At 43.9% G+C, this 57,671-nt stretch carries 41 protein-coding genes (1 of these 41 running past the window's edge); 35 read left to right on the top strand and 6 right to left on the bottom strand.

Going from position 1 to position 57,671, the window contains the following annotated elements:
* Positions 1-1,405, bottom strand: partial view of an alpha-L-arabinofuranosidase C-terminal domain-containing protein gene (locus DWZ47_RS24080; protein WP_117514925.1) — the 5' portion only. It extends 578 nt beyond the left edge of the window; the window shows 1,405 of its 1,983 coding nt (coding positions 1-1,405); the start codon lies at positions 1,403-1,405; its stop codon lies beyond the left edge, outside the window.
* Positions 1,406-1,781: 376 nt separating this feature from the next.
* Between DWZ47_RS24080 and DWZ47_RS24075 the strand changes: the two genes are divergently transcribed.
* The 12 genes from DWZ47_RS24075 (at position 1,782) to DWZ47_RS24020 (ending at position 18,075) form a co-directional block, all read left to right on the top strand.
* A complete protein-coding gene (locus DWZ47_RS24075; RefSeq protein ID WP_117514924.1) occupies positions 1,782-2,921 on the top strand; it encodes an aldose epimerase family protein in 1,140 nt (379 codons plus the stop codon).
* Between the two features lie 25 nt (positions 2,922-2,946).
* Positions 2,947-4,641, top strand: coding sequence for a sodium:solute symporter (locus DWZ47_RS24070; protein WP_004297459.1), 1,695 nt, complete (start codon positions 2,947-2,949; stop codon positions 4,639-4,641).
* Positions 4,642-4,777: 136 nt separating this feature from the next.
* On the top strand, positions 4,778-5,494 hold the full coding sequence (locus tag DWZ47_RS24065; protein ID WP_117514926.1) for an NUDIX hydrolase: 717 nt from the start codon (positions 4,778-4,780) through the stop codon (positions 5,492-5,494).
* 5 nt (positions 5,495-5,499) lie between these two features.
* Positions 5,500-6,183, top strand: a complete 684-nt coding sequence (locus DWZ47_RS24060; protein WP_004297457.1) for an L-ribulose-5-phosphate 4-epimerase — start codon at positions 5,500-5,502, stop codon at positions 6,181-6,183.
* A gap of 41 nt (positions 6,184-6,224) precedes the next feature.
* Complete coding sequence (gene araA / locus DWZ47_RS24055; protein WP_117514923.1) at positions 6,225-7,751, top strand: L-arabinose isomerase; 1,527 nt, start codon at positions 6,225-6,227, stop codon at positions 7,749-7,751.
* Positions 7,752-7,853: 102 nt separating this feature from the next.
* Positions 7,854-9,449: a xylulokinase gene (locus DWZ47_RS24050; protein WP_008644040.1), complete on the top strand. Its 1,596-nt coding sequence runs from the start codon at positions 7,854-7,856 to the stop codon at positions 9,447-9,449.
* Positions 9,450-9,590: 141 nt separating this feature from the next.
* On the top strand, positions 9,591-11,993 hold the full coding sequence (locus DWZ47_RS24045; RefSeq protein WP_117514922.1) for a glycoside hydrolase family 127 protein: 2,403 nt from the start codon (positions 9,591-9,593) through the stop codon (positions 11,991-11,993).
* Between the two features lie 120 nt (positions 11,994-12,113).
* Positions 12,114-13,658 (top strand): alpha-N-arabinofuranosidase, encoded by a 1,545-nt coding sequence (locus DWZ47_RS24040; protein WP_117514921.1) that lies wholly within the window; start codon positions 12,114-12,116, stop codon positions 13,656-13,658.
* A 142-nt stretch (positions 13,659-13,800) separates the two neighbouring features.
* Complete coding sequence (locus tag DWZ47_RS24035) at positions 13,801-15,810, top strand: transketolase family protein (RefSeq protein WP_008774882.1); 2,010 nt, start codon at positions 13,801-13,803, stop codon at positions 15,808-15,810.
* Complete coding sequence (rpiB, locus tag DWZ47_RS24030) at positions 15,810-16,244, top strand: ribose 5-phosphate isomerase B (RefSeq protein ID WP_004297448.1); 435 nt, start codon at positions 15,810-15,812, stop codon at positions 16,242-16,244. Before DWZ47_RS24035 ends, rpiB begins: the two co-directional genes overlap by 1 nt.
* Before the next feature lie 150 nt (positions 16,245-16,394).
* A complete protein-coding gene (locus tag DWZ47_RS24025; RefSeq protein ID WP_117514920.1) occupies positions 16,395-17,405 on the top strand; it encodes a uroporphyrinogen decarboxylase family protein in 1,011 nt (336 codons plus the stop codon).
* On the top strand, positions 17,398-18,075 hold the full coding sequence (locus DWZ47_RS24020; protein ID WP_004316145.1) for a vitamin B12 dependent-methionine synthase activation domain-containing protein: 678 nt from the start codon (positions 17,398-17,400) through the stop codon (positions 18,073-18,075). The genes DWZ47_RS24025 and DWZ47_RS24020 overlap by 8 nt, the downstream gene beginning before the upstream one ends.
* Before the next feature lie 89 nt (positions 18,076-18,164).
* Here the strand turns inward: DWZ47_RS24020 and DWZ47_RS24015 are convergent, their stop codons facing one another.
* The 5 genes from DWZ47_RS24015 to DWZ47_RS23995 form a co-directional block, all read right to left on the bottom strand.
* Complete coding sequence (locus DWZ47_RS24015; protein ID WP_117514919.1) at positions 18,165-19,736, bottom strand: sodium:solute symporter; 1,572 nt, start codon at positions 19,734-19,736, stop codon at positions 18,165-18,167.
* Between the two features lie 132 nt (positions 19,737-19,868).
* The gene (locus DWZ47_RS24010; protein WP_117514918.1) at positions 19,869-21,674 is read right to left on the bottom strand and encodes a corrinoid protein; all 1,806 of its coding nucleotides are present in this window, start codon (positions 21,672-21,674) and stop codon (positions 19,869-19,871) included.
* A 144-nt stretch (positions 21,675-21,818) separates the two neighbouring features.
* Positions 21,819-24,065 (bottom strand): alpha-xylosidase, encoded by a 2,247-nt coding sequence (locus DWZ47_RS24005; RefSeq protein WP_117514917.1) that lies wholly within the window; start codon positions 24,063-24,065, stop codon positions 21,819-21,821.
* Between the two features lie 149 nt (positions 24,066-24,214).
* Positions 24,215-26,074: a right-handed parallel beta-helix repeat-containing protein gene (locus DWZ47_RS24000; RefSeq protein ID WP_117514916.1), complete on the bottom strand. Its 1,860-nt coding sequence runs from the start codon at positions 26,072-26,074 to the stop codon at positions 24,215-24,217.
* Positions 26,075-26,185: 111 nt separating this feature from the next.
* Positions 26,186-26,665 carry a DUF456 domain-containing protein gene (locus tag DWZ47_RS23995; protein WP_049703038.1) on the bottom strand — a complete coding sequence of 160 codons (480 nt, stop codon included), beginning with the start codon at positions 26,663-26,665 and terminating at the stop codon, positions 26,186-26,188.
* A gap of 254 nt (positions 26,666-26,919) precedes the next feature.
* Here DWZ47_RS23995 and DWZ47_RS23990 point away from each other — a divergent pair, with 254 nt between their 5' ends.
* From DWZ47_RS23990 to DWZ47_RS23880, 23 genes are all read left to right on the top strand, one after another.
* Positions 26,920-28,677: an AAA family ATPase gene (locus tag DWZ47_RS23990; RefSeq protein ID WP_117514915.1), complete on the top strand. Its 1,758-nt coding sequence runs from the start codon at positions 26,920-26,922 to the stop codon at positions 28,675-28,677.
* Between the two features lie 171 nt (positions 28,678-28,848).
* Positions 28,849-29,286: a DUF6078 family protein gene (locus tag DWZ47_RS23985; protein WP_008644027.1), complete on the top strand. Its 438-nt coding sequence runs from the start codon at positions 28,849-28,851 to the stop codon at positions 29,284-29,286.
* Positions 29,287-29,640: 354 nt separating this feature from the next.
* Positions 29,641-30,309 carry an SMI1/KNR4 family protein gene (locus tag DWZ47_RS23980; protein ID WP_015531590.1) on the top strand — a complete coding sequence of 223 codons (669 nt, stop codon included), beginning with the start codon at positions 29,641-29,643 and terminating at the stop codon, positions 30,307-30,309.
* 72 nt (positions 30,310-30,381) lie between these two features.
* Entirely contained in the window at positions 30,382-31,038 is a 657-nt protein-coding gene (locus DWZ47_RS23975; protein ID WP_015531589.1) for a hypothetical protein, read from the top strand.
* 136 nt (positions 31,039-31,174) lie between these two features.
* Complete coding sequence (locus DWZ47_RS23970) at positions 31,175-31,582, top strand: SMI1/KNR4 family protein (RefSeq protein WP_081354150.1); 408 nt, start codon at positions 31,175-31,177, stop codon at positions 31,580-31,582.
* A gap of 238 nt (positions 31,583-31,820) precedes the next feature.
* Positions 31,821-32,102 (top strand): tetratricopeptide repeat protein, encoded by a 282-nt coding sequence (locus tag DWZ47_RS23965; protein ID WP_009040829.1) that lies wholly within the window; start codon positions 31,821-31,823, stop codon positions 32,100-32,102.
* A gap of 54 nt (positions 32,103-32,156) precedes the next feature.
* On the top strand, positions 32,157-32,384 hold the full coding sequence (locus tag DWZ47_RS23960; protein WP_004297419.1) for a ferredoxin family protein: 228 nt from the start codon (positions 32,157-32,159) through the stop codon (positions 32,382-32,384).
* Positions 32,385-32,395: 11 nt separating this feature from the next.
* Positions 32,396-33,478 carry a 3-methyl-2-oxobutanoate dehydrogenase subunit VorB gene (locus DWZ47_RS23955; RefSeq protein ID WP_004297418.1) on the top strand — a complete coding sequence of 361 codons (1,083 nt, stop codon included), beginning with the start codon at positions 32,396-32,398 and terminating at the stop codon, positions 33,476-33,478.
* 7 nt (positions 33,479-33,485) lie between these two features.
* Complete coding sequence (locus DWZ47_RS23950) at positions 33,486-33,659, top strand: hypothetical protein (protein ID WP_004297417.1); 174 nt, start codon at positions 33,486-33,488, stop codon at positions 33,657-33,659.
* A 12-nt stretch (positions 33,660-33,671) separates the two neighbouring features.
* Positions 33,672-34,436 carry a thiamine pyrophosphate-dependent enzyme gene (locus DWZ47_RS23945; RefSeq protein ID WP_004297416.1) on the top strand — a complete coding sequence of 255 codons (765 nt, stop codon included), beginning with the start codon at positions 33,672-33,674 and terminating at the stop codon, positions 34,434-34,436.
* Between the two features lie 20 nt (positions 34,437-34,456).
* Positions 34,457-34,999, top strand: a complete 543-nt coding sequence (locus DWZ47_RS23940; protein WP_004297415.1) for a 2-oxoacid:acceptor oxidoreductase family protein — start codon at positions 34,457-34,459, stop codon at positions 34,997-34,999.
* 120 nt (positions 35,000-35,119) lie between these two features.
* Positions 35,120-37,171: a putative porin gene (locus DWZ47_RS23935; protein ID WP_032843310.1), complete on the top strand. Its 2,052-nt coding sequence runs from the start codon at positions 35,120-35,122 to the stop codon at positions 37,169-37,171.
* Between the two features lie 17 nt (positions 37,172-37,188).
* Positions 37,189-38,028, top strand: a complete 840-nt coding sequence (locus DWZ47_RS23930) for a transporter substrate-binding domain-containing protein (protein ID WP_117514913.1) — start codon at positions 37,189-37,191, stop codon at positions 38,026-38,028.
* The gene (locus tag DWZ47_RS23925; protein WP_117514911.1) at positions 38,015-42,250 is read left to right on the top strand and encodes a two-component regulator propeller domain-containing protein; all 4,236 of its coding nucleotides are present in this window, start codon (positions 38,015-38,017) and stop codon (positions 42,248-42,250) included. Before DWZ47_RS23930 ends, DWZ47_RS23925 begins: the two co-directional genes overlap by 14 nt.
* A gap of 166 nt (positions 42,251-42,416) precedes the next feature.
* On the top strand, positions 42,417-43,676 hold the full coding sequence (locus DWZ47_RS23920) for a glycoside hydrolase family 88 protein (protein WP_117514909.1): 1,260 nt from the start codon (positions 42,417-42,419) through the stop codon (positions 43,674-43,676).
* 64 nt (positions 43,677-43,740) lie between these two features.
* Positions 43,741-46,230: a glycoside hydrolase family 2 TIM barrel-domain containing protein gene (locus DWZ47_RS23915; RefSeq protein WP_117514907.1), complete on the top strand. Its 2,490-nt coding sequence runs from the start codon at positions 43,741-43,743 to the stop codon at positions 46,228-46,230.
* 34 nt (positions 46,231-46,264) lie between these two features.
* The gene (locus DWZ47_RS23910) at positions 46,265-47,434 is read left to right on the top strand and encodes an alginate lyase family protein (RefSeq protein ID WP_117514905.1); all 1,170 of its coding nucleotides are present in this window, start codon (positions 46,265-46,267) and stop codon (positions 47,432-47,434) included.
* Between the two features lie 19 nt (positions 47,435-47,453).
* Positions 47,454-48,656, top strand: a complete 1,203-nt coding sequence (locus tag DWZ47_RS23905; RefSeq protein WP_117514903.1) for an alginate lyase family protein — start codon at positions 47,454-47,456, stop codon at positions 48,654-48,656.
* Positions 48,657-48,679: 23 nt separating this feature from the next.
* A complete protein-coding gene (locus DWZ47_RS23900) occupies positions 48,680-51,796 on the top strand; it encodes a SusC/RagA family TonB-linked outer membrane protein (RefSeq protein WP_117514901.1) in 3,117 nt (1,038 codons plus the stop codon).
* A 20-nt stretch (positions 51,797-51,816) separates the two neighbouring features.
* Entirely contained in the window at positions 51,817-53,298 is a 1,482-nt protein-coding gene (locus tag DWZ47_RS23895) for a RagB/SusD family nutrient uptake outer membrane protein (protein ID WP_117514899.1), read from the top strand.
* 19 nt (positions 53,299-53,317) lie between these two features.
* Positions 53,318-54,832, top strand: coding sequence for an IPT/TIG domain-containing protein (locus DWZ47_RS23890; RefSeq protein ID WP_117514897.1), 1,515 nt, complete (start codon positions 53,318-53,320; stop codon positions 54,830-54,832).
* A gap of 16 nt (positions 54,833-54,848) precedes the next feature.
* A complete protein-coding gene (locus DWZ47_RS23885) occupies positions 54,849-56,273 on the top strand; it encodes a hypothetical protein (RefSeq protein ID WP_117514895.1) in 1,425 nt (474 codons plus the stop codon).
* A 41-nt stretch (positions 56,274-56,314) separates the two neighbouring features.
* Positions 56,315-57,538 carry an alginate lyase family protein gene (locus DWZ47_RS23880; RefSeq protein WP_117514893.1) on the top strand — a complete coding sequence of 408 codons (1,224 nt, stop codon included), beginning with the start codon at positions 56,315-56,317 and terminating at the stop codon, positions 57,536-57,538.
* Positions 57,539-57,671 lie beyond the last annotated feature (133 nt).

Raw genomic sequence — 57,671 nt, 5'->3', positions numbered from 1 at the left:
TTCCATGGCAGGCATATTCGCCGGCAAATACTTTCGGACCTTTACGGTCGTAGTTGTCATAGCGGGCGCCTTGAGCCAGAAACCAGCTTTCAGGACGATAGAAATGTTCGTCCACCAAATCAACTTTCAGGCGTTTCATTTCAGGCCACAAGTAATCAAATTCTTTTCCTTCGGAATTCGGACCGGAGCTACCTACTATTTTAATTTCCGGGTGAGCTTTACGAATGGCTTTGATAAACGGTTCGAGACGTTCGGGATATTCTTTCCCCCATTGTTCGTTACCGATACCGATAAACTTCAGGTTAAACGGAGCAGAATGTCCCATATCGGCACGTACCTTTCCCCATGTGGTATTCACGTCTCCATTAGCAAACTCAATCAGGTCGAGTGCATCCTGAATATAGTTATCCAAATCACAAACGGCTACGTGAGCTTTCGGATCATTATTCTGATATTGGCAGGAAAGTCCGCAATTCAGAATCGGCAGAGGTGCCGCACCCATTTCTTCAGACAGCAGGAAATATTCGTAGAATCCCAATCCGTAGCTTTGGTAGTAATCGGGGAAGAAACGGTGGGTAAAAGTATACTGCCAACGATTCTCGTTCAAAGGACGGTTTTCTACAGGACCTACTGATTTTTTCCAGTCGTAACGGGTATCGAGATCAGTGCCCTCTACAATACAACCACCGGGAAAGCGGAAGACTCCGGGATGAATATCCGCCAATGCTTGTGCCAGGTCTTTACGAAGCCCATTTTCATGTCCTTTCCAGGTATCAACCGGAAAAAGGGAGACGTGCTCTAAATCTACTGTTCCTTTGGAGGTAAGGAAAATACGGAGTACGGATTTCGGATGAGTACTGCCGGGCTTCAAGATTATCTGGTATTTTTTCCAGTCCTTAGAATTAATCGTAAGATTCCCTGCAACAAGTGCCTGACGTTCGCCCATTGATTGGGTATCTACAAGTTCGATTCTCAATGTTTCTTTTGTACTTCCTTGCGGCAAACGCGCCCAAACAGAGAAACGATACTCCTCTCCCTTCTTGACACCGATGCCGAAGAAACCTTCGTTATCCAATCCGGTATGCTTATGTGCGTGTCCGGGATCGGAAAGGCGCACATAATGCGGATTACGCTCAAAAGGACCATCGTTCATTAATGACACTTTTCCATACGTTTTCCATCCCATCAGGTGTTGTGGAAACTCAAAGGAACGATTCTTCACCAGTTCGGCATAAAGTCCGCCGTCGGCAGCGTAGTTGATGTCCTCAAAAAAGAGTCCATACATAGTAGGTTGGATTTCCGCACCCAACTTCTTCGTCTGAATCACCAGCTCGTTGGTTTGTGCATGAAGTGCCATACCTGCAGATAAGGCTAATACGGCCAATAAATTCGTGTATTTTCTCATGGTTCTCAATATAAAATTATATAATAGTTAAAATACAAAGATAATCAGATTCTCTATTTTACCCGTACCCGATTTTATCATTAATAGGCGCTTATCGGTCAAAAAGGATCAATTTCCATTCATTTGCACAATTTTCCATCCGACAGCTATCATTTATAATACGAAATTAGATAAAAAGATACCTATTACCACAATCTATTATGTGAATATTAACACCGGAAGCGTACATTTATATATATAATAAGGTATACGATCAACCATAAAACATACCATTTATGCTGCATAACATATAAGAGTGTATTTGATACACCAAACGAAAGTGTTACTTTTACACCCAAAATAAGATAAGCATCTCATTTACATTAAAAATAAAACCATGAAAAAACATTTTCTACTTGCAGGATTTGCCGCGCTGATGCTGGCTGCGTGCAATAACAAGCCGACTTCCGAGCTGACCTTATCCGGTCTTGACCCGGTAAAATTTCAAACAGAAGTGAATAATGCCCAAACAGCTCTTTACACATTAAAGAATAAGGCAGGCATGGAAGTATGCATCACTAACTTCGGAGGACGTATCGTGTCTATCATGGTACCCGACAAAAATGGTCAGATGCAGGATGTAGTTTTAGGTTTTGACAGCATTGCTGATTATATTAATGTACCGAGTGACTTTGGCGCTTCTATCGGACGCTATGCAAACCGTATCAACCAGGGACGTTTCGCATTGGACGGTGATACCATCCAACTGCCGCAAAACAATTTCGGCCACTGCCTGCATGGAGGTCCGAAAGGTTGGCAATACAAAGTTTATGAAGCTAATCTGATTGATCCGACAACGTTGGAACTGACACTTGTCTCACCGGACGGAGACGAAAACTTCCCGGGGAATGTAACAGCTAAAGTGACCTATAAACTAACTGAAGACAACGCTATCGACATCAAATATAGCGCAACTACCGATAAAAAGACGATCATCAATATGACCAACCATTCTTACTTCAACCTGGCTGGTGATCCGTCAAAAGCTTCAACTGACAACATACTGTATGTGAACGCAGACTATTATACTCCGGTAGACAGTACTTTTATGACTACAGGCGAAATCGCTCCGGTAAAAGACACTCCGATGGACTTCACCACTCCGAAAGCGGTAGGTAAAGAGATCAACAATTATGATTTCGTTCAACTGAAGAACGGAAAAGGGTATGACCACAACTGGGTGCTCAACACTAAGGGAGATCTTTCTCAAGTAGCAGCCAAACTAACTTCACCTGAAAGCGGCATCACTCTGGAAGTATATACCAACGAACCGGGTATACAGGTTTATACCGGTAACTTCCTCGATGGAACGGTAACCGGCAAAAAAGGTATCGTTTATAACCAGCGTGCTTCTGTTTGTCTGGAGACACAACACTATCCTGACAGTCCTAACAAGGCAGACTGGCCGTCTGTTGTACTGGAACCAGGACAAACTTATAATAGCGAATGTATTTTCAAATTCTCTGTAGAGAAATAATATTAACTTATAAATCATATTTATTGTGGAAGCATTAGATTGGCTAGTAATCGGAGTCTTTTTTCTGGCTCTGATCGGTATTATTGTTTGGGTAGTCAGACAAAAACAAAATGACTCGGCGGATTATTTTTTGGGTGGACGCGACGCAACATGGCTTGCAATCGGTGCCTCTATCTTTGCATCAAACATTGGTTCGGAACATTTGATCGGACTGGCAGGAGCCGGAGCATCCAGTGGTATGGCTATGGCACACTGGGAAATCCAGGGATGGATGATCTTGATTTTGGGATGGGTATTCGTTCCTTTCTATACACGAAGCATGGTATATACAATGCCGGAATTCCTGGAGCGTCGTTATAATCCTCAATCACGTACTATTTTATCTGTAATTTCTCTTGTAAGTTATGTATTGACCAAAGTAGCCGTAACTGTTTATGCCGGTGGCCTCGTATTCCAACAAGTATTCGGTATCAAAGAGCTTTGGGGAATTGATTTCTTCTGGATTGCAGCTATCGGTCTGGTAGTGTTAACTGCGCTTTATACTATCTTCGGTGGTATGAAATCAGTTCTTTACACTTCTGTTCTTCAAACCCCTATCCTACTGCTAGGATCATTAATAATTCTAGTGCTCGGTTTCAAAGAATTAGGTGGATGGGACGAAATGATGAGAGTCTGCGGCGCTGTTACTGTAAATGATTACGGTGATACAATGACTAACCTGATTCGTAGCAACGATGATGCAAACTTCCCTTGGTTGGGTGCTTTGATCGGTTCGGCTATTATCGGTTTCTGGTACTGGTGTACCGACCAGTTCATCGTACAACGTGTACTTTCAGGTAAAAATGAAATGGAAGCTCGTCGTGGTACTATTTTCGGTGCTTATCTGAAACTGCTACCCGTATTCCTTTTCTTGATTCCTGGTATGATTGCATTTGCATTACATCAAAAATATATCGGTGCCGGTGGTGAAGGTTTCTTACCGATGCTGGCTAACGGAACAGCAAATGCTGATGCCGCCTTCCCGACATTAGTAGCCAAATTACTTCCTGCGGGCGTGAAAGGTTTGGTAGTATGTGGTATTCTTGCCGCTTTGATGAGTTCCCTTGCATCTCTGTTTAACTCATCAGCCATGTTGTTTACTATCGACTTTTACAAACGTTTCAAACCGGAAACTCCGGAAAAGAAGCTGGTGGGTATCGGTCAGATTGCAACAATTGTAATCGTTGTTTTAGGTATTCTTTGGATTCCTATCATGCGTAGTGTAGGTGATGTACTTTATACTTACTTGCAGGATGTTCAGTCTGTATTGGCACCAGGTATCGCTGCCGCTTTCTTACTGGGGATCTGCTGGAAACGTACTTCCGCCCAGGGTGGTATGTGGGGATTGATCTCCGGCATGGTAATCGGGTTGACCCGCCTCGGCGCAAAAGTATATTATAGCAACGCAGGTGAAGTAGCTGATTCTACATTCAAATATTTGTTCTATGACATGAACTGGTTATTCTTCTGTGGATGGATGTTCCTGTTCTGTATTATTGTAGTAATCGTAGTCAGTCTGGCAACAGAAGCTCCAACTGCAGAAAAGATTCAGGGACTAGTATTCGGTACGGCTACTAAGGAACAAAAAGCCGCTACACGTGCAAGCTGGAATCACTGGGATATTATTCATACGGTAATTATTCTGGCCATTACTGCTGCTTTCTACTGGTATTTCTGGTAAAAATAAGCTTCTCTTTCAACCCTCCTCTTAGGGAAGGGTTGAAAGAGAAGCCTGAAAATAGTCTTATCTACGGAAAGACTGTTTTATTATAACTAAAATCACAATCTAAATGGATAAAGATAATTCACAAGAGCCAATGATAACCTCTAATTCCCCCTCTTTGGAAAAGGGGCGGGAAAAGGTTTATTATAGCTCGAATCCGGCCTTCTATGTCGGCATAGACTGTATCATTTTCGGTTTCTACGAAGGGGAAATCAGCCTGTTATTGTTAAAGAGAAACTTCGAGCCGGCAATGGGTGAATGGTCACTGATGGGAGGATTTGTACAAAACAATGAAAGTGTGGATGATGCCGCTAAACGTGTATTGCATGAGCTTACCGGACTGGAAAACGTTTACATGGAACAGGTGGGAGCTTTTGGAGCTATCGATCGCGATCCGGGTGAACGGGTTATCTCCGTGGCTTATTATGCATTGATTAACATCAATGAGTATGACCGGAAACAGGTTCAGAAACACAATGCTTACTGGGTGAATATAAATGAACTTCCCCCGCTTATCTTCGACCATCCTGAAATGGTAGAAAAAGCACGGGAACTGATGAAACAGAAAGCATCTGTAGAGCCCATCGGTTTCAATCTATTGCCGAAGCTATTTACATTATCCCAATTACAAAGTTTATATGAAGCCATTTACGGTGAAACAATGGATAAACGGAATTTCCGTAAAAGAGTAGCTGAAATGGATTATATAGAAAAGACTGATAAAATTGATAAACTGGGTTCCAAACGAGGGGCTGCCTTGTATAAGTTCAACGGCAAGGCTTACCGCAAAGACCCGAAATTTAAAATCTAATCATTATGCTGGAAGAACTAAAAGAAAAAGTATTTCATGCCAATCTCGAATTGGTAAAGCATGGATTAGTCATCTTTACCTGGGGCAATGTTTCTGCTATCGACCGTGAAAGCGGGCTGGTAGTAATCAAGCCCAGTGGTGTAAGTTATGATGACATGAAAGCCGAAGATATGGTAGTAGTGGATTTGGATGGCAAGGTCGTTGAAGGACGACTGAAGCCATCCTCGGATACTCCTACTCACGTAGTACTTTACAAAGCATTTCCGGAGATTGGCGGAGTGGTTCATACTCACTCTACTTATGCTACTGCCTGGGCACAGGCGGGATGCGACATTCCGAACATCGGAACGACTCATGCGGATTATTTCCATGATGCCATTCCCTGCACAGCGGATATGACAGAAGCGGAAGTGAAAGGTGCTTACGAGCTGGAAACCGGTAATGTGATAGTGAAACGTTTTGAAGGATTAAATCCTGTACATACACCGGGAGTATTGGTAAAAAATCACGGTCCTTTCTCTTGGGGAAAAGACGCGCATGATGCCGTACACAATGCTGTGGTTATGGAACAGGTGGCTAAAATGGCAAGTATCGCTTATGCGGTAAATCCCAATTTAACAATGAATCCGTTGCTGATAGAGAAACATTTCAGCCGCAAGCATGGTCCGAATGCTTATTATGGACAATAATCAATTAAAAAGTAACAATTAAAAATTAAAGCAATAACATTATGAACGCATTTGATCAATATGAAGTATGGTTCGTAACAGGAGCACAGCTTTTGTACGGAGGTGACGCAGTAATCGCAGTAGACGCACACTCTAATGAAATGGTTAACGGATTGAACGAATCCGGTAAACTCCCTGTAAAGGTGGTATACAAAGGAACAGCTAATTCTTCTAAAGAAGTGGAAGCTGTTTTCAAAGCAGCCAATAATGACGAAAAGTGTGTCGGTGTTATCACTTGGATGCATACGTTCTCTCCTGCTAAAATGTGGATTCACGGCTTGCAACAGTTGAAGAAGCCTTTGTTGCACCTGCATACTCAATTCAACAAGGAAATTCCTTGGGATACAATGGACATGGATTTCATGAACCTGAACCAGTCTGCTCACGGTGACCGCGAATTCGGACATATCTGTACCCGTATGCGTATCCGTCGTAAAGTAGTGGTAGGTTACTGGAAAGAGGAAGAGACTTTGCATAAGATTGCCGTTTGGATGCGTGTTTGTGCCGGTTGGGCAGATTCACAGGATATGCTGATTATCCGTTTCGGCGACCAGATGAACAACGTAGCTGTAACCGATGGTGATAAAGTGGAAGCTGAACAACGTATGGGTTACCACGTAGATTACTGTCCGGTAAGCGAATTGATGGAATATCACAAGGATATCAAAAATGAAGAGGTAGATGCATTGGTAGCTACTTACTTCAAGGAATATGATCACGATGCTTCTCTGGAAGATAAATCAACTGAAGCTTACCAGAAAGTATGGAATGCTGCCAAGGCTGAACTGGCTATACGCGCTATCCTGAAAGCAAAAGGTGCCAAAGGATTTACTACCAACTTCGACGATTTGGGCGACATTGAATACAATGGTTTCGATCAAATCCCGGGTCTTGCTTCACAACGTCTGATGGCGGAAGGTTATGGATTCGGTGCTGAAGGTGACTGGAAATCGGCTGCTCTTTACCGTACTGTATGGGTGATGAATCAAGGTCTCCCTAAAGGCTGTTCATTCCTGGAAGATTACACACTGAACTTCGATGGTGCAAACAGCTCTATCCTTCAGTCACACATGTTGGAAATCTGCCCGCTTATCGCCGCCAACAAACCTCGCCTGGAAGTACACTTCCTCGGTATAGGTATCCGCAAGAGTCAGACTGCACGTCTGGTCTTCACTTCAAAAGTAGGTACAGGCTGTACTGCTACTGTTGTAGATATGGGTAACCGTTTCCGCCTGATCGTGAACGACGTAGAATGTATCGAGCCGAAACCGCTGCCTAAGTTGCCGGTTGCTTCTGCTCTCTGGATTCCGATGCCAAACCTTGAAGTAGGTGCAGGTGCATGGATTCTGGCTGGTGGAACTCACCATTCTTGCTTCTCTTACGACCTGACAGCAGAATATTGGGAAGATTATGCTGAAATCGCAGGTATCGAAATGGTACATATCAACAAGGATACTACGATCAGCTGCTTCAAGAAAGAATTGCGCATGAACGAAGTTTATTACATGTTGAATAAAGCACTTTGCTAAAAACAATTATTCAAGTTTCGCATGGCTTAATTATTTCGTTAAGTTTTTGCGAAACTTGATTTTTTTATAATGATCGTTATACCTTAAAATATTGATTTCAACATGAAATTAGATGCAAAATCAACCATCGAGGCAGGTAAAGCAATTCTTGGTATAGAACTCGGTTCTACACGAATAAAAGCTGTCTTGATCGACCAGGAAAACAAGCCTATTGCTCAAGGTAGCCACACTTGGGAAAACCAGTTAGTTGACGGACTTTGGACGTATAGCATTGAAGCCATCTGGTCAGGGCTGCAAGATTGCTATGCCGATCTTCGTACTAACGTAAAGAATGCATACGGCATAGAGATCGAGACTCTGGCTGCCATCGGTGTCAGCGCTATGATGCATGGTTATATGCCATTCAACAAAAAAGAAGAAATCCTCGTGCCTTTCCGCACTTGGAGAAACACCAATACAGGTCGCGCAGCGGCTGCTTTATCCGAACTATTTGTCTATAATATCCCTCTACGTTGGAGCATTTCCCACTTGTATCAGGCTATTTTAGACAATGAATCACACGTTAATGAAATCGACTTCCTGACCACTCTGGCAGGTTATGTGCATTGGCAGATCACAGGCGAAAAGGTGCTGGGAATAGGTGATGCATCAGGTATGCTTCCTATTGATCCAACTACTAACAACTATTCTGCTGAAATGGTGGCTAAGTTCGACAAACTGATTGCTCCGAAAGAATATAACTGGAAACTAGAAGATATTCTGCCTAAAGTATTGTCAGCTGGTGAAAATGCCGGTGTCCTCACTCCGGAAGGAAGTAAAAAACTCGATGCATCGGGTCATTTGAAGGCAGGAATACCGGTTTGTCCGCCGGAAGGAGACGCAGGTACCGGAATGGTTGCGACTAACGCAGTCAAACAACGTACCGGAAATGTATCCGCAGGTACCTCTTCATTCTCAATGATTGTATTGGAGAAAGAACTGTCGAAGCCATACGAAATGATTGACATGGTGACAACTCCTGACGGAAGTCTGGTAGCCATGGTGCATTGCAACAACTGCACTTCTGATCTCAACGCATGGGTTAACTTGTTCAAGGAATACCAGGAGCTTCTGGGCATACCTGTAGATATGGATGAAATCTATAGTAAACTCTACAATATTGCGCTCACTGGTGATACTGATTGTGGAGGTTTGCTTTCATACAATTATATTTCAGGCGAGCCTGTAACAGGACTTGCTGACGGAAGACCTTTGTTTGTACGTTCGGCAAATGACAAGTTCAACCTGGCAAACTTTATGCGGACTCACTTGTATGCTTCGGTAGGAGTACTCAAGATTGGTAACGACATCCTGTTCAACGAAGAAAAAATCAAAGTGGACAGAATTACTGGTCACGGAGGATTATTCAGAACAAAGGGAGTAGGCCAAAGAATACTTGCTGCAGCCATCAACTCGCCTATTTCCGTGATGGAAACAGCCGGTGAAGGTGGTGCCTGGGGTATTGCCCTGTTAGGTTCTTACCTCGTGAACAATGAAAAGAAACAATCTCTTGCCGATTTTCTGGATGAAAGCGTATTTGTCGGTGACGCGGGTATCGAGGTATCACCTACGCCCGAAGATGTAGCCGGCTTCAATGCATACATCGAAAATTACAAGGCAGGATTGCCTATCGAAGAGGCAGCAGTCAAATTTAAATAATTGACAGTCGGCAATCCATTGTTGTTCATCAGAGATTGCCGATAAATCGCTGTTTATCAAGAGCCAATTCTAACTAAGTATTAACATTAATTATCTCCACCCCTCTCCTCTTTTGGAGAGGGAGATGGGGAGACTATTATCATGAAAACCACCTCGTTCATACTTGCACTTGTCCTGTCCACCTCACTGGCCAAAGCTCAAAACGCTCCACAGGTGTCTTACTTCCCTTTACAAAATGTGAAACTATTGGATAGTCCGTTTCTGCAAGCTCAACAGACTGATCTACATTACATACTTGCATTAGACCCCGACCGTCTGCTCGCTCCTTTTCTCCGCGAAGCAGGGTTACAGCCTAAAGCCCCCAGCTACACCAATTGGGAAAATACCGGATTGGACGGACATATCGGCGGACATTATTTATCCGCACTTTCCATGATGTATGCCGCCACCGGAGATACCGCAGTCTATAATCGCCTCAACTACATGCTGAATGAGTTGAATCGGGCACAGCAAACTGTCGGCACAGGATTCATCGGAGGAACTCCGGGAAGCCTTCAACTTTGGAAAGATATAAAAGCAGGAAAGATCCGTGCCGGAGGTTTCGACCTTAACGGCAAATGGGTACCTTTATACAATATACATAAGACTTACGCCGGATTGCGGGATGCATATATCTATGCAGGAAGCGACCTTGCACACCAAATGCTTATCGCTTTTACAGACTGGATGATCGATATCACTTCCGGCTTGAGTGACGAACAAATGCAGGATATGCTTCGTAGCGAACATGGCGGATTAAACGAAACGTTCGCTGACGTGGCCGAAATCACAGGCGACAAGAAGTATCTGGAACTGGCACGCCGTTTCTCTCACAAGCTTATCTTAGACCCGCTTATCAAAGAGGAAGACAAATTGACGGGGATGCACGCCAACACACAGATTCCGAAAGTGATCGGCTACAAGCGAATAGCCGAACTTTCACAAGACGACAAAAATTGGAATCATGCTGCAGAATGGGATCATGCCGCCCGTTTTTTCTGGAACACGGTAGTCAATCACCGTTCCGTCTGCATCGGAGGAAATAGTGTTCGTGAACATTTCCATCCGTCGGATAACTTCACGTCCATGCTGAACGACGTTCAAGGACCGGAGACCTGTAATACTTACAACATGCTCCGTCTTACCAAAATGCTTTATCAGAATTCTCACAATCCGAATCAAACAAACGAACCTGATCCCAACTACGTAAACTATTACGAACGTGCGCTTTACAATCATATTCTAGCGTCACAAGAGCCGGATAAAGGTGGATTTGTCTACTTCACTCCCATACGTCCGGGACACTATCGTGTGTACTCACAACCGGAAACATCAATGTGGTGCTGTGTAGGTTCAGGCTTGGAGAATCATACCAAATACGGTGAATTTATCTATGCGTATCGGAAAGACACTCTTTATGTCAATCTCTTCATTCCTTCACAACTGACCTGGAAAGAGCAAGGCATTATTTTGACACAGGAAACCCGTTTCCCCGATGACGACAAGGTAACTTTGCGAATAGATGAAGCGCCTAAGAAAAAACGTACTTTAATGATACGTATTCCGGAATGGGCGAACCAATCCAAAGGATATAGCGTCAGCATCAATGGAAAAAGAAAAATATTCGTTATGGCAAAAGGTAACCAGTATCTTCCCCTCTCCCGCAAATGGAAAAAAGGAGATGTCATTACTTTCCACTTGCCTATGAAAGTCAGCGTGGAACAGATTCCCGACAAGAAAGATTATTATGCTTTCTTATATGGTCCAATCGTTCTTGCAGCTTCCACAGGCACTGAACATCTTGATGGTTTATATGCCGATGACAGCCGTGGCGGACATATCGCTCATGGCAAACAAATTCCTTTGCAAGAAGTCCCGATGCTGATAGGAAATCCTGATTCAATCTGCAAATCTCTTCAGAAAGAACAGAATAGCCGGATTACTTTCAGCTATAACGGAGAGGTGTATCCTGCACAAGGCAAAGCATTGAAACTCGTTCCGTTCTTCCGCCTGCATAATTCCCGTTATGCCGTTTATTTCCGGCAGGCAAGCGAAGAGCAGTTTAAAGCGATTCAGGAAGAGATGGCAACGGCTGAACGAAAAGCAACAGAATTGGCTAATCAAACCATTGACCTTATCTTCCCTGGCGAACAGCAGCCGGAGTCTGACCATGGCATCCAGTATGAACAGGCAGAAACAGGGACGAATAAAGACCGGCATTTCCGACGTGCCAAAGGTTGGTTCGGCTATCAGCTGAAAGTGAAAGAGGAAGCAAGCCGCATACTGATTACAATACGGAAAGATGACCGCAATAAAGTGGCTATTCTTTTGAATAACGAAAAGTTGGCTGTTCATCCGACTATCAGTGAAGCAGATAAAGACGGTTTCATTACTCTTTCTTATGTTCTGCCTCAAAAACTGAATACGGGTAGTTGTCCGATACGTTTTATCCCTGACGGGACGGAATGGACCTCTGCCGTTTATGAAGTTCGTTTACTAAAATAGAAGTCACCACAGATTACACGGATTAACACAGATTATTTATTGATAGTAGTCAGAATAAAATCAATCTGTGATAATCTGCGTAATCTGTGGTAAAAAATAATCATTAAACAAATACCATTTATGAAAGCAAAACTATTAGTCAGCACGGCTTTTCTGGCAGCATCTGTATCTCTTTCTGCACAAAAGAGTGCTACCATAACCGTACATGCCGACCAAGGCAAAGAAATCATACCGAAGGAAATTTACGGCCAGTTTGCCGAACACCTGGGTTCATGTATCTACGGCGGTCTTTGGGTAGGCGAAAACTCGGATATTCCCAATATTAAGGGATACCGCACAGATGTATTCAATGCACTGAAAGACTTGTCCGTTCCCGTCCTTCGCTGGCCGGGCGGATGCTTTGCCGATGAATACCACTGGATGGACGGCATTGGTCCGAAAGAGAACCGTCCGAAGATGGTGAACAACAACTGGGGCGGAACCATTGAAGATAACAGTTTCGGAACACACGAGTTTTTGAATCTTTGCGAAATGCTGGGTTGCGAACCATACGTGAGTGGAAATGTAGGTAGCGGTACCGTAGAAGAACTCGCCAAATGGGTGGAATACATGACCTCCGACGGGGACTCTCCCATGGCCAATCTTCGTCGTAAGAATGGTCGTGACAAAGCATGGAAACTCAAATATCTGGGAGTAGGAAATGAAAGCTGGGGCTGTGGTGGCAGCATGCGTCCGGAATATTATGCGGACTTATACCGTCGTTATTCTACTTATTGCCGTAACTATGACGGCAACCGTCTGTTCAAAATTGCCAGTGGTGCAAGTGACTATGATTACAAATGGACAGATGTATTGATGAATCGTGTAGGACACCGGATGGACGGTCTTTCTCTGCACTATTATACCGTAACCGGATGGAGCGGTAGCAAAGGATCAGCCACTCAATTCAACAAGGATGATTATTACTGGACGATGGGCAAATGTCTGGAAGTGGAAGATGTACTCAAGAAACATTGTACCATCATGGACAAATATGACAAGGACAAGAAAATCGCTCTCTTACTGGACGAATGGGGAACCTGGTGGGATGAGGAACCGGGAACCATCAAAGGACATCTGTATCAGCAAAACACGTTGCGTGATGCTTTCGTGGCTTCTTTAAGTCTTGATGTATTCCACAAATATACAGACCGCTTGAAGATGGCAAATATCGCACAGATTGTCAACGTACTTCAATCGATGATTCTGACAAAAGACAAAGAAATGGTGCTCACTCCTACTTATTATGTCTTCAAGATGTATAAAGTACATCAGGATGCCACTTATCTTCCTATCGACCTGACTTGCGAAAAGATGAGTGTACGTGATAACCGCACCGTTCCGATGGTAAGCGCCACAGCTTCCAAAAACAAAGATGGAGTGATCCACATTTCTCTGTCCAATGTAGATGCTGACGAAGCACAGGAAATCACCATCAATCTGGGTGATACGAAAGCCAAAAAAGCAGTCGGAGAGATTCTGACCTCTGCAAAACTGACCGATTACAATTCTTTTGAAAACCCTAATATTGTAAAACCGGCACCTTTCAAAGAGGTAAAAATCAATAAAGGTACAATGAAGGTAAAACTTCCTGCTAAGTCCATTGTTACTTTAGAGTTACAGTAATTTTAGGGCAATTACTTATTGTATCACAAACAAGAAGACCGTAAAATTGTCGATAAAAAAGATAGCTCTTTGGGATTGTTAAATCCACATAAAGAGTTATCTTTGCGAACAATCTGATAGAAATCAATTAAATTTTAATGATATGAACGATAACAAACTTATGAATCGTGCAGCGGATAACATCCGTATTCTTGCTGCTTCAATGGTTGAGAAAGCCAATTCCGGTCACCCGGGTGGCGCCATGGGTGGTGCTGATTTTGTAAATGTACTCTTCTCTGAGTTTCTAGTATACGATCCTGAAAATCCCCGTTGGGAAGGACGTGACCGCTTCTTCCTCGACCCGGGCCACATGTCTCCGATGCTTTATTCTACGCTGGCATTGACAGGAAAATTCACGCTGGACGAGCTGAAAGAATTCCGTCAATGGGGAAGCCCTACTCCGGGACACCCTGAAGTGGACATCATGCGTGGCATCGAAAATACTTCTGGTCCACTGGGACAGGGACACACTTTTGCAGTAGGTGCTGCTATCGCTGCCAAATTCTTGAAAGCCCGTTTCGACGAGGTGATGAATCAGACCATTTACGCTTACATCTCTGACGGTGGTATTCAGGAAGAAATCTCTCAAGGTTCCGGACGTATTGCCGGTGCACTGGGATTGGACAACCTGATTATGTTCTATGACTCCAACGATATTCAGCTTTCTACAGAAACGAAAGACGTAACCGTTGAAGATACTGCCATGAAATATGAAGCATGGGGATGGAACGTACTTAGTATCAACGGTAATGATCCTGACGAAATCCGTGCGGCAATCAAAGAAGCACAGGCTGAAAAAGAACGCCCGACGCTGATTATCGGTAAAACCGTAATGGGTAAAGGTGCACGCAAGGCAGACGGCAGCAGCTATGAAGCTAACTGCGCTACACACGGTGCTCCTCTCGGCGGCGACGCATACGTAAATACAATCAAGAATCTGGGTGGTGATCCTACTAACCCGTTCGTTATATTCCCGGAAGTAGCCGAACTGTATGCAAAAAGAGCAGAAGAACTGAAAAAGATCGTTGCTGAAAAGTATGCAAAGAAAGCTGCATGGGCGAAAGCAAACCCGGAACTGGCAGCAAAACTGGAACTCTTCTTCTCGGGCAAAGCTCCGAAAGTGGACTGGGCTGCTATCGAACAGAAAGCAGGTAGCGCTACTCGTGCTGCATCTGCAACCGTATTGGGCGCACTTGCTACACAGGTAGAAAACATGATCGTTGCTTCGGCCGACCTTTCTAACTCTGACAAGACTGACGGTTTCCTGAAAAAGACTCATTCTTTCAAGAAAGGTGATTTCAGCGGAGCATTCTTCCAAGCAGGTGTATCTGAATTGTCAATGGCTTGTATCTGTATCGGTATGTCTCTCCACGGTGGTGTGATCGCTGCTTGCGGTACATTCTTCGTATTCTCCGATTACATGAAACCTGCCGTACGTATGGCTGCTTTGATGGAACAACCGGTGAAATTCATCTGGACACACGACGCATTCCGCGTAGGTGAAGACGGTCCTACTCACGAACCGGTAGAACAGGAAGCTCAAATCCGCCTGATGGAAAAACTGAAAAACCATAAGGGACACAACTCTATGTTGGTACTTCGTCCGGCTGATGCAGAAGAGACAACCATTGCTTGGAAACTTGCTATGGAAAATATGTCTACTCCGACAGGATTGATCTTCTCTCGCCAAAATATTGCCAACTTACCGGCAGGAACAGATTACGAACAAGCAGCTAAGGGTGCTTATATCGTAGCAGGTTCCGACGAAAATCCGGATGTTATCCTGGTAGCTTCAGGTTCTGAAGTGTCTACATTGGTAGCCGGCACAGAGTTGCTTCGCAAAGATGGCGTGAAGGTACGCATTGTATCTGCTCCGTCTGAAGGTCTGTTCCGCAACCAACCGAAAGAATATCAGGAAGCTATCCTTCCGGCAGATGCGAAGATTTTCGGTATGACTGCCGGCCTGCCTGTCACTCTTCAAGGTCTGGTAGGTTGCCACGGTAAAGTTTGGGGATTGGAATCTTTCGGTTTCTCTGCTCCTTATAAAGTATTGGATGAGAAACTTGGATTTACTGCCGAGAACGTATATAACCAAGTAAAAGCAATGCTCTAATGAAAACAATCGGATTAGCATGCGACCATGCCGGTTTTGAACTGAAAGAATATGTTCGCGGCTGGCTGGAAGCAAAAGGCTGGGCTTACAAGGATTTCGGAACTAACTCTACCGCAAGCGTAGACTATCCGGATTATGCTCATCCGCTGGCTCTTGCAGTGGAATCGGGAGAATGTTATCCCGGTATCGCTATCTGCGGCAGTGGAAACGGAATCAATATGACGCTGAACAAGCACCAAGGGGTTCGTGCTGCTCTCTGCTGGAATGCAGAAATCGCACACCTAGCTCGTCAGCACAATGACGCTAATGTACTGGTTATGCCGGGACGCTTCATCAGCACTGAAGAAGCGGACATGATTTTGACAGAGTTCTTCTCTACCAAATTTGACGGTGGCCGTCATCAGAACCGTATTGATAAGATTCCGGTAAAATAAAGCTCGAAGATAAATCAAATAGGTGTAAAGCTGCCCTTCAGAAAGAAGAGCAGCTTTATTTTTATACCGGTATCAGATTTTATCATATACGAGATTACAAAAGAAGGGCAACTTCGTCTTTATTACAAGACGATATTAAAAACTGAAATTATGGGTAAACTGAATATGAAAGAATGGATCAGCCAAACGATCCAACGTAAGGAAACGATTGCAATTCCGATCATGACACATCCGGGTATCGAATTTATCGGGAAAACGGTGCATGATGCGGTAACAAACGGACAGGTTCATTATGAGGCTATCAAGGCTCTTTGTGACAAGTATCCGGCTGCGGCAGCAACCGTTATCATGGATCTGACGGTAGAAGCGGAAGCTTTCGGGGCAGAGATTCTCTTTCCGGAAAATGAGGTGCCCAGTGTGTCCGGCCGTTTACTGGCGGATGAAGCTGCTATTGAAAAGCTGGAAGTTCCGGCGTTGAATAAAGGAAGAATCCCGGAATATCTTAAAGCGAATATGCTGACAGCCAGAAATGTAACAGATCGTCCGGTTTTTGCCGGTTGCATCGGTCCTTATTCGCTGGCCGGACGTTTGTATGATATGTCGGAAATCATGATGCTGATTTATATTAATCCCGATGCAGCCAATACGTTATTAAGAAAATGCAGTGACTTCATCACCCGCTATTGCATGGCATTGAAAGCAACTGGTGTGAACGGTGTAGTCATGGCTGAACCTGCTGCAGGACTGTTATCCAACGAAGATTGCCTGCAATATTCTTCTTTATTTGTGAAAGAAATAATAGAGAAGGTACAGGATGATCACTTTGCCGTAGTGCTTCATAATTGCGGAAACACAGGGAATTGCACGCAAGCGATGGTTTATACCAGTGCAGCCGCTTATCATTTCGGGAATAAAATCAAAATGGAGGAAGCGTTGAAAGAGGTTCCGACCGATGCACTGGCAATGGGAAATCTGGACCCGGTGAGCCTTTTCAAAATGGCAGGTCCGGAGACTATGAAGGAAGCGACTTTGCAACTATTGGAGGCTACCCGTGCATATCCGAATTTCGTATTGTCAAGTGGTTGTGATATTCCGCCACATACGTCTTCTGTTAATATAGATGCATTTTATACTGCATTGGAAGAGTTCAATAATGGTTGAACAGGAACTTACTTACCAGAAACTGCAAATCCCATCGTCCGATATCTACGAGGCGATGGGATATAAAGATTCTATGCCGGATGGAATGGTTATAGAAGAAATAAATACGTTACTTGACCGTATCACTCCCCTTCTTCGTCCCCGTTTTTTCTTTTTCCTCACTGACGGACTGCTTGACACTGAAAAAGCAACACTGACTGTAAAAGATACGGTTCTCTCAACCGGTAAAACCATTGCCCGCCAACTACGGGGTTCGGAAGCCTTTGCCTTTTTTACCGCCACTGCGGGAGTTGAATTTGAGGAGTTTCAACATCTGCTTCAGCAAGAGGACGACATGGTGAAAGTATATATAGCAGACTCATTGGGGAGCATCATTGCAGAAAAGGCTGCTGATTGCATGGAAGAGGAGTTGGCTGCATTTATCGAAAAGAGAGGTTGGAAGCACACTAACAGATACAGCCCCGGTTATTGCGGATGGCACGTATCGGAACAACAAAAACTATTCTCCTTATTTCCGGTCGCTTCGCCCTGTGGTATTCAGTTGACAGATTCCAGCCTAATGATTCCCATCAAATCTGTAAGTGGTATTATTGGAGTGGGTTCTCATGTCCGTAAGCTGGAATATACTTGCGGGCTGTGTACGTATGAGAATTGTTTTCGCAGAAAATAGTTTCACCACAGAGAACGCAGAGGACACAGAGTCTTTTATTATTAGATAATAATCTCTGTGTCCTCTGCGTTCTCTGTGGTGAATAAAAATTAGTGGCCATTGAAGAAGATGTAAAGCCCAATCATGGTCACAATAAGTAATCCCCATAGGATAAGAACAATTCGTGCAGGTTTGTCCTCTATCTTTTCCATATTCAAGATGCCCAATTGCGGAGACTTATCCCACAGGCTGACTACTATCATGCCTATTCCGATGATAACGAATAAGTAGAAGGAAAGCAGCATAAAATGGGGCCATACATCATATTGTTCTGCCGGAAACACCCATAAATACAAGATTCCCACTCCGATGCTGAACACTGTTCCCAATGTCAGAGCCATATTAGCTGCCAGAGTAGTGGTGCGTTTCCAGAACACGCCAAAGAGGAATACGGCTGCCATCGGAGGAGCTATAAATCCCAGTACAGACTGGAAAACATTAAATAGATTCAGTCCCTTGATGCTGTCGATCGCTATGGTTATTATCACAGAGATCAGTGCACCGACTACCGTAACCACTTGTCCCACTCTGATAATCTCTCTCTGCTTGGCCTGCGGTCGGATTTTCTTCACATAGATATCCATCGTGAATACCGTGCTTAATGCATTCAAAGCAGAGCCGACAGTACTTACCAATGCTGCTGTCAATACAGCCAATACCAAGCCGACCATTCCTGTCGGGAACAGATGAGTCACCATTGTCATGTAAGCCTCATCGGGATTCTCCAATTGTGGGAATAAAGCGAGGCAGATAATGCCGGGAAGAATGTAAAGAGGTACATCTAATATTTTCAACCATCCGGTAAAGTTGGTTCCCATCTGTCCTTCTTTGAGATTCCTGGCAGCAAGAACCGGTTGCACCATCGACTGATCCGTACACCAAAACCAAACTCCCATAATAGGATAACCCAGGATAATAGGTAGCCAAGGAAAAGCCAGGTCATCATTTGGATGGAAAAGATTCCAGTAATCCGCCGGAACGGCATCCACCAGTGCGCCTACACCGCCCACTTTATAGATTCCCATGATAGCCAGTGTGGCTGATACTACAATCAACAGTATCATTTGATATACATTCGTGTAGGCCACAGCTTTCAGTCCGCCGAGCATTGTAAAGAAAGCGGAGATGACAAGTAACAGCAATGCTGATTGCCACATAGGAATATCGAAGACTTGACGGATCAGGACTCCACCGGCAAATAAAGTCAATGCAAGCCATGAAATAAGAATGGTAATAATGGTATACCAAGCAAGGATGTTACGGGTAGATTGTCCGAAACGTTTTCCCATAAATTCGGGCAATGTCGTAATGCGACTACCCAAATATCGGGGAGCAAAGACAAAAGCAAGCAGACATATAAAGACAAATGCATACCAGGCATAATTCCCCGAAACAATACCGGTAGTAAATCCAGCACTTGCGGAAGCTATCAACATGGAAGGTCCCACATTCGTCCCCCACATGGAAAAGCCGATATGATACCACTTCAGCGAATTCTCCGCAAGGAAAAGACTACTCCCCTTTTTTCGTTTTGAACTTGCCCATATACCAATAGCTATCAAAATAAGGAAGTAGGCAATCAGAATACTCCAATCTAATGTCTCTAAGAATTTCACATGCATAATTCAAGTATTAAATAAGTAACGTAAGTTTAAATCTAATTTTCTTTAGGCAAGGATTACATGGATTTCACGGTTTTGATAGGCTATGTAATTAAGAGCCGTGTTGATCCGTGTAATCCGTGCCTTTTTATTCTATTTTTTATTTCCAATCAGTTCTTTGGCAACTGCTACGGCTGTATTCGCATTATCACTATATCCGTCCGCACCGATTTCGTCAGCAAACCCCTGACTGACGGGTGCTCCGCCAATCATCACTTTCACTTGATTACGAATACCGGCCTCTTCTAATGCCTGGATAACCTCTTTCATATACGTCATGGTAGTAGTCAGCAATGCGCTCATGCACAAGATGTCAGCATGGTTTTCCTTCACGGCTTCCACAAACTTGTCACAAGTCACATCAATACCAATATTTATGACTTCAAAGCCGCAACCCTCCAGCATGGAAGCCACCAGGTTTTTACCAATATCATGGAGATCTCCTTTCACTGTACCGATGACAATCTTACCGATTGTAGTGGAAGCACTTCCTGTCAATAAAGGTTTCAGTAGCTCCAAAGCCCCTTTCATGGCACGTCCTGCCATCAACAGTTGAGGAACAAAAGCTTTTCCATCCTGGAAACGTTGTCCCACTTCGCCCATTGCTTTAATCATATAATTATTGATAATCATTTGGGGAGCTACTCCTTCCGCAATGGCTTGCCGGGTGATTTCAACCGCAGGTTCCAGTTTCCCGGCAACAATGGCTTCATACAGAGGTTTCAGTTTATCCTCTTCCAGGTGTTGTTCTTCCCGTATACAAATACGTTCCTGTCCGGTAGCTGCCAAGTCGGCATCCTGTTGATGTTCATTGGTATTTACAGAGGTAGAAGAACCGGTATATTCTTCAACAATCCGCATGGCCTGTTCCACTTCCTTTTCGTTATGAAAATCCATTTCCAAATGTACACCGTCCGCGCCGATATGATCCAATAGAGGTTTTAGTTCGTCTAATGTCACCCAGCAAGCCATCACGCTCTTTCCGCCTGCCAGAATCTTCTTATACAAATCGTACCATTTGGGAGATCCTCCTTGTGGTTCGCCCACTCCGGGAGTCCATTGAATCGCATTCAATTCTTCAATTTCAAGCAAGGCAGGCAGGTGATGCATGGCTCCCACTCCATCCAGATGATAAAGGGTATAATCAATCTTCTGACATTGTTCACGAATAAAAGGTTGCACAAACCGGCGATAATCATCCTGACTAATCATGGTCGAAATATCACTTTGCAGTTTACTCATCTTTCCGGGAGCCCAGGACGAGAAATAACAGAAAGCCATCTCGTCGCCTTCACGGATGATGTCGTATAGTTCATCAAATACTTTGAAGTAGATGTCGTTAATTTGCTGCATCTGTTGTTCCAGGATTTCAGGCTGCATCACTGTGTCCAATAATACCCTATCCGTTCCTTTCAGTGCGGCCAGAACATCCAGTCCTTCCATCAGGTCGGGCATACCGACAAAGTAGTGTCCGTTGGCTTTCGCTTTACAGGCTTTCAGGAGTTCTTTATGAAGAATCCAGTTCGGGTGTTCGGGGTTAAAGACTATTTCATCGGTGAAATCCGGGTTGGGATGAATCCAAATGGTGTCTTCCCCGCCTTCAAACACTCCGCCTAAAATGGCGGCTAGAGAACCGGGACCCAGTTGGGTATTCGCAACCGGAAGAATATCCGCTTTCAGGCTGCTGTGCGCTACGTACCAGTCCAGATATTCAGCTCTCCATTGAGGGTCGAACCACTTTTGCGACAAATCTTTTGCCGGTGCGGGAGGTGTTATCTCTGCATGTGGTTGTACTCCTTCCTGGAAGTGTTCCCACATATTGAGAATGATTCCTTTATGGTTCCACCAATTTATATAACGTTGTTTTGTTTCTTCTAAATTACTCTTCCATGTTTTCATACTCTGCCATTTTTTATTTATTCTACTCAAGTTTCGGAAGTAATTTATTAGGTTGAAAGCCTCTTGCTATATAGCGTAAGGTATCACTCTACGCAATATTATGTAAGCCTTTCAGGCTACTTACAAAACTTGAGTTATTTCTATTTATCTATTCCAAAATCCTTTATAATCATTATCTATGCGTAAAGCCATGCTCTTGCTTAAATCCATTTCATCCGTACAGTCCACGTCTTCCGGATAGATGGGGATCACGGCATTTGCACGCACATATACGGGCATTTCTTCCAATGGAACGTATACGTCTTTCAGCCAGCATGCTCCTTCCAGACGTTCTCCCGTAAAGAAGTTCACCCATTTTCCTTCGGGAAGATAGATATCCCGACGGTTCTCGCTGTTCATCACCGGAGCTACCAGGAAATCATTGCCGAAATAGTATTCATCATCTATATGCCAACAAAGTTTATCTTCCGGATGATGCAGAATGAGTGCCTGCAAGAGCGGATAGCCGCTTTCTATGGCTAGTTTACTTTGTACTACGATGTATGGAATGAGCGAATAACGCAATTTCCACCACTTTTTCACCAACGGAGCTATGGTGGGATAGTGCCAGGGTTCACGCTTATTGGTTCCGTGATAACGGATATGCGATGTGAATACGCCGAATTGGGTCCAACGCATGTACACATCATCTGCTACTACCGAGTTCATAAAATTGGGCAATGTATGGAAGCCGGGAACATCATGGCTCCAAAAAGCAAATCCCGACAGGCCGAAATGTAGACCGCCTTTCAGAGAACCTGCCATTCCATCCCAGGAACTACAGGAATCGCCTCCCCAATGCAAAGGATAACGCTGGCATCCCGCCCATGCGGAACGTGCCCAGACTATGCCGTCACCTGTCACTTCTTTCGTAATTTCGTAAGCGGCCTTTTGATAAAGCAGGGCATACAGGTTGTTCAACAATTCCGGCTTCATACCTTTATAGAGGGCGTCCATGTGAATGTTTTCACCGAAATCGGTTTTGATACAGGTTACTCCCATATCCAGGAGTTGTTTCAATAGTCCTTTGTACCATTCGGTTGCTTTCGGATAAGTAAAGTCGATTGTTCCGGCATAATCCAGGGCGGAGAAGTTGGAACCATCGGTTGCTTGTTGTTTGGTCAATGGGGCTATATAATCATTGGCTCTGGCTTCATCAATCTGCTCTGCATTTTCCGCAACGTATGGAAGTTGCCATAAAGAGACACGATAGCCGTTCTTTTTCAACCGCCCGATGAATCCTTTTGGATCGGGGAACCGTTCTTCATTGAATTTCCATTCGCAGAGCCAATCGGTACGGAACCAGCCCGTATCCAGATGAATTACGTCACAGGGATAGTGTTCAGCACGCATGCGGTCGCATATTTCGTCTACTTCATCGGCACTGAAATAAGTCATACGGCTCATCCAAACGCCAAAACTCCAAAGAGGAGGCATAGACGGATAGCCGGTCAGGTCACGATAACCGCGAAGAATATCTTCCATCGTATCACCGCCTATCACAAATACATCCAGCAATGCCTGGTCGCTTAGAAACTGGACGGAACGGGTGGAATGTCCGGCCAGTGAGAGCTTGCTATGGGCACATGTGTGGTAGAATGTTCCGTACATTCGGCTGGATAGATAGAAGGGGATATTCTTATAAGTACGCCGGTTATTGACTCCTTGCCCATCTTGGTTTTTCAGGAAGAAAGTATGTCCGCTTAAGTCCATTTTAAAGAAACGTTCTCCGGTTCCGGCAAAACATTCATCGGGCTTACATTCAAAAGAAAGCGTTGCACGTTCTTTCCGACCGTCGCGTTTGCAAAAGGCAACAGGTAACGCATCGTAGCGGGGAGGCGAAAAATGATCGTAGGCTGACAAGCGGATTTCACGTTTTCCGTCAGGGTATAAAGTGATGTCAAGCGTTTCTTGAGGGTCGGGAAGCAATTCGCTCCATCGGTCTAATAGAGGCTCTTCCACATTGATAACGGCACGCTTCGTTCCGTCTTCCGTCGAAAGAATCCATTTTCCTTTTTGTTCTTTTATAAACAGGGGTACTTTCTGAATCCGGTCACTGAATTGTAGCATTTCCGACTCATCTGTCAGTACATAATCGCCGAAGCCAAGAAACAGGCGGGTGATGCCGATGTTATACTGACGGATGATTAACGTATATTCCTCCTGGAGAACATCGGTATCCGCCATCATATCGTTAGCCAGCTTTTGCTTCTGAAAGGGAACTGTTACGTAAATATCTCCTTCCTTTTCATAAACAGCCGTTGGCTTGTATGCTTTCCAAAGCGACTCATTCCTTGATAACTCGGTATCGAAATCAAGGAAATCAAATAAGTGATAGTTCGTTGGTTTCATCTATTTTATTGATTAAATATCGTTTATTGATTACTATAATTATCATATTAGTTTGAATGGTTACCATACTAGTCTAGTTCTAATGATTATTACACTAGTTTATTGATTGCTATATTAGTACATTGATGACTATGTTAATCCATTGAGTTTCAATCTTGCTTTATTCTTCCGGCTTTGTACTTAATACTATCCGCCACTTGAGGCCCGTTATTCTTCCACACGTTCTTTTTCCCGGGGCGGTTCGAATCAAAACGTTCAGTGGGACACCAGTTGTTTTCCATTGTATATCCGTCCGTAGCTTCATCCAGATAGATATAAAAAGCACGGTCATTCGTAGCGTAGGGGGCTTCGATTAAATGTTCGATCCGATTATTTCGCATGACGGAACCCGGCTGGTTGGAAAGAGTATACAGACCGCCTGCATCGTATAGCCGACGGGCAAAGTGATGTACATAGTTTGCTTCTATCCGGTTGTTACACATTCCGCTCTCCAGCGATGTCCATCCCCAGCCTACACAAATCCCTGAATAGTTCAGATGGCAGACTTCATTATGAGAAATATCCATGTTTCTGACATATCCGGCGCCGATACCTACACATCCCCAGTCTTCATTAGTCACATTACTGATGAAATTGTTTCTGATAGTAATATGGGAACATAATTCCCGTACGTCAGCAGGAATAAAAGGGACGTGCGTCTCAAATCCTCCGTCCGGAAATGCACCGACCAGTAAAGCCGTTCCTCCAATATCCGTAAATTGACAATCTTCGACGCTCGATGCTGTGACTGCCCATTCATAATCCAGTCCGGTGGATGATAAATGACGAAACGTGCAATGCTTGAAATCAATATGTTCGGCACCTCTTACACGTATCGCTGTTTCGGGACGGATGATCCAGGCTTGGTTCTCCAGTTCCGCTTTTTCCGGAAGCCCCGGTTCTTGTAGTTTATAGGCATCCAATAAAGGAAATCCCCCTTGCAAGGTGACGTGCCCCTGAAAAGAAGGACGCATCCAGGAGGTATGCGCAAAAGTAATTCCGTTAAATTGTATATGCTTTACCGGACGAGACAATGTACCGTCTATGGTCACTAAAGTTTCCAAAGCAGGGATAATCACTTCAGCAGTTTCCATATTTTCGCCCGCCTGCGGATAATAGTAAATCGTGCCGGAAGGATATTCCTGAAACCATTCACCGGGTTGGTCCAGCAATTCCAGTGCATTGGTCAGGCAAAAGGAAGAATTTCCTTTCTCTCCTCCGATGACGGGTTGCGGCCAGGGATGCGCAAACTCCAGGTGACTTTCGGGTTCATGGAAGCGAACTACAGCTTGTCCGTCTTTCGCGTCTATACTTTTCACGCGCAAAATAGCAATTGCCCAGCGTTGATGGACAATCATTTCCAGTTGACCGGCATTTTGAAGTCTTTTCGGATTTACATTTTGAGAAACGGGGATCGTTATTGTTTGTTCTTCCGGATTGAAGTCAATCATTTGTTCCAATCCTCCGTCAGGAAATTGCGCAGCTCTTTGAACTTTATGACCGTTCACCCACATCTGCCGGGTTTCTACTCTTCTGTTTCCTATTAGGGGAGCCTCTGCCGACCATATCTTCTGCCTTAGCTTTTCAGGAATTGCCGGATGATTACATCCACGCTTCCACCCCGTAACAGCAACTCCACCACTAATCACAGGATGAGCACCATCTACTGCACAAATCACTGTTGGAGAATCGGGTGTCCCACTATCTTCCGGACGAAGAAACAGAGAATTGCGCTGGGCATAAACACCCTCTTCCAAACGAATATAAATTCCTCCGGCTACTTCCGGCCGATTCAGTCTACGCCATTCACGAGCCTGCTTGATTGCCCGGTTTAATGTATAAAACGGAGCTTCCTTTGTCCCGGGATTCTTATCATTCCCCTGCAGGGATACATAAATTTCTCCCGCAAAAAGCGAGGGAAACCACCCCAAGAAAATGATAAAAGAAAGATAAATAAAAGTCTTTTTCATGGTACTACCTCAATGTGCTACTTCAATAAAGACGAACACACATCGATTTAGTACTCTATGTAAAGGCAATAGATAGGTTATTCTTACGAATGTTTTACAACATCAAATAGGTTACCGAATAAGACCTATGATAAATTGATAGCAAAAATAACCGCAGACAACGAACTTCAGTAAAGTTCCGAATATAAATCCGAGTAAAGAGCCCACACCTGATTTGAGTGCCTGCGAGAACTCTTTATTTCCTAATAGTTCACCAATCACCGCTCCTAGAAACGGACCGAGAATAATCCCCCAAGGCAAGAAAAGAAGACCGACAAGAGTTCCTATAATACATCCCCAATTCCCCCATTTACTACCGCCACTATATTTACTTCCCAGCATCGGAGTGAAATAATCCAATACCTGCAAAACAGCTACAATCAATAGCCATACGATTAATTGTGTCGTAGAATATTGTACCTTATCTGTGAAGTGCAGAATGACCAACCCCACATAAGCAATAGGAGGACCGGGAAGAAACGGCAAAATACACCCTGCTAACCCGGCTATCATACAAAGGGCACCAATTACGATCAAAATAATGTCCAGCATAGTCTGTTCTTTTTTTAGTTCTGCACAAAAATACAGTATCTTTCAATATATACAAGCTAACCTCAAGAATTATTTCCGCCACTTCACTGCTGTTTCAGAATAGCTTTGTCAGGGCTGTAGTTCTTTGTGTGAATGAGTTTTTCCAATACTTTTTTGAGGATGCCTCGTACCCAACAAGAACTTTTACTATCTTTGTGTCGTTAACGCTATTAATAAGCAAGTTATAAAATAAGAAATCAGCAGGAGGACAGGAAATGGATCCAATGGAATATATAGTACCCAACAGAAAGCGTTTGCCTTACGGTATGATGAACTTCGCAGTCATCCGCCGCGAAGACTATTATTATGTAGACAAAACCCGCTTCATTCCTATGATAGAGCAGGCAGACCGGTTCTTTTTCTTCATCCGTCCCCGCCGCTTCGGCAAAAGCCTCACGCTGAACGTACTGCAACACTACTACGATGTGCGTACCCGCGATAAGTTCAACGACTTATTCGGCGACCTCTACATCGGGAAGCATCCCACAGCAAACCGTAACAGCTATCTGGTGCTTTACCTTAACTTTTCAGGCATCACCGGCGAACTGAACGATTATCGAAAAGGATTGGATGCACATTGCAGCATTACTTTCATGAACTTCTGCAAGATATATGCCGACCTTCTGCCTCCGGAAACTCTAGAAGAACTACGCCAAGTGAATGGGGCCGTAGAGCAGTTGGACTACCTCTATCAAGCCTGCGAACGTGCCGGACAGAAAATGTATCTCTTCATTGACGAATACGACCACTTCACCAACGCCATCCTTTCTGATGCCAAAAGCTTGCACCGCTACACTGATGAAACGCATGGCGAAGGTTATCTGCGTGCTTTCTTCAATAAGGTGAAGGCAGGAACTTATTCCAGCATAGAGCGTTGTTTCATCACCGGCGTAAGCCCCGTAACGATGGATGACCTGACGAGTGGCTTCAACATCGGCACGAACTACTCACTTACCCCCCAATTTAACCAAATGATGGGGTTCACCGAAGAAGAAGTGCGCGAAATGCTGACTTATTATTCAACGAACAGTCCTTTCCGCCATACTGTTGACGAACTGATAGAAATAATGAAACCATGGTACGACAATTATTGCTTCGCGCAGGATTGTTACGGTGAAACTACCATGTACAACTCCAACATGGTGCTCTACTTCGTGAAGAATTACATAGATAACGGCAAAGCGCCACGAGAAATGATAGAAGATAATATACGTATCGACTATGAAAAGCTGCGTATGCTCATTCGAAAGGATAAGGAGTTTGCACACGATGCTTCCGTCATTCAAACTTTAGTGAGTCAAGGTTATATCACTGGCGAACTGAAGAAAGGTTTCCCTGCTGTCAACATCACCAATCCTGACAATTTTATAAGCCTGCTATACTATTTCGGAATGTTGACCATTAGCGGAATAGATAAAGGCAAGACCAAACTGACCATTCCGAACCTGGTGGTTCAAGAGCAGCTCTACACTTATTTGCTGAATACCTACAACGACGCAGATTTGAATTTCAGCAGCTACGAAAAGAGCGAACTTTCAAGCCAGCTCGCCTATGATGGCAACTGGCAAGCCTATTTCGGTTACATTGCCGACTGCCTGAAACGTTATGCATCCCAGCGTGACAAGCAAAAGGGCGAATTCTTCGTTCACGGCTTCACCTTGGCCATGACTGCGCAAAACCGCTTCTACCGTCCTATCTCCGAGCAAGATACACAAGCGGGTTACGTCGATATTTTCCTCTGTCCCATGTTGGACATATATTCTGACATGAAACACAGCTACATCGTTGAGTTAAAATACGCCAAATATCGCGATTCTGAAAACCGTGTGGAGGAATTGCGTCAAGAAGCCATCGCCCAGGCCAATCGCTATGCCGACACAGACACGGTGAAACAAGCTATTGGCTCCACGCAACTACACAAGATTGTAGTGGTATATAAAGGTATGGAAATGCGGGTATGCGAAGAGTTATAATGAACAATCTCTTCACCCTTCACTTTTCCTTGTATTATCCTATCTATAAGCAGTTTATGGGTGAAGGGTGTTCCCTTCACCCATCCTTTCACGTTTTTTCTTTTTCAAACTGTACCTTTCCACAATAAAAGCACTACCTTTGTCAATTATGTATGTAATATACAATATAAAATGAACGACAATAAATTAAAAAACAAAACAGTCCCTTTCAACTACGCCCGCTGCTACAACGAGCAATGTCCGAAAGCTTGTAACTGCCTGCGTCGGGTGGCTGCACTTCTCACTACCGCTGACACGTCCTACATCAGCATCGTAAACCCAATGTGTATTCCGGCCACCGGCATTGACTGTCCCCACTTCCAAAACGCAGAAAAGATACATGTGGCATGGGGTATCAGCCACCTGCTGGACAACGTACCTTATAAGGACGGAACAAATATCAAGCAACAACTGATCGGACATTTCGGAAAAACGCTTTACTATCGCTTTTATCGCGAAGAACGCTTCCTAAGCCCCGCAGATCAAAACTATATCCGCCAACTTTTTCACCGGAAAGGTATCACCGAAGAACCGGTCTTTGACAGTTACACGGATGAGTATAATTGGTAAAGCCGCGTTCTAACCAGTTTCCAGCCTGCTGAAACTTTTTGTTTCAAGCGCTAGAAACTAAAAGTTTCAAAGGGTGAAACGATTCGTTTCACACCGAGAAACAAACTGTTTCACTACGGGAAACCATTCGTTTCAAGGTATGAAACAAAAAATGGAACTAGTTAATGAAAGCAGAAGAAGTATCAGTGAAGGATATATCGTCTAAAAGTTATATGTAATACAAGTGTTATTGGTGAATTTTCAGAATGTATGTGAAAGATCAGAATAAAGAGTTGAAGTGTACAGCGTAAAATTCTCCAATATTGTAATCAAATAGACAAGAACGGAGTGAAAAAATATTTAGAAAAAATAAATATGGAAGAAGTAATAAGAAAATATGTAGATGAATGTTGGGGCTTTGTGCAAGAACACAGAGAATATCTTATGTATGTCCCTTCTTATGAAGAACACATAGAGCCTGAAATGCAGGACACATTTGATAATATTATACCACAAGGGAAATCGGTTAAGATATATGTCACTCAACCGGAACATACTAATTATATGGTGGACATTATTACGGAAAAAGACCATGTATGGAAAGCGATAGATAATCAAATTTCAGACGAGGATATTTCCAAATTAGAAAGTAAATTAAATGTTATTCTTCCGCTTTCATATAAGATCTACTTGAAATACAAACACTTTTATGAAATATTTTGGGATTTAGATGTTCGTCTATATCCAAAGCCCATTCATTCATGGAATAAAATCTTAATTGAAAATAATGAGGAACTGCAAGAAGAAATTCTTAACAAAGGGTATTTTGCAATAGGTCGATATTCTGATTATGGCGTGATAGCTCTTAAATTGACAGATGATGAGAATAAAGAAGGTGAAATCCTTCTCTTTGATTACGAAACGCCTGAAACAGAAGTATTAGCACCCAACTTTATAGAATTTCTTAATCAGATATTACAAAATCCTAAACCTGTTCTTCAAGAATTAAAAGGTTGGGAGAAAAAAATGTATAAAATGGAATGATGCTACTAACAAGCACCTGTACCACATAAACGGCAGCAAGCCGCAAACCATTACCGATAGTGCAATAATAAAATGAAAAAGAATGATTTTATAAATAATCAACTGCTATCAATGGGCTATTTGCCATTGCCATACAATAAAGACCGCAATAAAGTCTTTTATAAAGAAATGGATAATGGCTTAATAGTCTGTGTAGGTATTGAGTCTTCTTCTTTGTATCAAGACAGAAGAAAAACTGTTTCATTTTATACAGCATTGTCATATACATGGGCGATGTATTCACCTATATTATTGCCACAGGATTGTTACTTACGAATAGGTGAAATATTGGGTAAGAATGATTTGTGGTTTCAAACTACCACAAAAGAAGAAAAAGATTTTATGTGCCAATCGATACAGCAAGCGGCAAGAATCTGCGAAAAGCAAAGTAAAATCATATTGCACTATATCTTAAAAGAAAATCAATATGTGGAGTATAAAGAATATATATGCAGATTGAACTGCATAATAGATTTTGTTAAAAAGCAGGGAATCACCAGTAATGCAGATATAAGTATCATTTATGAAGTGATTAAACCAGTATTAAAAAGAATAGGTGTACCGCTTTCCAAGCATACTACAAAACTATATGCAGTGGATGCCATGAATTGCATCCACTGCTCTTCGGACATAAATAAGCAACAAAGAAAAATAATAGCAAGCGAAATAATATCAGTAACAAACGGGTAAATTGTCCTAAAAGAAATGATCCGTCTGAGATTAACATTTATCAAAATAAAAAAATAAACGAGGAAACAGCAGTTAGCTGAAACACATTAACAGTAGTACAACAAAATCAATATGGAAGTAATAGAAAGTAAATGGTATAATAAAGAATGGTGCAAATACAGCGTCTATTGAAGACGTAGAAAAACTTCTAAATACAACCTTGCCCTATCAGTACAAAAGATTTCTGTTATGGAGCAATGGTGGCGAGGGTAAATTAGGAGATAACTACATCTATATATGGGCTATTGAAGATATTGTTGCTTACAATAATGACTATGGAATACACAAATATCTTCAAAAAGAGTATTTAGCATTTGGCATGGATGGTGATATTGGATATATTTTCCACCTGCCAAACAATAGTATATATAGGGTAGATTTAGGAGATTTAGATATAGCTTCTATTAAGTATATAGCACCCTCTTTTGACGACTTTTTAGGCAAGGCTATTTATCTTAATTTCGATAAGCCACAGAATATTGTTGACAATAGTTCAACCATATAAAGTGATTAGACATGGATATAAATAATGAATAAACTACAACTCCAAAAACAATAATAACTCCTGATTCATATCGTTTTTTGATTAATAAAGTTACGGATATGTCAAGAAAAAGGCAAATTCCACCTCTACTATACAATATGCAATAAACTCAAAACGTTGCAAATTTCCGTCCTCATTTGCCCTGTTTACATAAATAAAAACTATCTTTGCGTTTCAGAATCCCGAAAGACGAAAAGAAATGGAGCAAATAGACAACCTAAAAGAGCTTATCAATCAGGGGGATGTGGACACAGCGATTAAGCAATTGGACCAGCTTCTCCAAGACAGTTCTGTCGAAAAAGAGAAAGATACTCTTTACTATTTACGGGGAAATGCCTACCGAAAGAAAGGAGATTGGAAGCGGGCACTGGACAACTACCAGTATGCCATCGAGCTCAATCCGGACAGTCCTGCCGTTCAGGCCAGGAAGATGGTAATAGATATCCTCAACTTCTACCACAAGGATATGTTCAATCAATAAAAGAGATGTATAATCAATAACCGTACTCAAAGATAACGTAATAAAATAAAGATTATGGCAAAAATCAAAGGAGCAATCGTAGTCGACACGGAGCGTTGCAAAGGATGCAACCTGTGTGTAGTGGCGTGTCCGCTCGATGTAATCGCCCTCAATAAAGAGGTAAACATGAAAGGCTATAACTATGCCTGGCAAGTGAAGGAAGATACCTGTAACGGATGCAGCTCGTGTGCAACGGTTTGTCCGGACGGATGTATTTCAGTGTATAAAGTAAAAGTAGAATAAAAGAAAAGAATATGGCAGAAGAAGTTGTATTAATGAAAGGAAACGAAGCCATCGCCCACGCAGCTATCCGTTGCGGTGCCGACGGTTACTTCGGTTATCCTATTACTCCCCAATCGGAAGTGTTGGAAACGCTTGCCGAACTGAAACCGTGGGAAACAACCGGCATGGTAGTACTCCAGGCGGAAAGTGAAGTGGCAGCTATCAATATGGTATATGGAGGTGCAGGTAGCGGAAAGAAGGTAATGACCTCCTCTTCAAGTCCGGGTGTGAGCTTGAAACAAGAAGGAATCTCTTATTTGGCCGGTGCCGAACTTCCTTGTCTGATTGTGAATGTAATGCGTGGCGGTCCCGGATTGGGAACTATCCAACCTAGCCAGGCTGACTACTTCCAGACAGTAAAAGGTGGTGGTCATGGAGACTACAAACTGATTGCCCTCGCTCCGGCATCCGTACAAGAAATGGCGGATTTCGTAGCATTAGGATTCGAACTGGCCTTCAAATACCGTAATCCGGCTATTATCCTTGCCGACGGTGTGATCGGTCAGATGATGGAAAAGGTTGTTCTTCCTGCACAAAAGCCACGCCGCACGGAAGCAGAAGTAATTGAACAATGTCCATGGGCTGCTACCGGAAAAGCAAAAGACCGCAAACCGAATATTATCACTTCCCTTGAATTGAAACCGGAAGCAATGGAAATCAACAACCTCCGTTTTCAAGCTAAATATCGTGAAATTGAAGAAAATGAAGTACGCTTCGAAGAGATCAACTGCGAAGATGCAGAGTATTTGATTATCGCTTTCGGTTCAATGGCACGTATTGGCCAGAAAGCAATGGAACTAGCCCGTGAAAAAGGAATTAAAGTAGGTATCCTTCGCCCGATTACACTGTGGCCGTTCCCAACCAAAGCGATTGCTGCATACGCTGATAAAGTAAAAGGTATGCTCGTTACGGAACTAAATGCCGGACAGATGATTGAAGATGTCCGTCTCGCTGTTAACGGTAAAGTAAAGGTAGAACATTTCGGACGTCTAGGTGGCATCGTTCCCGATCCGGATGAAATTGTAACTGCCTTGAAAGAAAAAATAATCAAATAACGAAACAATGAATCCCGATAAAATAAGAAACGTACTGAACATCCTATTTATGATATTGGCTGTTGCAGCCATCATCACCTACTTTGTAGCAAAAGATGATTTCAAAATGTTTATCTACGTATGCGGCGCGGCAATCTTTGTCAAGCTGATGGAGTTTTTTATACGGTTCACCAACAGATAAGGAGATGAAGTTATGACTAAAGAAGAAATAATCAAACCCGAGAATCTGGTTTACAAAAAACCGACTCTGATGAACGATAACGCCATGCACTACTGCCCGGGTTGCAGTCACGGTGTGGTACACAAACTCATTGCCGAAGTCATTGAGGAAATGGGTATGGAAGATAAAACTGTGGGAATTTCTCCGGTGGGATGTGCAGTGTTTGCCTATAACTATCTCGATATTGACTGGCAAGAAGCAGCACACGGACGTGCTCCTGCTGTGGCGACTGCTGTGAAACGCCTGTGGCCGGACCGCCTTGTTTTCACTTATCAGGGCGACGGTGACTTGGCTTGTATCGGTACAGCCGAAACAATCCACGCTTTGAACCGTGGTGAGAATATCACGATTATCTTTATCAATAATGCGATCTACGGTATGACAGGCGGCCAGATGGCACCGACTACACTAGTAGGCATGAAGAGCTCGACTTGTCCTTACGGACGTGACGTTGAACTTCACGGCTATCCATTGAAGATTACTGAAATCGCAGCCCAACTGGAAGGAACTGCTTACGTAACCCGTCAGTCCGTACAATCCGTACCGGCTATCCGTAAGGCTAAGAAGGCAATCCGCAAGGCTTTTGAGAACTCCATGAACGGTAAAGGTTCCAACCTGGTAGAAATCGTTTCCACTTGTAGTTCAGGCTGGAAGATGACTCCGGAGAAGGCGAACAAATGGATGGAAGAACACATGTTCCCATTCTATCCGCTGGGTGATTTAAAAGATAAAGAATAACGCTAAAAGTCAACAGAACAATGAAAGAAGAAATAATTATAGCAGGATTCGGTGGACAAGGCGTATTGTCTATGGGTAAGATTCTGGCATATTCCGGTTTGATGGAAGGCAAAGAAGTGACCTGGATGCCCGCTTATGGCCCCGAACAACGAGGTGGAACAGCCAACGTTACAGTTATTGTAAGTGATGACAAAATATCCTCACCGATTCTTAGTAAATACGACGCTGCCATCATTCTGAATCAGCCTTCACTCGAAAAGTTTGAAAGCAAAGTGAAACCCGGTGGTATCCTGATTTATGACGGTTACGGAATTATCAACCCTCCTACCCGTAAGGATATTAAGGTATATCGTATCGACGCAATGGATGCAGCCAACGAGATGAATAATGCCAAAGCATTCAACATGATCGTACTTGGCGGATTATTGAAGCTTCGCCCCATCGTAACGTTGGAGAATGTTATCAAAGGACTTAAGAAAACCCTGCCGGAACGTCACCATCACTTGATTCCTATGAACGAGGAAGCTATCAAAAAAGGTATGGAGTTAATCCGTGAGGTTTAATAAATTAAAAATTGAGAATTGAGAATTAAGAAATAATTGCTCGCCAAGTAAAGGATGCAACATATTTTTCAATTCTCAATTCTCAATTCTCAATTAAAGTAAGTATCTTTGCCTCCAATTATGAGACGAATCTTACTATTATATATATTACTTTCCGTTATAGGTTTGACGACTGTTCACGCACAGTTCGATAATGGTCGCCAGAGAGTAGACGAAAACGGATACGACCAATACGGAAATCAGGTAGACCCTGCCATGATTCCGGACAGATTGGATAGTGCAAATGTCGAAGTACAGGGATTGCCTCCAAAGTTGTATATGTGGCGTATCAAGAACCAGTTGGGCGACCGGACTATCATCCCGGCAGATACAGCCTTTCATCATTTCCAGAATTCAAACCTGACTGAAGGACTTACCGGACATTATAATTATCTGGCCAATATGGGTTCTCCCCGTATGTCACGCATCTTCTTTGACCGCCGTGACCCAGAGCCGACTATTTTCATGGAGCCTTTCTCCAGTTTCTTCATTCGTCCTACGGAATTTAATTTCACTAACAGTAACGTACCTTATACGAATCTGACGTATCACAAAGCCGGTAATAAAGTGAATGGGGAAGAGCGTTTCAAATCTTACTTCTCTGTCAATGTAAACAAGAAACTGGCTTTCGGATTTAATGTAGACTACCTATACGGACGAGGATATTACAATAATCAGAATACGGCGTACTTTAATGCAGCAGTTTTCGGTAGCTATATCGGCGACAAATATCAGATGCAGGCTATATACAGCAATAATTACCTGAAAACAAATGAAAACGGAGGTATTGAGGACGACCGCTATATCACTGCACCGGAAGAAATGGCGCAAGGTCAAAGAGAATATGAATCAACCAATATTCCTACCGTACTAAGTGCAACGACCAACCGCAACCATGACTTTTATGTCTTCCTGACCCAACGATATAATCTCGGATTCAGTCGTGACATACCACAGGCTGAAAATGACACCACTCCCGTCAAACAGGAGTTTGTCCCCGTTACCAGTTTTATACACACCATCCAAGTGGAACGGGCACGGCATAGCTTTAATTCTAATGACGACATGCGTGAAAAAAATTATTATCAGAATACTTACTTTGATACGGATAATCCTAATGTCAGAGACAGTACCACCTACGTCGGAATCAAAAACACCATAGGTATTGCGTTACTTGAGGGATTCAATAAATATGCCAAAGCCGGATTGACTGCATTTGCTTCCTATAAAATCAGCAAGTATACACTGATGAATATGGAAGGAAATCCGTTGCCTGATAAATACAACGAAAATGAAATATTTGTTGGAGGCGAATTATCCAAACGTGAAGGGAATGTGCTTCATTACCACGCTATCGGTGAAGTGGGATTGGCAGGAAAAGCAATCGGACAATTCAATGTAAAAGGAGATATTGACCTGAACTTCCCGTTGTGGAAAGACACCGTCAGTCTTATAGCCCGTGGTGAAGTCAGCAATAAACTTGCTCCTTTCTATATGCGCCATTATCATTCCAAGCATTTCATGTGGGACGACGATATGGACAAGGAATTCCGTACCCGTATTGAAGGGGAATTGAGCATTGCACGTTGGAGAACACGTCTGAAAGCAGGAGTTGAAAATATCAAGAACTATACTTACTTCAACCAGGAAGCAAAACCGGAACAGAACAGCGGAAGTATACAGGTATTATCTGCTAGTCTTAATCAGGACTTCAAGTTGGGAATCTTCCATCTGGACAATGAAGTGACCTGGCAAAAATCCAGTGACCAGACTGTGCTTCCTTTGCCTGATCTTTCGCTATATCATAACTTCTATATGCAGTTCAAACTGGCGAAGAAAGTACTTAGTGTGCAATTGGGAGCCGACGTGCGTTATTTCAGCAAATACAATGCACCTGCCTATATGCCGGCCATTCAGAATTTCCATCTGCAACCGACAGACGATCAGGTACAGATAGGAGGTTATCCGATTGTGAATGTATATGCAAACTTACATTTAAAGCGTACACGTTTCTATGTAATGATGTATCACGTGAACCAAGGCATGAGCAGTCCGAATTACTTTCTGTCTCCTCACTACCCCATCAACCCACGTGTGCTGAAATTCGGTCTTTCATGGAATTTCTATGATTAACAAAAACTATACGACTTATGGTATCACGCCCCAAATTGAGACTGTTCAGATATTTAGTGCCAGTGATTGTTGTATTGGCATTTATCTTCTCTTTCCGTCAATGCGGCAAGCAGGAAAAACCTGCGGGACATCCGCGTGATTATGTTGCCATTGCCAAAGAGGGTATCATACGTGTAGCTACCGAATATAATTCCATCAGTTTTTATGTAGACGGTGATACCGTTTCCGGTTTTCATTACGAACTGATACAGGCATTCGCCCGGGACAAAGGACTCAAAACCGAAATAACACCTATTATGAGTTTCGAAGAGCGGTTGGAAGGATTAAACGAGGGACGTTATGACGTGATTGCTTATGGCATATTAGCCACCAGCAAGTTAAAAGATTCTCTGCTTCTCACCTCTCCCATTTTCCTCAACAAGCAAGTGCTGGTGCAACGCAAAGAGATTGGAGAGAATGATTCACTCTATATCCGTACCCAACTGGATTTAGCCCAACGAACACTTCATGTCGTAAAAGGCTCCCCCTCTATTTTGCGTATTCAGAATCTAGGCAATGAGATCGGAGATACTATCTACATCAAGGAGATTGATAAATACGGTTCCGAACAATTGATATCAATGGTAGCGCATGGAGACATCGACTATGCCGTTTGCGACGAAAGCATCGCACTGGCAGCAGCAGATTCGTTGCCGCAAATAGATATTAATACAGCTATCAGCTTCACGCAGTTCTACTCATGGGCAGTCAGTAAACAATCCCCCGCCTTACTCGATAGTTTGAATACATGGCTGGATAAATTCCAAAAGGAAAAGGAATACCAAAAGATTTATAAGAAATACTATGATAAAGAATAACCTTATTTCTATTACACTAAAACTTCTATTCCATACACGTTCATTTTCTTTTATTGCTTTCTTGATTTTCCTGTCTATCTGCTTTCCACGGGCTTATGCCACAGAAAGCGGAATATTCAATTTCTCGAATATCAATCTCAAGAATGGCTTGTCGCAACTATCAGTCCTTGCCATTGCACAAGACTCCAAAGGTTATATCTGGTTTGCAACCCGCAATGGATTAAACAAATACGACGGAGAGAAATTTACTATATATAAGCATGATAACGATGATCCTCATTCATTGTCGGACAATCATATCACTTGCCTGTTGCCGGACGATGCAAACGAGGGATTGTGGGTAGGTACTAATAACGGGCTTAACTATATCAATCTCAAAACCAATCAGATTACCAAATATCAGACGGACGATTATCCAAACATGGCAGGAAACAATATTGCCGTTCTTCAATTTGACCAGTCCGGTAATCTGTGGGTTGGTACCCGAACGGGATTATGTATATGGCAACCTCGTTCCGGGGAATTCAAGAAGAAATATTCCGACCATGTCCCGGAGAATGAAGCAATCATGCAGCTTTATATTGATGCAGAAAAACGGCTTTATATTGGTACTCATCGTCACGGATTATTTATCTGTACACCTGAAATGGAGTTGATTCAGCAACTCAATAAAAGCACACAGCCTGCCCTATCGGACGATGCAATCAGTTGTATTTTCGAAGACTCCCAACATCAGGTATGGATAGGAACAGAAACCAGGGGACTGAATAAATGGAACCCGAAGACCAAAGACTTATCTATCTACAATCAGAAAAACAGCGGACTGACAAATGACTATATCCGTTGCATCACCGAGCAGGACCAGAAATTGATTATCGGGACGTTCGACGGACTTAGTATTCTGGATTTAAGAAACGATGATATATCCAAGTACAACCGGTTCGATGCTAATCAGAACAGTCTAAGTCATTTTTCCGTCCGCAGTATCTACATCGACCGGGAGAAAACGCTCTGGGTGGGTACTTATTCCGGTGGTGTGAACTACTATAACCCGCTCAATAACCGGTTCATCTTTTACCATCCGGTAGAGAATAACAACCAGAAGTTATATAATATCTTTGGTACGATGGTGTATGATTCCACTTCATTGTGGATTGCAACAGAGGGAGGAGGACTGATGCAGTTCGATCCCATCACCAAGGAATATACCAACTTCCTGATTGAACAGACATCCAAAGGATTGTTCAACAAGAACATCATCAAATCCCTGTTATTGGACGGAGACTATATCTGGTGTGGCACAAGTACCGGAGGAGTCTATAAATTCCATATTCCCTCCAAAAAGTTCACATTAGTATATTCATTCGGCCGGGAAAAAAACTTTGCCATCTATACTTTTTATAAAGATGCAGAGAATAATCTATGGATAGGGACGACAGCCGACAAAGGACTGGTAAAACTGTCTCCGGACGGAAAAATCACCAATCAGTTCCCGTATGGCAAAGAGAAAAAGGAATTCGTCAACTTCACCAGCCTACGGAGCTTCCTGGCACTGAATGCTCACACCTTTCTGATAGGAACCCGCTCGTTCGGACTTTACGAATATGATATGCAAAAGGGAACGGTGCTCCGTTGCAACATGTCAGAGACAAATCCCAATCAGAAACTTGAAAACAACTACATCACTTCCATAGTGCGCAAAGCGAATGGCGAAATTTGGTTCAGCACTTTCGGAGGAGGAATATATCTGTATAAACAAGGAACAGGTGTCGTCAAACATATTGGCAAGAAAGAGGGACTACCCAATAATGAGGTATATGCCATGGTGGAGCACAACAACAACTTATGGATTAGTGTCGATAAGGAAATAGCCGAACTGAATACCAAGACCGGGCAGATACGCAGTTATGACTGTTTTGTCGGTTCCGAAACGTTGGAGTTTACACCGCAGGGAGTCATTAGTCTGCCCCACGGTGAGGTCTACTTTAGTGGAAGTAATGGTTTCCTTTCTTTTACTCCCGGCTCTCTTCTAAAGAATAATACCATGCCACCGGTAGTACTTACCCAACTGACCGTAAACAATAAGGTAATCACACCGAATGATGATACTCATTTGCTGGATAGTGCCCCGGACGATACGCAAACATTGGTTCTTGCCTACAATCAAAATAATTTTTCCATTGCGTACAGTGCCTTGAACTATATTCTGCACGAACAGAACCAATATGCCTATAAACTCTCCGGTCACGACGAAGACTGGAATTACGTAGGTAGTCGTAAAGAAGCATTCTATACCAACATCGCTCCGGGAAAATATACATTCCAGATCATAGCATCCAACAATGACGGCGTATGGAATGAAACCGGAAAGAAAATGGAAATCATCATTCGTTCTCCGTGGTGGGGAACGCCGCTGGCCTATATCCTTTATGTCCTATCCGCATTGGGAATCATGTTTACTATCGGCTATTATATGTACAGTAAGCATAAACTGGAACTAGACCTGCGCATGAAGCAAATGGAGAAACAACGCATGGAAGAATTCCATCAGACAAAGCTACACCTGTTCACCAACTTCTCGCATGAGCTACGTACTCCGCTGACACTTATTATCAGCCCGCTGGAAGAGTTGATGAAACGGGCAGAAGTTCCCCAGTTTATCAGAACACAACTGGACATGATTCTGAAAAATGCCCGCCGATTATTACTTCTCGTCAATCAATTGATGGATTTACAGAAGAACCAGAGTGGTAATCTCACTCTCCAACTGTCTCAAAGCGACCTGAATGCTTTCCTGCTCGAAATATTCTACACATTCAGGCAGATTGCCGAAAGCAAACAGATTCGTTTCGAATATCAGGCTCCTCAAGGCGAGGTGACAGCCTGCTTCGATCAAGGCTTACTCGAAAAAGCCGTTTTCAATTTATTGTCGAATGCTTTTAAATTCACAGTACCGGGAGATACAATCACGCTGCGTTTACTGCTGATTACAGATATAGACACTCTCCGCCAGGAACATAGCGACTGGCTATCGGAACATTCTCCGCTTATCACCACCCATCAGGGAAGTTATTTAGTGATTCAGGTAGCAGATACGGGAAAAGGAATTCCAGAAGATGAACGTACCCAAATCTTCACTCCCTTCTACCAGGTCGGTCACACGACAGGTAGCGAGAATATGAATGGCACAGGTATCGGATTAAGCCTGACTCAATCTGTCGTTCATCTGCATCACGGAGAAATTGGAGTCACAGCCAATACTCCCAAAGGAAGCGTATTCACTATCCTATTACCGAACCACACCATGACAGAAGAAGAGGTGGCGAATACTGCCGTTCTCTCGGGAAAAAACAATGAACAAGTAGAAAAGGGTATGTCCGGAACCATTGATTCCGAAAACACCATTTCCGGAACCACTCCATCCCTACCCGGCAAAACGGTTCTATTGGTAGAAGACAATGAAGAGATACGAAGTTATGTAAAAGGACACCTGGAACAATATTACAACGTATTGGAAGCCGACAACGGTTCGGATGCTTTTGAAATTGTCCTGAAAGAATTTCCCGACCTGGTAGTGACGGACATTATGATGCCCGGTATCGACGGACTGGAACTTTGCGCACTTATCAAGAACAATCTGCAGACGGGACACATTCCCGTTATTCTACTCACTGCCCGCACGATGGTGATGCACGTCAAAGAGGGATTCTTGTCGGGAGCAGACGATTATGTGGTTAAACCATTTAATATTGATGTTCTGCTGGTACGTATCTACAATCTTCTGGCACAGCGGGAAAAGCTAAAATCCGTATATAGCAAAAACTTCTCCCTGCAATCCATGGGAATTGAAGTGGAAACGACCTCCGCCGATGAGAAATTCATGCAGAAACTATTTAAAATCATTGAAAAGTATCTCACCGACCCCGATTTGAAAGTAGACAAAATCTGTGAAGAGATGGGATTCAGCCGGAGCAATCTTTACCGGAAACTGAAAGCTATCACCGACCTGCCGTTGAATGACCTTATCCGTCATAAACGTTTGGAGATAGCTACACAAATGCTGAAGCAAACAGAAATGAACATTACCGAAATTGCAACGGCCACGGGATTCAGTACTCTCGCCTACTTCACGAAATGTTTCAAATCAGCTTACGGTGTTTCTCCATCGGAATATCAAAAGTCACATTCAGGCCATACAGATGTTGACACCATCCGGGAATAGCCGATTTACAAAATCGTCCCAAACAATAAAAAATGTCCCAACAAGGCTTACAGTGCGGATTTTTTTATTTGTTTGGGATGAAAATGCAAACATCTGGCATCATTAGACAAACCGATTCTACTCTGTTTCCATACATTTGCAATGTTGTTCTACTTAATATAATCATATGGAAACAAAGATTAAAAACTACTTGTTAGTCTTCGGACTTGGAATTATCACACTTACCAGTTGTAATCACTCTAAAGAGCAAGATATCGTTGCTTCTAACTTCGCATTTGCCGAACAGCAATTAAAATACGCACTGAATCAAATAGACGAGGCACGTGCCAATGAATCACAAGAGAGTAGAGAAAAGAGAGAAAGTAAGGGCTGGGGGGAATTAACCAATCCCCGCAGTATCAAACCGGACGGTTCACTGGAACTGGTTGTTTCTAAAGACTGGACCAGTGGATTCTTCCCCGGTGAGCTTTGGTATCTATATGAGTACACGCACAATCCATATTGGAAAGAGCAGGCGCAGAAACATACAGAAATTCTGGAACGCGAAAAAAATAACGGAAAGACACACGACATGGGCTTCAAGATGTATTGCAGCTATGGAAACGGTTATCGTCTGACCGGAGATTCCACTTATAAAGATATTCTGTTGCAATCCGCACGCACCCTGATTACCCGTTACAAACCGGTAATCGGCTGTATCCGTTCCTGGGACCACCATGCAGACAAATGGCAATTCCCCGTTATCATCGATAATATGCTGAATCTTGAACTTCTGTTCTGGGCATTCCGCGAAACGAACGACTCCACCTATTATAATATAGCAGTCAACCATGCACTCACTACCATGAAGAATCACTTCCGTGAAGACAACAGCTGCTATCATGTAGTAGAATACGATACCATTAACGGAACGGTACGCAGCAAAATGACGCATCAAGGATATTCCGACGAATCAGCATGGGCACGCGGACAAGCATGGGCCTTATACGGATACACCATGTGCTATCGTGAAACCGGCAGACCCGAATTCCTGCAACAGGCGGAGAAAGTGGAGAAATACATCTTCAACAATCCGACCCTGCCGGCAGACCTGATTCCTTATTGGGACTTTAACGCACCCGGAATACCAAACGAACCCCGTGACGCATCCGCTGCATCCTGTATGGCATCCGCCCTTTATGAACTAAGCACATACGTTCCCGAAAAGAAAGAACAATACAAGCAGGAAGCCGATAAGATTCTCCAGAATCTGACGCATAGCTATCGTGCGCAACTAAACGGAGATAAAGGATTCTTGCTGCTGCACAGCACAGGTTCCAAACCACACGACAGCGAAATAGATGTCCCGCTTTCATACGCCGACTATTATTTCCTGGAAGCCTTGCTCCGCAAAGCTAAATTGGAAAAGGAAGAAAGTCTTTTCTAAATCTTCCGACAACTCTCACGATAACATCACTTTACTATTTATCCTTATTAGTACATTACTAATTATGAAAAGATTATCTTCTATATTCATCCTGTTCATTCTGCTGATACTCCCGTTGAATGCCACGATTCCGACTCAACAAAGAATCCGGCTGACAGACTCATGGGAATACCTGAAAGGTGACCTTGGAAGCATTTGGGAAGCAGTACGTCCCGCCGCTCCCGGTTCTTCCGAAGCAGTGCCTATCTGGCAACAGGTTACCCTACCCCACTGTTTCAATGCAGAAGATGCAGTAGACCCGGATATCAATTATTATCAGGGCGCAGGATGGTATCGCACGCAGCTTTCTATCAAGAATCCATATCTCAATGGACGCGTCATACTGGAGTTTGAGGGAGCAGGACAAAAAACGGAAGTGTATGTCTATACGTATAAAGTAGCCAGTCACACAGGGGGCTACGACGGTTGGAGTGTCGATATCACCGAAGCCGTTCAACAAGCCCTTGCCAACCCGGATTGCGCTAAACGCTTCAATGGCAGAATTCCATTGTCCGTTCGTTGCGATAATACCAGAGATACGGAGATGATTCCGTCCGACCTGTCAGATTTCAACTTATACGGCGGCCTTTATCGCTACGTGAATCTGATTTACCAGCCCGAAGTGTCTTTCAGCAATATACAGATAAATACCCCTGTAGAGAAAGATATGAAAAACGCTTCTCTAAAGATACAAGGAACATTCCATAACCCGAATGATATTCGCCAGGCAAGCATTCACCTTTTATTAAAGGCGCCTAATGGAGAAAAGGTATGGGAACAGACAACGACGGTTCTTCCGTTGGGAACAAATCCCCTGTTCGAGACAACGATTAAGAATCCGATTCTGTGGAGTCCCGACCAGCCTCAACTCTATACCTGCGAACTGACATTGACTACTCCTCAAAGTAAACAGACTATTACAGAATTCATCGGATTCCGTCACTTTGAATTCATTGAAAACGGACCTTTCCAGTTGAACGGAGAACGTCTGCTGTTAAGAGGAACCCATCGGCATGAAGACCATGCCGGAGTAGGCGCCGCTATGACAGAAGAACAAATGGAAGCGGAAATGAAACTGATTAAAGAGATGGGAGTCAACTTTATCCGTTTGGGACATTACCAACAATCGGACATCATCCTCCGTTTATGCGATCAGTTAGGCATTTTGGTATGGGAAGAAATACCCTGGTGCAGAGGTGGACTGGGAGGAGAGAAATATCAGGCACAAGCGCGCCGGATGCTGACCAACATGATTACCCAGCATCGCAATCATCCCTCCGTCATCCTTTGGGGATTGGGAAATGAAAATGACTGGCCCAATGATTTTTCAACATTCGAGCAATCGGCCATCCGCGCTTTCATGAAAGAGTTGAATGACTTGTCACACCAACTCGATCCGTCACGTATGACTTCCATCCGCAGATGTGATTTCTGCAATGATATTGTAGATGTCTATTCTCCCTCCATTTGGGCAGGCTGGTATCGCGGACAATTTACAGACTACAAGAGTATTTCGGAGAAAGAGATGAAACGGGTGAAACATTTCCTGCATGTAGAATGGGGAGGTGACTCACATGCCGGACGTCATTCCGAATATCCTTTCAACCCACTACAAGCAATTACGGGTGGAACCAGTGCCGACGAACGGGCAGGTGACTTCGCCCTGCAAGGCGGAGATCCCCGTGCTTCCAGAGATGGAGACTGGTCGGAAACGTATATCGTAAAACTATTCGACTGGCACCTGAAAGAGCAAGAAACAATGCCTTGGCTGACAGGAACCGCCTTTTGGGTATTCAAAGATTTCTCCACCCCTCTCCGCCCCGATAATCCGGTGCCATACGTCAATCAGAAAGGAGTGGTAGAACGGGATCTTACTAAAAAAGAAGCCTACTACGTCTTCCAGTCTTACTGGACTAAACAGCCTATGATTCATATTTACGGTCATAACTGGCGGACCCGATGGGGCAAAGCGAACGAAGAAAAAGAGATTCTGGTATATTCCAACTGTGCAGCAGTAGAGCTGTTCGTGAACGGCGTCAGTCAGGGAGTCAAGCAACGCAACAGCCAGGATTTTCCGGCAGCGGGACTTCACTGGAACTGCATACTGAAAGCAGGAGAAAATAACATAAAAGCGGTTGCAGTGAAAGGACTCGGTAAAGGTAACATGAAAGCAGCCATTACGGATGAAATAAGTTTCAACTACCAGACAGAAGAATGGAGCAATCCGAAACAGCTGAAGTTGAAGACATACCCCGATAAAGGTTCTATCGTATGGGTGGAAGCCCAGCTGACAGACAACAAAGGGATCCCCTGCCTGGACGCGGCAAATGTAATCTCATTTGAAGCTGCGGGAGACGGAAAACTGATTCAGAACTTAGGAACATCCACCGGCTCCCGGAGAGTACAGGCTTATAATGGCAGAGCTGCAATTCGCATTGACTTGAACGACACATGCCAGGTAGCTGTAAAATCACCGGGCATTCAAACTGCTTTCATCGAAGTGAAAGCCGAATAGAAGTGAAAGCTGAATAAGAAAGGAGAAAAGCACCATGAGAAAGACAATAATTTCAATAGGTTTTATTATATTCTTTGGCACTGCTACGGCAGTTGCCGGAGAAGACACAGCCGAACAGATTCGTCACCTTTTAGAAAAAGAAACGATACAACGGGCAGATGCCGCACTTCATGAGGAACCGGTCACTGTGACCGCTACCCGTGCGACAAGAAGTGCCGGAGGTATCCATGACTTCTATTCGGAGGGTGACTACTGGTGGCCGAATCCGGAAGCTCCCGACGGTCCTTATATCCGCCGGGATGGAGAAACCAATCCGGAGAATTTCACAGCACATCGGCAGGCCATGATTCGAATGAGCCAACTGGTAGGCGACCTTACTTCCGCCTGGATACTTACGGGTAAACAAGTATATTCCGATGCAGCCATGCAACATATCCGGGCATGGTTTGTCAACCCGGACACACAGATGAATCCCAATCTGCTGTATGCACAGGCCATCAAGGGAGTAGCAACAGGACGAGGGATAGGAATCATCGATACGATTCACCTGATCGAAGTAGTGCAGTCGCTCCGCCTTATGGAAGCGAAAGGGATGATTGACAAGGAAGAAGTGCGGACTATCAAACAATGGTTCTCCGATTATCTGACCTGGATGTCCACACACCGTTACGGAATCAAAGAAATGGAAGCGAAAAACAATCATGGCACCTGCTGGGTCATGCAAGCCGCTGCCTTTGCCTTGTTCACGGACAACCGGGAAATGATTCGTTTTTGCACGGAACGTTATAAAACAGTACTTTTACCCAATCAAATGGCTGCAGACGGCAGTTTCCCTTTAGAACTGGAACGCACCAAGCCCTACGGTTATTCTCTTTTCAACCTTGACGCAATGGCCACTATCTGCCAACTGCTCACTACTGGAGAAGAAGATATATGGAATTACACTACACCGGACGGCAAAAACATCGATAAGGGTATCGCCTGGCTTTATCCATACGTAAAAGACAAAAGTAGCTGGAAGAGACAACCCGACATTATGTTTTGGGAAGAATGGCCAGTGGCGCAACCGTTCCTGTTATTCGGCACATTACATCATTTCAATAAAGAATTTTTCAACACATGGATGCAACTGGAGCATTTCCCCACCAACGAAGAGGTGGTACGTAATCTTCCCATCCGTCACCCGTTATTATGGATTCAATAAACTATAAAATCAATAGAATATGAAAAACTTATTAGTATGCACATTATTGTTCGCCTCTGCTTTCACACTGAACGCACAGGTAGCCAACACCCGCATCTATGCTGCGGAAAAATTAGCCAAAGTAAAAGAAAAAGCCAATTCACCTCTATATGCCCCTGCCGTCAAAACTCTTTTAAGAGATGCCAACAAGGCTTTGAAGATGACTCCGCCGTCCGTAATGGACAAAACAATGACAGCAGATAGCGGAGACAAACACGATTATATGAGCATGGGCCCTTACTGGTGGCCGGATCCATCCAAACCGGACGGTTTGCCCTATATCCGTAAAGACGGACAAAGAAATCCGGAATTGGATAAGCTCGACCGCAACAAACTGGGAGATATGTCGAAAGCAGTCACCACACTGGGACTTGCCTATTACTTCTCCGGTGATGAGAAATATGCGCAAAAAGCCGTAGACTTCCTGAATGTCTGGTTCCTGGATGCCAAGACGAAGATGAATCCGCACCTCACTTACGGACAAACCATCCCCGGAAAGAATAAAGGCATGGGACGTGGTGCAGGCATGATTGATATTTACTCGTTCACGGAAATGATTGACGCCATGACATTAATGGAGAACTCGAAAGCATTTACTCCCAAAGTAAAGAAAGGGATGAAAGAATGGTTCACGCAACTAGTGGAATGGATGCAGACCAGTCCCGTAGCTGCCGAAGAACAGAGAGCAAAGAACAATCACGGTCTGGCTTATGACGTGCAACTGACAGCTTATGCTCTATACACAGGCAATCAAGACCTTGCCATGAAAACCATTCAGGAGTTTCCCGAAAAGCGTTTGTTCGCACAGATAGAACCGGATGGCAAACAGCCATTGGAACTTGCACGCACTACTGCCCTGGGATATACGATCTTCAATCTGGGACACATGCTCGATATGTGTTCAATCGCCTCCACGCTGGGACAGGATATTTACAACGCTACCAGCCAGGACGGACGTTCCATCACGGCAGCACTGAAATTTCTGATTCCATATATCGGCAAACCACAGAGCGAATGGCCTTACCAACAAATCAAGGAATGGGACAAGAAACAGGAAGAAGCCTGCTGGATTCTTCGCCGTGCATCGTTCTTTGATCCGAAAGCCGGATATGAAGCCATCGGCGCTCAATTCCGCGAGACACCCGCTAACAAAAGAATTCATTTAATCTATAGTTTAGAATAAGAAACACTTAAAATACTAATCAGATGAGGAACAAATTTATTCATTACTCTTTGGTAATGGCATGGATGCTGTTATTCTGTGTTCCGTGCGTTACCGTCACTTATGCACAGTCGTTTACCGTCACCGGAACAGTGACCGACAGTCAGGGTGGAATCCCCGGAGCGAATGTGAAAGTAAAAGGTGGTACCGCAGGTACAATCACCAACATGGACGGTCAGTTTACATTGAGTGTCCCCTCTTCCAAGTCTATCCTGGTGGTTTCATACATCGGATACACCCCACAGGAAGTTGCCATCAACGGTAAAAACAAATTGGATATTCACCTGCTGGAAGATACAAAGACACTAGATGAAGTGGTAGTCGTAGGTTATGGTGTGCAGAAAAAGTCTCACCTGACGGGATCTGTGTCCAAGATGGATATCAACAACCTGACAGACATTCCCGTGACCCAGGTAGACCAGTTATTACAAGGTAAAATTGCCGGTGTCAATATACAGAACTCTACTTCCGAAGCGGGAGCCGCCCCGCAAATCCGTGTGCGTGGTATGGGTTCTATCAGTGCCGACAGTTCTCCGCTGATTGTCATCGACGGTTATCCCACACCGGACGGTCTTTCCACACTCGATATGGCAGATATTTCTTCCATCGAAGTATTGAAAGATGCCGCTTCGGCAGCCATCTACGGTTCACGTGCAGCCAATGGCGTCATCCTGGTTACTACCAAGACAGGAAAAGCCAGTAAACCGAAATACAGCGTGAAAGCCTCCACCGGTTTGAAATGGGCTTATAAGTTACATCCCATCATGAGTTCACAAGATTATTGCAGCATGATCGGATACGAATCGGTATTGAAAAATAAAACAATGTCACAGACAGAGGAGGCTTTCGGTCTCATTGATAACTACACCGACTGGCAGAAAGAAGGATTGAACAGCAGTCCGCAGATTCACCAGGTGCAGCTCTCCGTATCGGGTGGTAAGAATGACATCACTTATTATATTTCGGGCAACTATGCACAGGAAGACGGTATCATGCTCAACAGCAACTATACCCGCCTGAACCTGCGTTCACGCATCAATGCAAAACTATCCAAACGGGTAGACTTCAGTTTGAATCTGGCACCGTCGTACACCAAGACAGAAACTCCTGCCACCAACTTCATGGATTTCTATCGTACGCCCTCTTTCATGCCTGTACGCCATACTGCTGCCACTTCTGCGCTGACCGGCAAACCTATCGGTTCGTATGCACGAGGCAGTGACTTCAGCAATGTTACCTATACCCGTGAGGACGGAACAACTTTCACCCCGTCCAGCAGTCCTTTCGGTTCGAGCAATAACAATCCGCGTTCACTGATGGATACGGAAGAACGTTTCCGCGAGGACTACAACCTGCAGGCGAATGCCTCTTTCAATGTCCAACTGATGAAAGGACTGGTATTCACCACTTCCAACGGTTTCTTTATCAAGTATCGCCAGAACAATCAATATCGTGATTATGCTGCCAAGAAAGATGAAGAATCAGCTATGGGTACTTATACCAACCGTCTGTATATCGACTTATTGAGCGAGAACACGTTAAACTATACCGGAAAGACAGGGAAGCATGACTACTCCGTACTGGCCGGCTATACAGCGCAGACTACTTCTGAAAGAACTGCCGGTATCGTCGGACTGGGCTTCCCCACCGACTATATCCATACGCTGAACGCTGCAACTTCTTTCGACCTCGACGGAACTTATACCCAGAAATACCGTACGGCAATGATGTCCCTATTGGCACGTGCCACATACAGTTACGATGAGAAATACCTGCTTTCTGCCAGTATCCGTACAGACGGAAGCTCTCTGTTTGCCGACGGTCATCAATGGGGTTACTTCCCCTCGGTATCTGTGGGATGGCGTGCATCGGAAGAATCTTTCCTGAAACAATTCGGTTGGCTGAACCTGCTGAAAGTCCGTGCCAGTTTCGGTGTGACAGGTAATAACAGCATTCCTGCCAATTCATACTATGACCTGCTCTATCCCAACAATTACGCATTGGGAGAGGGAAATGGCAATCTGATCTCCGGACTCGCCAAGACCAGCGAAACCAAAAGTAACAACCGCATCACTTGGGAACAGACTTACGAATACAATGCCGGATTCGACTTGAGCATCCTGAACAACCGTATCAACCTGACAGTGGACGGATACTACTCCATCACCAAACAGTTATTATTCAAACAGCCGGTTCTTTCTTTCACCGGATTCAATAATTACTGGAATAATATCGGACGTATCCGCAACAGTGGTATTGAGGTGGAACTGAATACCCATAATATCCGCACCAAGAATTTTGAATGGGAAAGCTCATTCAATATCTCTTCCAACTTCAACAAGTTACTGGAACTTTCGGGAGAAGAACGACTGATCTCTACGGGTGAACGTAACGAAACATATCTGGCACAGGTAGGCAAGAGAGCCATTTCTTTCTTCGGCTACAAGACAGACGGTATTTACAAAAGTCAGGAAGAAGTGGACGCTGTTCCCCACTTGGCCAGTGCCGTACCAGGCAGTCTCCGGATTGTAGATATCAACGACGACGGAGTGATTAATGACAAAGACCGTACAGAAATCGGCAACCCATTCCCGACAGCAACATGGGGATTCACCAATACACTGACCTGGAAAGGCTTCGACCTCTACGTTATGATTCAGGGAGTTCACGGACTGGATGTATTCAACGGTGACGGTTACTTTACCGAAACCAAGAAGTTCAACCGCAACTACGTGAAAAACCGCTGGATCAGTGCAGACTATCCGGGCGACGGAAAAACTCCCTCTTTCGCAGCAAATGGCGGTGTCGCCTGGGAATTTACGGATTACCTGATTGAAGACGGCTCGTATGTAGCATTGCGCAATGTGACTTTAGGCTATAAGTTCAATAAGAAGCAGTTGAAGAAGATCGGTATCAGTTCACTCCGTCTTTATGCTTCAGGACAGAACCTGTTCTATATCTGGTCCAAGGACTACCGTGGTATTAATCCGGAAGCACGTAAGACGAGTGGTTCTTACAGTTCTCCTCTTATCAACGGTTACCAGTCAGGTGGGTTCCCCCTGCAATCGACAGTCACTTTCGGATTCGAACTTAATTTCTAACTCCTTAAAGACAAATAACAATGAAACTAAAACATACATTCATCGGTATTCTCTCAACCTGTGCGTTGGGACTCGCCTCCTGCGACCTGAACATCACGCCGGACTCTTACATAGCCGATATCAACTTCTACCAAAATGAAGCGGAAGTGAACACAGCCGTCATCGGTTGTTACGGAGGCATACACGCTCCACTGAATATAGAATGGGCGTTGACGGAACTTCGTTCGGACAACACTCGCATGAACGGCACCCGTTCCAGCAACGACGCATTCATGCAACTGCTGGCACTGGACCTTGGAACAATGGACGCCAGCAATCCGAATATCCGCACCTACTGGGAAGCTACCTATCAGAATATCAATAACTGCAACTCAATACTGAAACCCGAAGTGCTGGCCGTAGTGGAGAACGAAAAGAAACGTGCACAATTCGAGGGTGAAGCTCTCTTTATCCGCGCCTATCATTATTTCAATCTGGTACGTCTCTTCGGCCCAACCTTTCTGGTGACAGAAGAGATCAGTATCGCAGAATCACTAAAGAAAGACCGCAGTTCGGTGCAGGCCACTTATGCGCAAATCATCGACGACCTGAAACGTTCCGTTACGGATTTACAGGACATCACATACAGCTCTAATGATTTGGGACGTGCCACAGTACTGGCAGCCAAATCTCTACTGGCTAAAGTGTATCTTACCCTCGGACGGTATGAAGATGCCAAACCGTTATTAAGCGATGTAGTGACTGCCAAAGGCGAGACACTGAATGTCAAATATGCCGATGTGTTTGATACAACCAAAGAGATGAACGATGATATTATCTTCACTGTACGCTACAAAAGCGGTAGCTTGGGAATCGGTTCTCCGTTTGCCAATACATTTGCACCGCAAAACAGTGGCGCGAACGTAATCACGGGTAGCGGTGACGGTAAGAATTATCCTACGAAAGAAATATCCGCCGCTTACAGCAAAGAGGATTTGAGAAAGGACGTCAGCATGGCAGACAGTTATTATGATAAGAGTAAAGACGTGGAAGCACAAGTGGCTTATGTAAAGAAATTCCTTTCGGAAGTATCCATACGATACGATGCTGAAAATGACTGGCCTGTCATTCGTTATGCAGATGTACTACTGATGTATGCGGAAGTATTGAACGAAGTAGACGGTCCCTCTGCCGGGTTGAAATACCTGAATCTGGTACGTGAACGTGCCGGACTAAGCAAAATCGAGAGTGATGCAGTGACTACCCGTAACGTATTCCGCACCTATCTTGAGAAAGAACGTCGTCTGGAACTGGCTTTCGAAAATCAACGCTGGTTCGACCTCTTGCGTTGGGACAAGGCCATAGAGGTAATCAACAAGCATATTCAGGAAACCGAATGGGATTTCTATGCAGGCTACACCCAACAGATCAACAAGTTAAAGGATTATCAGTTGATACTTCCGATTCCACAAAGCGTAATCGACAATAATCCGGGCGTCATCACACAGAACCCTAACTATTAATACTAAACGACACTGAATCATGAAAAATAAATTCTATAGCCTATTCATCTTCTTCGTTCTCACTGCGCTGGCAGGCTGCAACGAAAAAGAATCGACTGATGTCATTGAGCAGGGTGATCCTCAAATTATAGAGTTCACCCCGACAAGCGGTAAGTTCGGACAGGAAATCACTATCAAAGGAGAATTCCTGCGCGATATACAAAAGGCAACGATTGGTGGCGTAGAAGCTACGATACGCTATAAGCTCTCTCAACAGGAGATTGTTATTGTAGTTCCCGCCAATGCCGGAAACGGGAAAATCGTTCTTAGTACGAAAGAAAAAAAGACGGAAAGTGAGCAATCATTTACAATTGTATATCCGGTTCCCCAAGTGAAGAATGTTCCTGCCGGAGCGCACGTGGGAGATCAGATTGAAATACAGGGTGAGAATCTGGACATCGTGTCCAAAGTTTGTTTCGGTGATAAAGAGGCTTCTATCTCCTATCAGTCCGAAAGAGAAATTGTAGCAACCATTCCTTTCGTCATCACGGATGCCGCTCCTATCTCCCTCTATTATCTTGACTCTACAGGAGAGCAGTTCACTCAACCGGAGGGTCCTGCTTTTGAGATCATCAAAGATATTCCGACCATTGACGCAATGGCAGAACGGGTGACCGAGGGAAGTCTGATTACCCTCAACGGAACTTTCCTGAATTTGATTGAAAGCATCCATTTCGGGGATGAAGTGAAAGTGACTAACTTCGTTGAGAAGACTGCCAACAGCATTGTATTCCGTGTTCCGGAATTGCCGGAGAGTGCTACTGTGGATGTTCTGGCCAAATATTATGAGGGAACAGGCAGTCTGACACTACGGAATGACTGTTATGTATTTATTCCGAGAGTATTCAGCTATCCGAATCTGAAGATGGGCGCACACCGCAATGAAGATTTCGGTAATATGATTAACGGAACTACCGGACAGGTTTCCACCACTTGTATCCTGAAAGATGTGGATTCCCGTGCCCTGATTGATTTTGCAGCGGTACACAACAGTAATAATGACTTTGCATTGAACGGTCCGCAGAACATAAAAGCTAATTTGAGAAACTACTGGTGTAACGGTACTCCATTGCCTCCATTGAAAAGTTCTTCTACCGAAGCCGAAGTCAACGAAAACTTTGGTGAGTTTACTTCTACTGTCACCAAACTTCTTGTACTTCAGGAAAGCAAAGGATATGGCGAACTGATTAGAAACATTAAAGAAGGAAACATCGAAGAAATATCTCCTACCGACGAGATTACCAAAGCATTATTCAATATTGATATGGATGCGGAAGGTTCCAACTCGGTACGCAGCCGTCAGAAAAAGGAAGCAGAGGATAAAGAAGCATCGAATATATACAAGGCAGGCAGTGTCGTTGTGTTCAAGAATCTGAAGAAGAATAAATTCGGTATCATGATTATCCGTTCTGTCAATGTAGATTTTGACGCTGTTAAGGCGACGAATGATGCCAATGCAACGATTACTTTCGACCTGTATTATCAACGTTACTAAAAAAAGACGAAAGACAATGAAAAGACAATATAAATTTACCGCATTATCGGCAGTCTTGCTCTGCCTGATAGGTTTGTTGTACGGATGTACCCGTGACAATGAAATTATAATTCCGGAAACGTCTGTCAATCCACCGGCTACGGATTATTCCGTAGCAATCGGTGACGAGGTTACCTTTACCGGGCAGAATATGCATCTGATCTCTAAAGTGGCTTTTGACAATCAGGTGGTCAACATCACCACCGAGCCATCCAACCGTTCACAAACCACGCTGATAGTGGCGGTGCCCGATAATTTTGAAGTGACACAGCATATCTCTGTCGTTGCCACTTACAATTCGGTACACAAACTGACTTTGAGTGATGCATTCGAAGTGGTAGTGCCGGGTGTCACCACTGATGTAAGTTCTGCTACTATCGGAGATAAGATCACACTTACAGGAAAGAATATGCACCTGATTACTAAGGTAAACTTCGGAGATCAAGTGGTATCTTTCGATCCCAATCCGGACCGTTCGCATACTTCACTTATGGTAACCGTACCCTCAACTTTCGATGTAACTAAAAAAGTCCAGTTGAGCGTTACGTATACCACCAATACCGTGAATGTATCTAATGATTTTGAAGTAATCGTGCCACCGGTTATTCCTACTGTCACCACTGTTCTGGAAGGAGAAGTGGGCACAGGAGCCATTATTACGCTGGCCGGAACCAACCTGAATATTATCAAGAAACTAATGGTAAACGGTCAATCTTACGAGTTTACAGCTACCGCTACCAGCCTTTCTTTCAATGCTCCCGAAGACATTACCGAAAATTTAGTAATCGACAACGTAGTATTAGTGTATGACAACGTGTTGGGAGATAATCAGGAACTAGCCGTATCGGGAAGCGTAACTGTGAAACCGACACCTACCCTGCCATACGTCCTTTGGGAGGATATCGAACTGGGAAGTCATGGAACGGAGAATGCTTTCTTTGATGTTACGAATGGACGGACGATGACTCCATGCGATGTAGTCGAACATAAAGAATGGGTTACTTTCGCAATGGATAATACTAGCGGTGCACCCACAGCGCGTCTGTTGAACCCGGCCAATATCGGAACCAATCTTCTGAACAGTCAGTTTTGCAATGGTACAGCTTTGAATCTGAATGATTATGCCATCTGGAAAGAATCCACACAGACAACTCCATTCAAGAAAGTCACAGATGACGCACTGATTACCAAAGTGACAAACGGTGAAATCACCAATATCCGGGATGACATCGGAGATGTGAAAGCGTCTGATATCAAAACAAATACTCCGACTGTTGCAGCAGGAGAAGTGTATTACTTCTATCATAAGGAGAAATTCGGATTGATTTGGGTGAAACAGCTGAATATTCAAACAGACAGAAAACTGAACACCATCATTATGAATGTATATTACGAGAAATAGACAATACAATAAAACGAGTACCCAAAAAGTTATATTATCCCATGAATCTACGAGCGAACTACTCCAAGAGAATCCGTTTGTCACTGGCTTTCAGCATTGTTGCAATGACTGTTTGCGCCCAGAGCATCTGGAATGCGGAACATCTGGAACAAGTGAAAAAGTCTCTCAATCAACCCGCATACAGCGCCACTTATCAGAACTTACTAAAGCAGGCAGACAAGGCTTTGAACGCCCACTATCTTTCTGTTATGATGAAAGATAAAACGCCACCAAGCGGAGACAAACACGACTACTTGAGCCAGGCACGCTATTTCTGGCCGGACCCGACCAAGCCGGACGGTAAACCTTATATCAGCCGTGATGGTGTATCCAATCCGGAACTGGATAAACTAGACCGTAACCGCTTGGGAGAGATGGCAAATAATGTCACTACACTCGCACTTGCGTGGTATTTCAGTGGCAAAGAACAGTATGCACTGAAAGCAACCAAACAGATTCGTGTCTGGTTTCTGGATAAGAAAACCTGCATGAACCCACATCTGAAATATGCGCAGGTTGCGCCCGGACATAATAATGATCTTGGCCGTTGCTATGGTGTGATAGATACTTATTCGTTAGTGGAAATGCTGGATGCCGTTCAGCTTCTTGAAAAATCCCGTTCGTTCACCTCGAAAGATTCAGAGCAGCTAAAAAAATGGTTCGGGCAATTACTGGACTGGATTCTGACTAGCGAACAAGGAAAAGAAGAAGCCAGCCGCCCCAACAATCATAGTACTGCTTATGATGCACAAGCCATTGCATTTGCACTCTATACAGGCAATCATAAAGTAGCCGAACGGATACTTCGGGAAGTTCCCAAGAAGCGGGTATTCAAACAGATTGAACCGGACGGCAAACAGCCCGAAGAATTACGCCGGACATTGGCTTTCGGATATTCAGAATTTAATCTGCAACATCTGATAGATATTGCGACTATGGGAGAAAAAGCCCATGTACCTGTTCTTTCTGTCAGTTCTGCTGACGGACGAAGCATTTACAAAGCTGCCGATTTTCTGAAGCCATATCTCGGCAAAGGAGTCAAAGAATGGCCTTACAAGCAAATCAGCGAATGGAACGGTAAACAACAGGAATTATGTAAAGACCTGTATCGACTGTATCTGCTAGATTCCACTCGTACCGATTATTTAAAGGCATATCAGCAGTTCCGGAAAAGCAATCCGAAAGATCTTTTTAATCTTCTTTTCCTGAAAGAGGAAAGTAAATAAACTCTCAAAGACTTGACTTTCGCTTCCAAATGTCGTATCTTTACAGAGTTAATGATAAAGTAGTTTCAATTAAACTGCACGTAAGAGGTTGTGTCAAAACGTTGGCACAACCTCTTTTATATTTTACAGTTCT

Source organism: Bacteroides sp. AF32-8BH (assembly GCF_003435205.1).
Classification (GTDB): domain Bacteria; phylum Bacteroidota; class Bacteroidia; order Bacteroidales; family Bacteroidaceae; genus Bacteroides; species Bacteroides ovatus.
Note: the sequence above shows the minus strand (reverse complement) of the source record. Positions and strands in the feature narration are given on the sequence as shown.

Excerpts from the sequence above, each read along its gene's own strand:
- DWZ47_RS24075 (WP_117514924.1), top strand. The coding sequence starts at position 1,782 with ATGAAAAAACATTTTCTACTTGCAGGATTTGCCGCGCTGATGCTGGCT.
- DWZ47_RS24065 (WP_117514926.1), top strand. The coding sequence starts at position 4,778 with ATGATAACCTCTAATTCCCCCTCTTTGGAAAAGGGGCGGGAAAAGGTT.
- DWZ47_RS24060 (WP_004297457.1), top strand. The coding sequence starts at position 5,500 with ATGCTGGAAGAACTAAAAGAAAAAGTATTTCATGCCAATCTCGAATTG.
- araA (WP_117514923.1), top strand. The coding sequence starts at position 6,225 with ATGAACGCATTTGATCAATATGAAGTATGGTTCGTAACAGGAGCACAG.
- DWZ47_RS24050 (WP_008644040.1), top strand. The coding sequence starts at position 7,854 with ATGAAATTAGATGCAAAATCAACCATCGAGGCAGGTAAAGCAATTCTT.
- DWZ47_RS24045 (WP_117514922.1), top strand. The coding sequence starts at position 9,591 with ATGAAAACCACCTCGTTCATACTTGCACTTGTCCTGTCCACCTCACTG.
- DWZ47_RS24040 (WP_117514921.1), top strand. The coding sequence starts at position 12,114 with ATGAAAGCAAAACTATTAGTCAGCACGGCTTTTCTGGCAGCATCTGTA.
- DWZ47_RS24035 (WP_008774882.1), top strand. The coding sequence starts at position 13,801 with ATGAACGATAACAAACTTATGAATCGTGCAGCGGATAACATCCGTATT.
- rpiB (WP_004297448.1), top strand. The coding sequence starts at position 15,810 with ATGAAAACAATCGGATTAGCATGCGACCATGCCGGTTTTGAACTGAAA.
- DWZ47_RS24025 (WP_117514920.1), top strand. The coding sequence starts at position 16,395 with ATGGGTAAACTGAATATGAAAGAATGGATCAGCCAAACGATCCAACGT.
- DWZ47_RS24020 (WP_004316145.1), top strand. The coding sequence starts at position 17,398 with ATGGTTGAACAGGAACTTACTTACCAGAAACTGCAAATCCCATCGTCC.
- DWZ47_RS24015 (WP_117514919.1), bottom strand. The coding sequence starts at position 19,736 with ATGCATGTGAAATTCTTAGAGACATTAGATTGGAGTATTCTGATTGCC.
- DWZ47_RS24010 (WP_117514918.1), bottom strand. The coding sequence starts at position 21,674 with ATGAAAACATGGAAGAGTAATTTAGAAGAAACAAAACAACGTTATATA.
- DWZ47_RS24005 (WP_117514917.1), bottom strand. The coding sequence starts at position 24,065 with ATGAAACCAACGAACTATCACTTATTTGATTTCCTTGATTTCGATACC.
- DWZ47_RS24000 (WP_117514916.1), bottom strand. The coding sequence starts at position 26,074 with ATGAAAAAGACTTTTATTTATCTTTCTTTTATCATTTTCTTGGGGTGG.
- DWZ47_RS23995 (WP_049703038.1), bottom strand. The coding sequence starts at position 26,665 with ATGCTGGACATTATTTTGATCGTAATTGGTGCCCTTTGTATGATAGCC.
- DWZ47_RS23990 (WP_117514915.1), top strand. The coding sequence starts at position 26,920 with ATGGATCCAATGGAATATATAGTACCCAACAGAAAGCGTTTGCCTTAC.
- DWZ47_RS23985 (WP_008644027.1), top strand. The coding sequence starts at position 28,849 with ATGAACGACAATAAATTAAAAAACAAAACAGTCCCTTTCAACTACGCC.
- DWZ47_RS23980 (WP_015531590.1), top strand. The coding sequence starts at position 29,641 with ATGGAAGAAGTAATAAGAAAATATGTAGATGAATGTTGGGGCTTTGTG.
- DWZ47_RS23975 (WP_015531589.1), top strand. The coding sequence starts at position 30,382 with ATGAAAAAGAATGATTTTATAAATAATCAACTGCTATCAATGGGCTAT.
- DWZ47_RS23965 (WP_009040829.1), top strand. The coding sequence starts at position 31,821 with ATGGAGCAAATAGACAACCTAAAAGAGCTTATCAATCAGGGGGATGTG.
- DWZ47_RS23960 (WP_004297419.1), top strand. The coding sequence starts at position 32,157 with ATGGCAAAAATCAAAGGAGCAATCGTAGTCGACACGGAGCGTTGCAAA.
- DWZ47_RS23955 (WP_004297418.1), top strand. The coding sequence starts at position 32,396 with ATGGCAGAAGAAGTTGTATTAATGAAAGGAAACGAAGCCATCGCCCAC.
- DWZ47_RS23950 (WP_004297417.1), top strand. The coding sequence starts at position 33,486 with ATGAATCCCGATAAAATAAGAAACGTACTGAACATCCTATTTATGATA.
- DWZ47_RS23945 (WP_004297416.1), top strand. The coding sequence starts at position 33,672 with ATGACTAAAGAAGAAATAATCAAACCCGAGAATCTGGTTTACAAAAAA.
- DWZ47_RS23940 (WP_004297415.1), top strand. The coding sequence starts at position 34,457 with ATGAAAGAAGAAATAATTATAGCAGGATTCGGTGGACAAGGCGTATTG.
- DWZ47_RS23935 (WP_032843310.1), top strand. The coding sequence starts at position 35,120 with ATGAGACGAATCTTACTATTATATATATTACTTTCCGTTATAGGTTTG.
- DWZ47_RS23930 (WP_117514913.1), top strand. The coding sequence starts at position 37,189 with ATGGTATCACGCCCCAAATTGAGACTGTTCAGATATTTAGTGCCAGTG.
- DWZ47_RS23925 (WP_117514911.1), top strand. The coding sequence starts at position 38,015 with ATGATAAAGAATAACCTTATTTCTATTACACTAAAACTTCTATTCCAT.
- DWZ47_RS23920 (WP_117514909.1), top strand. The coding sequence starts at position 42,417 with ATGGAAACAAAGATTAAAAACTACTTGTTAGTCTTCGGACTTGGAATT.
- DWZ47_RS23915 (WP_117514907.1), top strand. The coding sequence starts at position 43,741 with ATGAAAAGATTATCTTCTATATTCATCCTGTTCATTCTGCTGATACTC.
- DWZ47_RS23910 (WP_117514905.1), top strand. The coding sequence starts at position 46,265 with ATGAGAAAGACAATAATTTCAATAGGTTTTATTATATTCTTTGGCACT.
- DWZ47_RS23905 (WP_117514903.1), top strand. The coding sequence starts at position 47,454 with ATGAAAAACTTATTAGTATGCACATTATTGTTCGCCTCTGCTTTCACA.
- DWZ47_RS23900 (WP_117514901.1), top strand. The coding sequence starts at position 48,680 with ATGAGGAACAAATTTATTCATTACTCTTTGGTAATGGCATGGATGCTG.
- DWZ47_RS23895 (WP_117514899.1), top strand. The coding sequence starts at position 51,817 with ATGAAACTAAAACATACATTCATCGGTATTCTCTCAACCTGTGCGTTG.
- DWZ47_RS23890 (WP_117514897.1), top strand. The coding sequence starts at position 53,318 with ATGAAAAATAAATTCTATAGCCTATTCATCTTCTTCGTTCTCACTGCG.
- DWZ47_RS23885 (WP_117514895.1), top strand. The coding sequence starts at position 54,849 with ATGAAAAGACAATATAAATTTACCGCATTATCGGCAGTCTTGCTCTGC.
- DWZ47_RS23880 (WP_117514893.1), top strand. The coding sequence starts at position 56,315 with ATGAATCTACGAGCGAACTACTCCAAGAGAATCCGTTTGTCACTGGCT.